This is a genomic window from Phormidesmis sp. 146-20, from assembly GCF_052939475.1.
Map to the genome: position 1 here is coordinate 57,672 of NZ_JBJPHT010000011.1, position 57,671 is coordinate 115,342.

General features: G+C 49.1%; 49 protein-coding genes (1 of these 49 only partly in view). 30 read left to right on the forward strand and 19 right to left on the reverse strand.

Features of this window, described 5'->3' with window-relative positions; genetic code table 11:
• From ACKFKH_RS11645 to ACKFKH_RS11655, 3 genes are all read right to left on the reverse strand, one after another.
• On the reverse strand, positions 1-2,513 hold the 5' portion of the coding sequence (locus tag ACKFKH_RS11645) for an ATP-binding protein (RefSeq protein WP_446858456.1). It extends 280 nt beyond the left edge of the window; only the first 2,513 of its 2,793 coding nucleotides appear in the window; its start codon is at positions 2,511-2,513; its stop codon lies off the left edge, out of view.
• 239 nt (positions 2,514-2,752) lie between these two features.
• Positions 2,753-4,354, reverse strand: a complete 1,602-nt coding sequence (locus ACKFKH_RS11650; RefSeq protein ID WP_446858457.1) for a gluconokinase — start codon at positions 4,352-4,354, stop codon at positions 2,753-2,755.
• Between the two features lie 109 nt (positions 4,355-4,463).
• On the reverse strand, positions 4,464-6,074 hold the full coding sequence (locus ACKFKH_RS11655; protein ID WP_446858458.1) for a DUF3352 domain-containing protein: 1,611 nt from the start codon (positions 6,072-6,074) through the stop codon (positions 4,464-4,466).
• Between the two features lie 442 nt (positions 6,075-6,516).
• Between ACKFKH_RS11655 and ACKFKH_RS11660 the strand changes: the two genes are divergently transcribed.
• Both ACKFKH_RS11660 and ACKFKH_RS11665 read left to right on the forward strand, forming a co-directional pair.
• Positions 6,517-6,942, forward strand: a complete 426-nt coding sequence (locus ACKFKH_RS11660; protein WP_446858459.1) for a hypothetical protein — start codon at positions 6,517-6,519, stop codon at positions 6,940-6,942.
• Between the two features lie 110 nt (positions 6,943-7,052).
• The gene (locus tag ACKFKH_RS11665; RefSeq protein WP_446858460.1) at positions 7,053-11,981 is read left to right on the forward strand and encodes a DUF5724 domain-containing protein; all 4,929 of its coding nucleotides are present in this window, start codon (positions 7,053-7,055) and stop codon (positions 11,979-11,981) included.
• 139 nt (positions 11,982-12,120) lie between these two features.
• Here ACKFKH_RS11665 and gorA read toward each other — a convergent pair whose 3' ends face one another.
• Positions 12,121-13,452 (reverse strand): glutathione-disulfide reductase, encoded by a 1,332-nt coding sequence (gene gorA / locus ACKFKH_RS11670; protein ID WP_446858461.1) that lies wholly within the window; start codon positions 13,450-13,452, stop codon positions 12,121-12,123.
• 194 nt (positions 13,453-13,646) lie between these two features.
• On the opposite strand from gorA, the gene ACKFKH_RS11675 reads away from it, so the two are divergent.
• The 7 genes from ACKFKH_RS11675 to ACKFKH_RS11705 all read left to right on the forward strand — a co-directional run bounded on the left by ACKFKH_RS11675 (position 13,647) and on the right by ACKFKH_RS11705 (position 19,290).
• Positions 13,647-13,862 (forward strand): DUF2945 domain-containing protein, encoded by a 216-nt coding sequence (locus ACKFKH_RS11675; protein ID WP_446858462.1) that lies wholly within the window; start codon positions 13,647-13,649, stop codon positions 13,860-13,862.
• 2 nt (positions 13,863-13,864) lie between these two features.
• Positions 13,865-14,203, forward strand: coding sequence for a DUF3140 domain-containing protein (locus ACKFKH_RS11680; RefSeq protein WP_446858463.1), 339 nt, complete (start codon positions 13,865-13,867; stop codon positions 14,201-14,203).
• Between the two features lie 16 nt (positions 14,204-14,219).
• Positions 14,220-15,176, forward strand: a complete 957-nt coding sequence (gene uvsE, locus ACKFKH_RS11685) for a UV DNA damage repair endonuclease UvsE (protein WP_446858464.1) — start codon at positions 14,220-14,222, stop codon at positions 15,174-15,176.
• Positions 15,177-15,338: 162 nt separating this feature from the next.
• On the forward strand, positions 15,339-15,968 hold the full coding sequence (locus ACKFKH_RS11690; protein WP_446858465.1) for a DUF1294 domain-containing protein: 630 nt from the start codon (positions 15,339-15,341) through the stop codon (positions 15,966-15,968).
• 148 nt (positions 15,969-16,116) lie between these two features.
• Positions 16,117-17,244, forward strand: a complete 1,128-nt coding sequence (locus ACKFKH_RS11695) for an iron-containing redox enzyme family protein (protein ID WP_446858466.1) — start codon at positions 16,117-16,119, stop codon at positions 17,242-17,244.
• A gap of 75 nt (positions 17,245-17,319) precedes the next feature.
• Positions 17,320-18,063, forward strand: a complete 744-nt coding sequence (locus ACKFKH_RS11700) for an SAM-dependent methyltransferase (RefSeq protein WP_446858467.1) — start codon at positions 17,320-17,322, stop codon at positions 18,061-18,063.
• Positions 18,064-18,465: 402 nt separating this feature from the next.
• Positions 18,466-19,290 carry a glycosyltransferase family 2 protein gene (locus ACKFKH_RS11705; RefSeq protein ID WP_446858468.1) on the forward strand — a complete coding sequence of 275 codons (825 nt, stop codon included), beginning with the start codon at positions 18,466-18,468 and terminating at the stop codon, positions 19,288-19,290.
• A gap of 257 nt (positions 19,291-19,547) precedes the next feature.
• Here ACKFKH_RS11705 and ACKFKH_RS11710 read toward each other — a convergent pair whose 3' ends face one another.
• From ACKFKH_RS11710 to ACKFKH_RS11720, 3 genes are all read right to left on the reverse strand, one after another.
• Complete coding sequence (locus ACKFKH_RS11710) at positions 19,548-20,504, reverse strand: hypothetical protein (RefSeq protein ID WP_446858469.1); 957 nt, start codon at positions 20,502-20,504, stop codon at positions 19,548-19,550.
• Between the two features lie 244 nt (positions 20,505-20,748).
• Positions 20,749-22,206: a serine hydrolase gene (locus ACKFKH_RS11715; RefSeq protein ID WP_446858470.1), complete on the reverse strand. Its 1,458-nt coding sequence runs from the start codon at positions 22,204-22,206 to the stop codon at positions 20,749-20,751.
• Between the two features lie 210 nt (positions 22,207-22,416).
• A complete protein-coding gene (locus ACKFKH_RS11720; protein ID WP_446858471.1) occupies positions 22,417-23,205 on the reverse strand; it encodes an RNA methyltransferase in 789 nt (262 codons plus the stop codon).
• A 394-nt stretch (positions 23,206-23,599) separates the two neighbouring features.
• Here ACKFKH_RS11720 and ACKFKH_RS11725 point away from each other — a divergent pair, with 394 nt between their 5' ends.
• From ACKFKH_RS11725 to ACKFKH_RS11740, 4 genes are all read left to right on the forward strand, one after another.
• Entirely contained in the window at positions 23,600-24,550 is a 951-nt protein-coding gene (locus ACKFKH_RS11725) for an XDD4 family exosortase-dependent surface protein (RefSeq protein ID WP_446858472.1), read from the forward strand.
• A 142-nt stretch (positions 24,551-24,692) separates the two neighbouring features.
• A complete protein-coding gene (locus tag ACKFKH_RS11730) occupies positions 24,693-24,860 on the forward strand; it encodes a DUF2256 domain-containing protein (RefSeq protein ID WP_446858473.1) in 168 nt (55 codons plus the stop codon).
• Positions 24,861-24,950: 90 nt separating this feature from the next.
• A complete protein-coding gene (locus tag ACKFKH_RS11735; RefSeq protein WP_446858474.1) occupies positions 24,951-25,901 on the forward strand; it encodes an isoaspartyl peptidase/L-asparaginase in 951 nt (316 codons plus the stop codon).
• A 218-nt stretch (positions 25,902-26,119) separates the two neighbouring features.
• The gene (locus ACKFKH_RS11740; RefSeq protein ID WP_446858475.1) at positions 26,120-27,784 is read left to right on the forward strand and encodes a GmrSD restriction endonuclease domain-containing protein; all 1,665 of its coding nucleotides are present in this window, start codon (positions 26,120-26,122) and stop codon (positions 27,782-27,784) included.
• 145 nt (positions 27,785-27,929) lie between these two features.
• Here ACKFKH_RS11740 and ACKFKH_RS11745 read toward each other — a convergent pair whose 3' ends face one another.
• Together ACKFKH_RS11745 and glmU are read right to left on the reverse strand one after the other, a co-directional pair.
• The gene (locus ACKFKH_RS11745) at positions 27,930-28,526 is read right to left on the reverse strand and encodes a Uma2 family endonuclease (RefSeq protein WP_446858476.1); all 597 of its coding nucleotides are present in this window, start codon (positions 28,524-28,526) and stop codon (positions 27,930-27,932) included.
• A 46-nt stretch (positions 28,527-28,572) separates the two neighbouring features.
• Positions 28,573-29,928, reverse strand: coding sequence for a bifunctional UDP-N-acetylglucosamine diphosphorylase/glucosamine-1-phosphate N-acetyltransferase GlmU (gene glmU, locus ACKFKH_RS11750; protein WP_446858477.1), 1,356 nt, complete (start codon positions 29,926-29,928; stop codon positions 28,573-28,575).
• On the opposite strand from glmU, the gene ACKFKH_RS11755 reads away from it, so the two are divergent.
• The 13 genes from ACKFKH_RS11755 (at position 29,885) to ACKFKH_RS11815 (ending at position 40,104) form a co-directional block, all read left to right on the forward strand.
• The gene (locus tag ACKFKH_RS11755) at positions 29,885-30,274 is read left to right on the forward strand and encodes a type II toxin-antitoxin system HicA family toxin (RefSeq protein ID WP_446858478.1); all 390 of its coding nucleotides are present in this window, start codon (positions 29,885-29,887) and stop codon (positions 30,272-30,274) included. The genes glmU and ACKFKH_RS11755 overlap by 44 nt on opposite strands.
• Complete coding sequence (locus ACKFKH_RS11760; RefSeq protein WP_446858479.1) at positions 30,271-30,495, forward strand: type II toxin-antitoxin system HicB family antitoxin; 225 nt, start codon at positions 30,271-30,273, stop codon at positions 30,493-30,495. The genes ACKFKH_RS11755 and ACKFKH_RS11760 overlap by 4 nt, the downstream gene beginning before the upstream one ends.
• Before the next feature lie 130 nt (positions 30,496-30,625).
• A complete protein-coding gene (gene glyA / locus ACKFKH_RS11765; RefSeq protein ID WP_446858480.1) occupies positions 30,626-31,909 on the forward strand; it encodes a serine hydroxymethyltransferase in 1,284 nt (427 codons plus the stop codon).
• A gap of 265 nt (positions 31,910-32,174) precedes the next feature.
• Complete coding sequence (locus ACKFKH_RS11770) at positions 32,175-33,218, forward strand: glycosyltransferase family 4 protein (protein ID WP_446858481.1); 1,044 nt, start codon at positions 32,175-32,177, stop codon at positions 33,216-33,218.
• A gap of 236 nt (positions 33,219-33,454) precedes the next feature.
• A complete protein-coding gene (locus ACKFKH_RS11775) occupies positions 33,455-34,747 on the forward strand; it encodes a competence/damage-inducible protein A (protein WP_446858482.1) in 1,293 nt (430 codons plus the stop codon).
• Between the two features lie 181 nt (positions 34,748-34,928).
• The gene (locus tag ACKFKH_RS11780) at positions 34,929-35,066 is read left to right on the forward strand and encodes a hypothetical protein (protein ID WP_446858483.1); all 138 of its coding nucleotides are present in this window, start codon (positions 34,929-34,931) and stop codon (positions 35,064-35,066) included.
• Between the two features lie 21 nt (positions 35,067-35,087).
• Positions 35,088-35,531, forward strand: coding sequence for a type II 3-dehydroquinate dehydratase (gene aroQ / locus ACKFKH_RS11785; RefSeq protein WP_446858484.1), 444 nt, complete (start codon positions 35,088-35,090; stop codon positions 35,529-35,531).
• A 128-nt stretch (positions 35,532-35,659) separates the two neighbouring features.
• Entirely contained in the window at positions 35,660-36,055 is a 396-nt protein-coding gene (locus tag ACKFKH_RS11790; RefSeq protein ID WP_446858485.1) for an allophanate hydrolase-related protein, read from the forward strand.
• Positions 36,056-36,097: 42 nt separating this feature from the next.
• The gene (locus ACKFKH_RS11795; protein ID WP_446858486.1) at positions 36,098-36,283 is read left to right on the forward strand and encodes a DUF4089 domain-containing protein; all 186 of its coding nucleotides are present in this window, start codon (positions 36,098-36,100) and stop codon (positions 36,281-36,283) included.
• Positions 36,280-37,680, forward strand: a complete 1,401-nt coding sequence (locus ACKFKH_RS11800; protein ID WP_446858487.1) for an AtzE family amidohydrolase — start codon at positions 36,280-36,282, stop codon at positions 37,678-37,680. Before ACKFKH_RS11795 ends, ACKFKH_RS11800 begins: the two co-directional genes overlap by 4 nt.
• A 55-nt stretch (positions 37,681-37,735) precedes the next feature.
• On the forward strand, positions 37,736-38,695 hold the full coding sequence (locus ACKFKH_RS11805) for a DUF6263 family protein (RefSeq protein ID WP_446858488.1): 960 nt from the start codon (positions 37,736-37,738) through the stop codon (positions 38,693-38,695).
• Positions 38,696-38,825: 130 nt separating this feature from the next.
• The gene (gene obgE, locus ACKFKH_RS11810; protein WP_446858489.1) at positions 38,826-39,860 is read left to right on the forward strand and encodes a GTPase ObgE; all 1,035 of its coding nucleotides are present in this window, start codon (positions 38,826-38,828) and stop codon (positions 39,858-39,860) included.
• Positions 39,861-39,906: 46 nt separating this feature from the next.
• On the forward strand, positions 39,907-40,104 hold the full coding sequence (locus ACKFKH_RS11815; RefSeq protein ID WP_446858490.1) for a hypothetical protein: 198 nt from the start codon (positions 39,907-39,909) through the stop codon (positions 40,102-40,104).
• A gap of 606 nt (positions 40,105-40,710) precedes the next feature.
• Here the strand turns inward: ACKFKH_RS11815 and plsY are convergent.
• Genes plsY through ACKFKH_RS11830 form a run of 3 tightly spaced genes read right to left on the reverse strand, consistent with a single transcriptional unit; the run spans position 40,711 to position 42,975 of the window.
• Entirely contained in the window at positions 40,711-41,409 is a 699-nt protein-coding gene (gene plsY, locus ACKFKH_RS11820) for a glycerol-3-phosphate 1-O-acyltransferase PlsY (RefSeq protein ID WP_446858491.1), read from the reverse strand.
• Between the two features lie 4 nt (positions 41,410-41,413).
• Entirely contained in the window at positions 41,414-42,562 is a 1,149-nt protein-coding gene (locus tag ACKFKH_RS11825; RefSeq protein WP_446858492.1) for a DUF3086 domain-containing protein, read from the reverse strand.
• A 23-nt stretch (positions 42,563-42,585) separates the two neighbouring features.
• Complete coding sequence (locus tag ACKFKH_RS11830) at positions 42,586-42,975, reverse strand: DUF3119 family protein (RefSeq protein ID WP_446858493.1); 390 nt, start codon at positions 42,973-42,975, stop codon at positions 42,586-42,588.
• A gap of 160 nt (positions 42,976-43,135) precedes the next feature.
• Between ACKFKH_RS11830 and rph the strand changes: the two genes are divergently transcribed.
• From rph to ftsH, 3 genes are all read left to right on the forward strand, one after another.
• On the forward strand, positions 43,136-43,855 hold the full coding sequence (rph, locus tag ACKFKH_RS11835) for a ribonuclease PH (protein ID WP_446858494.1): 720 nt from the start codon (positions 43,136-43,138) through the stop codon (positions 43,853-43,855).
• Between the two features lie 142 nt (positions 43,856-43,997).
• The gene (locus ACKFKH_RS11840) at positions 43,998-44,417 is read left to right on the forward strand and encodes an ATP-binding protein (protein WP_446858495.1); all 420 of its coding nucleotides are present in this window, start codon (positions 43,998-44,000) and stop codon (positions 44,415-44,417) included.
• A gap of 186 nt (positions 44,418-44,603) precedes the next feature.
• Positions 44,604-46,466, forward strand: a complete 1,863-nt coding sequence (gene ftsH, locus ACKFKH_RS11845) for an ATP-dependent zinc metalloprotease FtsH (RefSeq protein WP_446858535.1) — start codon at positions 44,604-44,606, stop codon at positions 46,464-46,466.
• Positions 46,467-46,725: 259 nt separating this feature from the next.
• On the opposite strand, the gene ACKFKH_RS11850 is transcribed toward ftsH, so the two are convergent.
• The 7 genes from ACKFKH_RS11850 to ACKFKH_RS11880 all read right to left on the reverse strand — a co-directional run bounded on the left by ACKFKH_RS11850 (position 46,726) and on the right by ACKFKH_RS11880 (position 56,235).
• Positions 46,726-47,379 carry a M23 family metallopeptidase gene (locus ACKFKH_RS11850; protein WP_446858496.1) on the reverse strand — a complete coding sequence of 218 codons (654 nt, stop codon included), beginning with the start codon at positions 47,377-47,379 and terminating at the stop codon, positions 46,726-46,728.
• Between the two features lie 239 nt (positions 47,380-47,618).
• The gene (gene sfsA / locus ACKFKH_RS11855; RefSeq protein WP_446858497.1) at positions 47,619-48,368 is read right to left on the reverse strand and encodes a DNA/RNA nuclease SfsA; all 750 of its coding nucleotides are present in this window, start codon (positions 48,366-48,368) and stop codon (positions 47,619-47,621) included.
• A gap of 245 nt (positions 48,369-48,613) precedes the next feature.
• Complete coding sequence (locus tag ACKFKH_RS11860; protein WP_446858498.1) at positions 48,614-49,714, reverse strand: Gfo/Idh/MocA family protein; 1,101 nt, start codon at positions 49,712-49,714, stop codon at positions 48,614-48,616.
• A 112-nt stretch (positions 49,715-49,826) separates the two neighbouring features.
• Complete coding sequence (locus tag ACKFKH_RS11865; protein WP_446858499.1) at positions 49,827-50,273, reverse strand: DUF4870 domain-containing protein; 447 nt, start codon at positions 50,271-50,273, stop codon at positions 49,827-49,829.
• Between the two features lies 1 nt (position 50,274).
• Positions 50,275-51,699 (reverse strand): response regulator, encoded by a 1,425-nt coding sequence (locus tag ACKFKH_RS11870; protein WP_446858500.1) that lies wholly within the window; start codon positions 51,697-51,699, stop codon positions 50,275-50,277.
• Positions 51,696-54,824 (reverse strand): ATP-binding protein, encoded by a 3,129-nt coding sequence (locus tag ACKFKH_RS11875; protein ID WP_446858501.1) that lies wholly within the window; start codon positions 54,822-54,824, stop codon positions 51,696-51,698. Before ACKFKH_RS11875 ends, ACKFKH_RS11870 begins: the two co-directional genes overlap by 4 nt.
• Before the next feature lie 58 nt (positions 54,825-54,882).
• Entirely contained in the window at positions 54,883-56,235 is a 1,353-nt protein-coding gene (locus ACKFKH_RS11880) for an ATP-binding protein (protein WP_446858502.1), read from the reverse strand.
• Between the two features lie 306 nt (positions 56,236-56,541).
• On the opposite strand from ACKFKH_RS11880, the gene ACKFKH_RS11885 reads away from it, so the two are divergent.
• Complete coding sequence (locus ACKFKH_RS11885; RefSeq protein WP_446858503.1) at positions 56,542-57,633, forward strand: phosphotransacetylase family protein; 1,092 nt, start codon at positions 56,542-56,544, stop codon at positions 57,631-57,633.
• The last annotated feature ends 38 nt before the right edge of the window (positions 57,634-57,671 follow it).

Sequence of the window (57,671 nt, forward strand, 5' to 3'; positions counted from 1 at the left end):
TGAAGTAGAGAATTCATCACCAGGTTAGTCACAATTTGCGAAAATGCCCCCGGATAGCTGTTGAGCGTGAGATGACGATCGCCCTGCACTTCAATTAGATGGGTCGTGGTTTTGACGATCGGACTAAGCTGTAATAAAACTTCTTCTAGATAAGCCCTAAAGTTAAACACCCGCCTCGACTCACTGGATTGATCCACCGCCACCTGCTTAAAGCTCTGGATCAATTGCGCTGCTCGATTTAGATTGGTCAACGTCATTTGGCTACTTTGTTGCGCGAGCGCGAGAAACTTCTCTAAGTCCGATCGCTTCATCGTGTTGCGCCTAAAGGAATCTGAAAAAGCAGTCGTTTTCTCAACTAACAATGAGGCCGCCGTCACCCCGATGCCGATCGGCGTATTAATCTCATGAGCAATTCCGGCGACCAGTCCGCCTAGGGCCGCCATTTTCTCAGTCTGAATCAGTTGAGCTTCGGCCTGTTGCAAATTGTACAGGGTTTGTTCAAGCTGTTGGGCTTTTTCTTGAAGTTGGACTTCGGCTAACTGACGCTCTTCGATTTCTTGCTGCAACAAAAGATTTTGCTTGTCGAGTTCTTCTTGGGCAAGTTGCCGACTTTCTTGAGTCAAGACCAGCCACCAGGAGCCAATGCCAATCAGCACAAACAACACAGCCGACACCTCAATCAAGGTTGCAGTTAGCCGCTGGACAGTGAGCTTGTCTAAACCAGAGTTGCTCATCACCTGCTGATAATAGACCACGCCCAACATGACTCCTAACAGCGTCGATAAAGAAAAAGACACCGCCAGATACTTCAGCAGCCTGACTTCTAGCTGTGGAGAAAGCTTGTCTCGCAAAAAGCTTCTGACGATCGGAGCCTCTAATTTCTTATCGGGAATCACCGTGGGTTTACAGGCATCGTGACAGCGCATATCAAGGCTGCAACACAAAGAGCAAATGGAGTCCTCATACACCGGACAAAACGCCATATCTTGAGGTTCATATTCCTGCTCACAGATGCAACAATCGATCGTGTGGGTGCAAGTTGAATAAGCATCTTCGCGAGCGATGTAGTACTTTCCTTGAGTGAGCAGCGCGATCGTCGGAGCCAGTACCATCGCCAATCCCAACGCAATAAATGACGCAAACGCCTTAGCAACTAAGCCAAACATTCCTACAAAAGCAGCCATTGAGACGATCGACGCAATCAAAACCGAGCCACACCCGACGGGATTAAAGTTGTAGAGATGCGCCCGCTTAAACTCAATATAAGAAGGACTCAGACCCAAGGGCTTATTGATCACCAGATCAGCCACCAATGCCCCCACCCAAGCGATCGCGACATTCGAGTACAGTCCCAGCACCGCTTCCAAGGTTGAGAAAACGCCTAGCTCCATTAATAGTAGAGCGATCGCGACATTAAAAAAAAGCCAAACAACGCGCCCTGGGTGACTGTGGGTGAGCCGAGAGAAAAAGTTTGACCAGGCCAGCGATCCCGCATAAGCATTCGTGACATTGATCTTGATCTGAGACAAAATCACGAAAAAAATCGTGACGGCCAAAGCAACCTCTGGGTTTGAGAAGACCGACTCAAACGCGACTGAATACATCTGAGTGGGCTGTTTGGCTTGAACAAAACTCACCCCATGTCCGATCGCCAACGCTGCTAAAAACGCCCCACCTAACTGCTTTGCACAGCCCAAAAAGATCCAGCCCGGCCCCGCCAAGACCACCGCTAACCACCACTTACCGCGATTATTTTCTTGTTTGTCGGGCAAAAATCGTAAGTAATCTACCTGCTCGCCAATTTGCACAATCAAAGAAAAACAAACCGTTGCCGCAGTGCCAAACAAAAGCGGATCAAACGCCGCCCCACTGCTCGACTGTCCCGCAAAACGCATCCAACTAGACAGCGCATCCGGCTGTTTGTAGAGAATGCATCCATAAGGTAACAGGATCAGCGTCAACCAGAGTGGCTGAGTCCAGAGATGCAATTGATTAATGACAGTCACCCCAAAAAAGACCAGGGGAATAATCGCTAAAGAACAAACGACATAGCCGATCGCCAACGGCAGATGAAAATATAGCTCCAAGGCCTGGGCCATGATCACCGCCTCGATCGCAAAGAAGATAAACGTAAACGAGGCATAGATTAAGGAAGTAATCGTCGAGCCAATGTAACCAAAGCCCGCCCCCCGCGTCAGCAGATCCATATCAATGTTGTATTTGGCCGCATAGTAGGCGATCGGCAACCCCGTCAAAAAGATGATCAGCCCGACCGCCATAATCGCCCAAACAGAATTGGCAAACCCATAGTTAATCGAGAGAGAACCGCCGATCGCTTCCAGGGCTAAAAATGACAGCCCTCCCGTTGCGGTATTGGTCACGAGCCACTCTGACCACTTTCTAAAAGATTTGGGAGCAAACCGGAGCGCATAATCTTCTAGCGTTTCTGCGGCGACCCAAGCATTGTAGTCACGCCTGTCTTTAACAATCTTGAAGCTGGGATGGATTGGCATAAGACTGAGTTCTCGGTCACGCTGGGATAGTAGGGCTTCAACCGTAGGGCTTCAACCGTAGGGCTTCAACCGTAGGGCTTCAACAGAGAGCGATCGTGGATGCATCACTTTAACTTTAATCAAACGTGAATTCGATGAAACCTTTCGCTGCGATTATTAATTCAGGCAGCCTCCTAAATCTCCGCTAAATAAAAGCCATTGAACTAGAAATCTGGTCTGAAAGTCCCCTAAAGTTGGCGTTAATCAAGATCAAGGGTTGCAAACTCTGGTTCTAGCTGATCATATAGCCGTTGATATCGCTCAAATAATTTGTGATAACGCTGAGTCTGCTGTAAGTTTGGAGAATGTCGATCGCGAATCCGAATCATTGATCGCACCGCTTCTAATTGGCTAATCTCCTCTACAGCATACATCGCTAAGACGGCTGCCCCAAATCCGCTCGCCTCATAGACTTCTGGGGTCAAAACGTCGAGACCAAACAGGTCAGCCATCATCTGTCGCCAAGCTTGCGATCGCGCAAAGCCGCCCGATGCTAATATCGTTTGACTTGTCTCGGTGAGGTCACTCAAAACAGTCGTAATACTATAAGCTGCAAACAAGATGCCTTCTAGGACAGCCCGGACAAAATGCGATCGCTCATGGTGTAAGGCGACACCAAAAAAGACCCCTCGTGCTTCTGCATTCCAGTAGGGCGCACGTTCGCCAGAGAGAAAGGGCAGAAATAGGAGTCCGTCGGCTCCCGCAGGCACCGTCTCAGCTAACTGGATCAACAGATCATAAGCATCTTGATGGTGTTGGGTAGCTTGTGCGATTTCAGGTTGTCCAAAGCGATCGCGAAACCATCGAAGTACAATTCCCCCATTGTTAGAAGGGCCGCCGACAACCCAGTGCTGATCGGTCAGAGCATAGCAAAACGTTCGTCCTTGCTGGTCGGTGATGGGTTGAGAAACTACTTTTCGCACAGCGCTACTTGTCCCGATCGTAATGGCAAGCTGATTGGCTGCGATCGCGCCGACTCCCAAATTTGCTAATACGCCATCACTCGCGCCGATGACAACAGGTGTATTGGAATCTAGCCCCATCATTTCAGCAAAGTGAGGTTTAATCCCCTGCAATCGATGAGTTGTAGGAACCAACTCGCTCAGTTGATCAATTTGAATTTGAGCAAGTTCTAAAGCCTCTGTATCCCAGGTTAGTGTCTTGAGATTAAACAACCCCGTAGCAGACGCGATCGAATAATCGACTATATATTGCTCAAACCATTGATATAAAACATACTCTTTGATTGAGATAAACTTGGCTGCTTTGTGAAACAAGTCTGGCTCACAGTCTCGCATCCAGATCAACTTGGTCAAAGGTGACATTGGATGAAGTGGCGTTCCTGTTTTTTGGTAGATCTGAAGTCCGATCGGGCTTTGTTTTAACTGTTGAGCTTGAACAACACTGCGACTATCGGCCCAGGTAATACTCTGGCTGAGTGGCTGATGATCAGCGCTCATGACAATCAAACTATGCATCGCAGACCCCAATCCCACAGCAGCAATCTCTCGACTAGATAAATTAGTCTGCTGCATGACTGCTTGAATAGACTGCAACACAGCCAAAAAGATCACGTCTGGGTCTTGTTCGGCGAACCGAGGCTGCGGAGAGAGCAAAGGGTAGTCTCGGCTGGCAAGACCTTTCATCTCACCAGTTGAAGAAACAACGATCGCTTTTGTACTGGTAGTTCCAATATCAACACCCATAAAGTAAGCCATTGTCCAACCCCTACTAAACAAAACCGCTAATCCTGAATGCCACACTACTTTAACTGTGGATAGTGCAGTTTTACGATTACTCAAAACGATTGCTCAAAACGATTACTCAAAACGATTACTCAAAAAGTAAAGGATGCATCAGTCCAAGACCAACACATCCTTTATTACACCACTTTGATCAACCAGAAAACTACTACTGTTTGGGCTTAAAAGCCAGCACCGCTTCAAATTGACTAGTCGTTTTATCCAGTTGAGTCGTTGTTCCACCGATGCTCTTGATTGAATTTAGAATGGCGGTCGTCTCTGGCTTCATCGTCGAAGTTTGAGAAAGCTGCGTAGCTTTATTAACTAGAGCCATTGTTTTCTCCACATCCATGTAAAAGTAACCGATGTTTTGCTTGGGTAGAGAAGCTGTCACCGCTTTAAAGCTATCGCTGGCTTCTAGGGAAGGACTGGGCTGACTCGACAGGGTAGTGACCAGATCGCCTGTTGCAATAAAAACGGTGTTGTCGTCTAGCCAACCATGACCAAGTATCGTGCCTTGGGGCGCTTTCCATTCAGTGACTTTTTTGCCATTCACGTCTCGTTGAGCGACATTTAGAAATTGACGCTTGGCGATCGTATCCAGCTTACCCAACGTTGTTTCAGCCGTTTTACGATCGCTCGTCTTAAACACCATGACCTGGCCAAATCCCAGTTGGGCCATCATGCCTTGATTGACAGGAGCCATTGCGATCGCAAACTCATCATTCATCCAGCCAAAAATGTCTTTGTCCAGATCAAGACCAATCATTTGACTGTTGCCCCGCATTGCGTCTATTACTTTCTGGCTGTCTGGGTTGTCTTTAGTTTGAGCCACAAACTGACTCCAATAGCCGCTAATATTGGCACCAGAGATGAGCGCAAATGTATCGGCTGGAAACTGACCCACGACCTTGCCCGGAGAGGGCTTAAAGTCGATCGCCATTTTTGGATCGACCGTAACCCCTCCCTTAAAGCGCAGCCCCATATCATCTACGCTAACGTTGCCAGCCATCGATTTAACTTGTTTGAGCGATTCCAGAGTAGAGGCACTCATCTGACTACTAGAATTGCTAGTCATCGCTTGTACCATTGCTGCGTAATCTGGGATGTAAAAGCGAGCAAGTACGGCTTCTCCACTACTCTGAGCCAAGAGCGACGCAGCTTCTGGTTTAGTCGCAAAAGAGGCGCTACCCTGAGCAGACTCGATCGCCTGTTCGATCGAAGGCTTACTCGACGAGACGATGAGGTATGAGTTGTTAAGAACTGCTGCGTAGCCGGGTTTTTTGCCTTTTTCACTGACAAATTCGCTAACATTGACTCCTTTGTAGTCAGTTTCGACGCTCTTAACCTTTGAGTCGCTTTTGAGCTTGTTGGCAAAGTTGAGGGCACTCACTTTATCTTTGATTGCGATCGCGACTACCATATTTGCCTCTTTGGTGCTCGCCCCCGGCATCATCGCAACCATCATGTTGCCCATCCAGGGTTTGAGGTCTTTGTCTACGTCCGTATTGGACTGAGTGAGCATTTTTTGGCGAAATTCTTGAAAGCTTTTCTCAAACGCCTGTTGAGCCTCTGGGGTGCCAAACTGCTTGAGCTTTGCCCAATTTTGTTCATCAGTGGAGATAAAAGCGGCCGCATACGCTTCATCAGGAATGACTTTGGCAATTGCGATCGGGGTTGCACTATCTCCCGATGCTTTATTAAAGTAAAAATATCCGGCTACCCCTCCAACCACAGCAGTCGTCGCCACCGCAGGTAAAATCAGCTTCTTTATTGCCATATTGTTTCCTCAACGTTCTAGATAGTATTACGGCTGGATTGAACTTCACCCTGACACTTGCCGAATTCGGACGGCTGAGTGATTAAGATCAATGCCGCTAGAGTTCCCTATGATTTTGGAGTTAGCACAGAGAGAAACGTTTCGGTATTGGATTGATCAGGTGCAAAAGACACCGCAACAATTAACTTCTGTACTAAAAATCTGTACTAAAAGCGGTAGGTATTTCTTCTCTTTTTTAGGGAGTTAAGGGGAATTTTCAGAATCTCAACCTGTGAGCAAGAAACGTTTTAAGCCGTCGAGATTTGATGAGCGATGAATAACATCACTTTGCGATCGACGGAATCTAAAGCTAACCTTGTTTAAAGACTTTGCGAACTTTGAACGACAGGGGCACTTACTCAAGTATGTATAGTACATTTGTACAGGTTCAACAAGTAGCACTATGGCCTCTACACTCACCGTCTCCGGAAAAGTCATGGGAAAAACTCAACCCATCTTTTCTGACTGGAAACTAACCTTGCCTGAAGTTGAGGACGCTCTCACCCTACGAAATTTGCTAACTCAAATCGTCTGCGCCGAAGTTGCTGGATTTGAAGCTCGTCAACGTCAGGGTCGCCTGATGCGGGTCGTCAGTCCGGGTCAGATTAGTCTGGGCGTTGAGCAGGGAAAAGTGGATTTGGGCAGCCGTGATCTAGAACAAACTGTGAATCTGGAACGATCTATCGAGACAGCCCTACAAGCGTTTACAGACGGATTGTATTTTGTGTTTCTCGACGAGCAGCAGCAAGAAAATTTAGAGGACGTGGTGAGATTGCGACCTGATTCGCAACTGTTGTTTTTACGGTTAGTTCCGCTAGTAGGCGGGTAGCATTTAGAACGATCAAACCTGGAGGCACTTCAGTAGGGTGACGATCGTTCTATTTTGGGCTTAATTAGGGTGAATAACGGCGGGTCAAGAATTTGTTGAGGAATTAAAGAATGCTGAATCGCGAAGTTGCACAGGCTCAGTTACAAGCAGTTTATGTAGCAGATTGGCGATCGCAGCGTATTCAACAATTGAGTAGTCTTGACGAACGGTTGCGATCGGTGGGCTATGCCATTCTCGGTTATGGGTCTGACGGACAGCGATCAGACAGTTATGAGTTCTATGAATGGTTGAGATCAATGGCGCAACGGTTAGAGGAATCTACGTCTGGCGATCGTCTGCAAATTTTCAACATTCTCTTTCCCAAGTTCGGTTCGATCGTCGAATCTGCGTGGCAACTGATCGCACAATTACCTTATCGATCGGGCTACAGTCGGCGATCATTTCGCGCCCCAAACCATGCTGAATACAGTGCAGACAAGCGACAAAGTTGGTTGCAACAACTGATTGATGTTGTAGAAGGCCATGACCAGGATTTGGAGTGGTTTGCTGCCTGGGTGCCATACCTGGGCTACTATGCATCCGATGTGTTAGGAATTTTGTTTGCAGCCGCGATCGATCACACCGAAGGACAAGCCATTTTCGAGATTCTGACCGCTTCAGCCAGCGGCAATCACGACATCGGAGCAATGGGACGGCATGTGACTCGTGCGCTACTGGTCGCCAATCGAGCCGATGGCTGGGACTTTATCGAACGCTTACTCCTTGCCGCCCAACGACAAGAAGGCTTGCGACAAACCATTTTGGAGACGATCGACGAAGCTCACCCGATCGCCTTTCAGCGAATGTTGCGATTGATTCTGGAGCAAAATCTAATTCGGTTTAGCGCCACAATTCGCGCGGTGGATGTCTGGTTTGGGTTCGGTTTGGAGTCACTCAACGAAAAACTCGCCAAACAACTGATCGCCCAAGTGCTGGATCTGCTCGAAAGTTTGGATGCTCGATCTGCCGCCCTGGAAAGTGAAGACCCGCAGCTAGTTTATTTAGCCCTGTGGTCAGCCGGATTTGGGGATGCCGTGGCTGCGATCGACCTTGCCGTACCGCTGCTCAACCATCCCCAAGCCACTCATCGATTTGTTGCGGTGCATTTTTTAGCTCAACTAGAGATCGCGCCAGCCAGAATGAGTCTATTGTCGGCGGTGAACGATCGTGATTTGCAGGTGGCGACGGCTGCGGTGCAAGCGCTTTCTCACACGGGAGACACAGACATTCATCAGTCTGACTTGTTTGAGCGGTTAGAACAAGCCTTACCCAACTTTCCGATTAAGCCCAAAACGCAGTCGATCGCCTGGGAATGGGTGACGCTCGAATCCAGCCAAAATCTAGTCGCCTCAGCGCTGATCCAAAATTTGGGAACGCGATCGCCCAAGCGACTCATTGCTTACCTGCCACTGCTTGACACTTATGAACGAGCCAATGTTGCTGGATTGTTGGCCGAGGTCAAACCCTGGGACAGTGAAATTCGGGCGGCGCTGTTTGATCTGGTCGGGGATGCCAGCAGCTATGTGAGAGAACAGGTGATTCGGCTTCTACAAGCGTGCACGATCGTTCCCTTAGAAAGCACCCAGTTAGAACACCTGCTCACCCGTCAAGCGAGCGATCTGCGGCGAGGAATTTTGGGCTTGCTGTTAAGCCAATCGGATGAAGCGGCGATCGCCTCCGCAGAACGGTTACTCACTGCCAAACAAGCCCCTCAACGTCAAGCCGGACTCGAACTTCTGCGCGAACTGGTACAGCGAAATCGTCTGCTCGATCGCGCCCAAAGTTTGGCAACTGACTATCAGACCCGTCGATCGAAGCTCACGCTCACCGAAACGCAATTACTTACAGGCATTTTGCAATCCGAAACCGAAGCCACGCTGACAGACGCTTTGGGACTGGTGCAGCCTGCCGATTTGACAGCGATCGCGCCTCCCCAAGTCATCAAGCCTGTTGCGATCGCGACCCTCCCCGCTCTGAATTGTTTGCTGGCATTGGATGACCTGATCCACGAGCATCACCAAACGCCTGTCAAAGTCGAGCAAGAAGAAGAACTCCTCGGCAACCTGAACTGGAACTTTCCCCGCTTCTATTCAAAGCTGTCGCGAGAGGAGAATCTGGAACGATTGCCATTGAGTGATGTTTGGCTTAACTGGTGGCGCGATCGGTCTGACACGCTGCGCGATGCCGATGGGCTGGAGTTGATTCGAGCGATCGCCCCTCGATTTGACTACCGCTCAGATCCATACACGTCAGAAGTCGCCAATTTGAGTGATGAATCCAGCCTGGTGGATCGAGTTGTTGCTGACCTGCAAGCCCACACGGGACAAACTCCGCCATCACTACGATATCCGTCGCAAATCAATCTCATCATTGCATGGCTGCTCTATCTACATCCGCCGACTCAAGTTTTTGACTATTGCCTGGAGGCGATCGCCACCCTGCTCGACACGATTCCCTTGACGCAACTGAAGAATGATCCCCAGTGGGAACACAGTTCAAGCTATTGGGGAGCCAAGCGACAGGTCAGCGATTTTATTGGCTACTGGATTAATTTCGCTCGACATTATCAATCTGATGGGGAGTCCGATCGCATTCGCTGGTGGCATCTAGTCCGCTGGGTCGATCGTTTTTTGCCCAGTTATCAAGGAACAGTGACGCTGTGGGATGTATTCGACACCTACCAGCTTGGCGGGGCAACTGAGGCGGATGTGATGTTTTACCTGTTGGGCGCTGAAGACCGTCCTACCGATGCCATTCAACAATCAGGGAGTGCTGCCGAAGCAAAAGCCAATCTCAGAACGTCGTTTCCGGCGCTGTCAGATCTGACTCGTCGCACTGTCATCGAAACCTACACCGCCCATCCTTTCTTATTGGAACTGGCCGATCGGGCCCGTCAGCGAATTCTAGCAATCGAACTCCAGCGCGGTGATTTGCCAACAGCCGCTTCTCAAGCAGCACGAGCGCTCAAGTCCGTTGTGGGAATGTCTACTGTCATCCAACTGATTCAAGCCTTCGATCGCAATAAGCTGGTACGCCACTACGCCTACAACAGTCTCAGCAAAGCCTCCGTGTTTAGTCATCTGATGCGAGTCAGCTTTCCGGCCCCAGACGACACCCCAGCCGAATTCTCTCAGCGCGTTCAATCCGCCCAAATCAAGCCAGAAAATCTAATCCAATTTGCCTTTTATGCGCCGCAGTGGGTTCACTATATCGAACACGCGATCGACTGTCCCGGATTTGCCGAAGCGGTCTGGTGGTTTCATGCCCACACCAAAGACAACGGTTGGAGCGTCGAGCCAGAAGTTCGCGAAACCTGGGTCGCCCAAATTAGCGAACGAACTCCGCTGTCGGCTCAAAGTCTAGTCGAGGGGGCGGTCGATGTCGAATGGTTTCATCGCCTCTACAAACTGCTCAAGTCCGATCGCTGGAACCAACTCTACGAAGCCGCCCAATATGCCTCAAGTGGAGCCGGACACCAGCGCGCCAAGCTGTTTGCAGATGCGATGTTGGGCAATCTAGAGTCCCAAACGCTACGCGATCGCATTACCACTAAGCGCCATCAGGATGCCGTCCGAGCGTTGGGATTGTTGCCGCTGCCAAAGGGGAAAAAGCGCGATCGTGAGATGCTCGATCGTTACCAACTGCTCCAAGAATTTCTGCGTACCAGCAAAAAGTTTGGTTCTCAGCGACAGGCCAGCGAAAAGTTAGCCGTCTCGATCGGACTCGAAAATCTGGCCCGTACCGCAGGCTTTGTCGATCCCCAGCGACTCCAATGGGCTATGGAAGCGCAAGCGATCGCCGATCTCGTGGGTCAAGCTCAAGTTGTGACGATCGATCAAGTTAGCGTCAGTCTCGCCATTACGGTTGAAGGTGCGCCAGAAATTACGGTGACGAAACAAGGAAAACCACTTAAAGCTATTCCTGCCAAGCTCAAAAAACAGCCTGAAATTCAAGTCCTCACCGCTCGCAAGCAAGAAATCACCCAACAAGCTTCTCGGATTCGGATTTCGCTAGAGCAGGCGATGTGTCGAGGCGATCGCTTTACCGCAACAGAGTTAATTCAACTCGCAAAGCATCCGGTCTTATTCCCCCTGTTGAGTCAGCTTGTGTTGATGGGCGATGCTGAAATTGGCTATCTCGTCAATCAAGGAACCGCCCTGAAAAATCACAGTCAAATCGTCACCCCGATCGCTTCCACTCAGTTGAGAATTGCCCATCCCCATGATTTGTTAATGACTCAGGAATGGCATTTGTGGCAGCAAGATTGTTTTGGCAGCGATCGAGTGCAACCCTTCAAGCAAATCTTTCGAGAACTCTACGTTCCCACGACTGCCGAACAGCCAGAATCGATGTCTCGTCGCTACGAAGGTCATCAAGTCAACCCAAAACAGGCGTTGGCGCTGTGGGGTCAGCGGGGCTGGATCGCGACTCCCGAAGTCGGCGTTCGACGGACATTTCACGCGGAGGGACTGATTGCTGAAGTCGATTTTCTCAACGGATTTTACACGCCGCTAGAAGTTGAAGGATTGACGATCGAGGGCGTTCGATTTTACCGTCGCGACGAATGGAAGCCGATTCCGTTAACCGAAGTGCCGCCTCGTCTATTTAGCGAAGTGATGCGCGATCTGGATCTGGTGGTCAGTGTGGCCCATCAAGGCGGAGTCGATCCCGAAGCGACGGCCTCCACAGTTGAGATGCGATCGGCATTAGTCCGCGAAACCTGTCGATTGTTAAAGCTTCACAATGTGCAACTCCAAAGTGCTCACGTCTTGATCGAGGGACAGTTGGGCAGTTACTCGGTGCATTTGGGCAGCGCAAACGTCCATCGTCAACCAGGCGGAGCGCTCTGCATCGTCCCCGTCCATTCTCAGCATCGTGGCAGAATCTTTTTACCGTTTGTCGATCCCGATCCCAAAACGGCCGAAGTCGTCTCAAAAGTGCTGTTATTAGCGCGAGACAAAGAGATCCAAGACCCCACAATTTTAGAGCAGATTTTGTAGAGGACGTTGGACTATAGACGTTGGACAAATCAGAGACTTTGAACCACAATTCTTCTCTTAAAGTCCCCCAAAATTGGCAGCTTGGGGGGCAAAAGGACAGAACAACGAAGCGAAAAAACTGCATCGAATTCGCGTAAAACTAAGCGATCGTAAACAGTTCTTCTGCGGAAGAGGGATGAATCCCGATCGTACGATCGAAGTCTTGTTTTGTAATACCTTGCTGCATTGCTAATACAAATCCCTGAATGATCTCGGCAGCATTATCGCCAACGATGTGTAGTCCAATCACTTGATCAGTCTCTTCATCAGTCACTAACTTGATCAACATCTTGACATCTTGACCACTCAGACTATGAAAGAGCGGCTTAAATTCTGTTTGATAGCAGCGAATTTTTCCTAATTTTTCTTGGGCTTGTGATTCGGTCAGTCCGATCGAAGCCGCTTCGGGACGCGCACAAACCGCCGACGGCACACTGGCATAGTCTACTGTCCAGGAATAGTCGCCAAATTGAGTATCTGCAAAAGCGCGCCCTTCTGAACGGGCAACAGGGGTGAGTTGTTTGCGATTGGTGCAGTCTCCCACTGCAAAGATGTGAGATTGACTGGTGCGGCTGTGAACATCGACAGCGATCGCTTTTTGATCCATCTCCACGTCCAGTTGCTCTAGTCCTAAATTCTCTAAATTGGCAGACCGCCCGATCGCACAGAGAACCGTATCGACCACGATCGTTTCACCATTAGAAAGCGTTAAAGTCAGACCTTCATTAACTGGAATGATTTTGTCGATCGTGGTATTGCAAAAATTGTGAATTCCGCGTTTTAACAAACCTTCTCGCACAGCTTGACTAACGGATTGATCAAATCCATGCAAAATGCAGTCCTCTTTGTTCATTAAAAAAACTTCAGATCCAAATCCGCGCAGCACACTCGCAAATTCAACACCAATGTAGCCAGCCCCCAACATTGCAACTCGTTTGGGTAACTGCTTGAGGTTAAACATTTGGTCAGAAGTTAGCGCATGTTCAATACCCGGAATGTCCGGTTTGATTGGCTTTCCCCCTGTAGCAATGAGAATCTTGTTGGCTGTAACTTTCTGATCTGCTACTTCGATCGTGTGCAAATCAAGCAGTTTTGCCCGACCTTGAAAAAGGTTAACGTTGGCTTTGTGTAATGAGTTTTGATGGCTTTGTCGCAGACGATCGAGTTCTTGATTTCGGGCTGTCACAAAACGCTGCCAATCAAACAGAGGCGGCTCACCCTGCCACCCATAACCTTTTGAGGCCTCAAACCAATCTGCAAAATCAGCCGCATAAACCATCAGCTTTTTGGGAATGCAGCCAAGGTTTGCACAGGTGCCACCGAGATGATTAGCTTCAGCGATCGCGACGTTTGCTCCATATTTTGCGGCTCTTTTGGCAGCAGACAATCCTCCTGGCCCAGCCCCGATCACAAACAAATCATAGTCATACATGGCGCGATCGTCCTTTCACTAAATGGATGGCGGAGCGCAAAAACTTCAGCGTTTTAAGACAGCGAAGCGTGCAAAAGCCCTAAGTAATTGTCGTCTCAATTTATTCAGTCGCAGGGTCGAATCGCTACCGTCGCAAGACAGAGGTTACAGGTTGCATCCGCTTTTATTCTAGAAATGCAGTATGCAGGATCACCATGAGCGAAGAACTAAAGAAAGGCGATCGGGTCAAGTGGAACACTTCCCAAGGCACCACCGAAGGCACGATCAAAAAGAAATTAACTGAACCAACAGACTTTAAAGGACATCACTTCGACGCTTCAAAAGACAACCCCGAATACTTAGTCGAAAGTGCAAAGACGGGAAAAGAAGCGATTCATAAAGCGGATGCACTAAATAAAGTTGAGGAGTAGACATGGTTGAAGAAACAAAGACAATTGTTAATGAATTTCAGCAAGCTGTTAATATGACTGCTCGTGAGTTAGAGTCTTGGCTAAACACCGAAGAGTCTCGCAGTGTAGGACAAATTAAGGAAGGACACGAGGAATCGATCGGGCATGAATCCGGTCGTCATATTGTCGAACTTCTGCACAAAAAGCACTCTGAGTATAGCCAAGATGACTTATCTCAAATGCAGCACGTCATCAGCTATGTACATCGTCACTCTGCTCAAAAGCCATCGGGTGATATTGAACATACTCGCTGGCGCTATTCGTTAATGAACTGGGGACATGACCCACTAAAAGCTAGATAAATTGGGCAGTGAGTGGATGATAACGCCTCAATTAGGATTGGTTTGCATTACCGAATCGCAGGCAGTCAGGTTCAAGACGGTGACGCGCAAACGGTTGTTGCAGTTCGATCACGCCGAGCAAGAAACTATGTTGCGAACCCTTTATGCCGAAAATTTGCGGCGACTTGGGCGGGCGATCGACTTTTGCGATGTGAATAACATTCGTCTCTATCGCATGGGTTCTGGGCTATTTCCATTTGCAGATGACACGATCGGCGAAGCAATCTTGCCTGAATTTGCGGATGAAATGAAACAGGTCGGCGATCGCAGTTCGGCATTGGGAATTCGATTAGTGCTGCATCCTGATCAGTTTGTGGTGTTGAGTTCCGACCGCCCTGAAGTCGTGCAAACCAGCATCAAAATTTTGGCAACTCATGCCCGTATTATGGATTTTTTGGGACTGCCGCAGTCTCCCTGGGCATTAATGAATATTCATGGTGGAAAGGGCGATCGTCGCGATCGGTTAATCAGTGTGATTCGAGATTTGCCTGATAATATTCGGCTTCGCTTGACCTTAGAAAATGATGAATATACCTACAGCAGTCAAGAGATTGGTACAATTTGTCAGGCAGCTAACATTCCCTTATTATTTGATGCTCATCATCATGTTATTCATGAAAAAGTAGATAGCTATGAAGATGCCAGCGTTGCAGAAATGTTTGCATTGGCTCGTAGCACTTGGGCGACTCCAGACTTGCAGGTTGTGCATATCTCTAACGGAGCAGAATCCTTTTTAGATCAGCGTCACAGCGATTACATCACCATTATGCCCAGCGTTTACCGTCAGGCTCCCTGGATTGAAATTGAAGCAAAACAAAAAGAGTTCGCGATTAAGAAACTACAAGATGAATGGCTTCCTTCTGATCTCAATGTGTTGCCACCTGTTAAATTACCACTTGTAGAATCGTCCGACACTTCTCAGGGAGCAGCCTAGGTTTCTGGAAGTGATAATAGCCTGCGGATCAGTTGACTACATTAATCAAGTGGTCTGCAAATTAGCGGCTTTGCTGAATCAATCTAAGCGTGGTGACTTCGTGGGTCGATCGGGTAGCATAAGGGGTAATCAATGTTACAAAAATCACGCTATTGACTTCTTATGAAACTCAGTCTACGCAGTGGAAAGCTTGTAAAGTGGAAAGACGATCGTGGATTTGGTTTCATTCAACCGGATGATGGTAGCCCAGAAGTTTTTCTACATATTACTGGCCTCAAAAACGTAACTCGTCGTCCCCAAGCAAATGACACAATTTATTACTACACAGTGATTGAGTCAGATGGCAAAGCCCGTGCCTATGATGCTTTTATTTCGGGCGCACGCAGCAAACCTACTTTTTTCTCCACGTCGATCGCATCCAAGCCCAAGTTCCCAATATTCACGACATTACTGTTGTCAATTTTGCCACTGGCTGGAGCCGTTCATTTCACCTGGATCACTCGCAATCCGCTGCCGCTCATTCTCTATCCTGTAATGAGTTTAGTCACTTATTCTATGTATGTTGACGACAAAGCTCGTGCCCAACGAAGAGACCGCAGAACTCCAGAGAAAAGGCTGCATCTATGTGAGCTTGCAGGTGGTTGGCCAGGTGGCTTTGTAGCTCAGAAGAGAGTACGCCACAAAAGTCAGAAGGAGTCTTATCAGTTTACGTTTTGGACGATCGTCACAACTCATTATCTTATTTGGCTAACCTGGTTATTTTGGGGTCAGATAGTGTGGCTCAGACGTTAGAAGGTCATAAACTGATGGGGGATCTTAGTCGATCGCACCTCAACAAACTCTGCCTTTAGGGTGACAACGCTCTCTCTCTGGAGTGGATGTATTTAGACAAATCAATCAATCAATATGTTAGAGAAAATACAAATGATCAGAGAAATACATGCAGGGCAGCTTAGTTACACGTTTGGAAAAAGAGCGAGTCATTCCTAAGCCTCTGGAGACTCAGATAGAACACAACCCCTACTACAGCGCTGAACAAGCTTTTGGCAAACTTCTGGAAGCGGAAAACTTAGACAAAAACTTACAGCGCTACACTTCGGAAGTGAGTACTTTTGAGACTGCTTTGCACGCCGCCCTGGTTCAGGCTTACAACACTCAAGACGGCTCAGAGGCGGCTCATCTGTTTATTCAGCGAGTCCTCTACCGCATCAATCGTCTCAATCTCTTCTGGTATGACGACCTGAGCAATTACACAAACGAGCGCTCGCCTTACCTGCACAAAATCCGCGATCAGATCGAAACCATTTGGCAGCAGTGGGAACTCGAAAACTTTGACCTCGACGCTTACAAAACTCTGGATGTAAAGCAAGCTATTCTTGATCGCTTTGATGCTGATCTAGAACCTCCGCTTTCGTTAGATGCTCACTACATGCGCGAACAGATGACGCTGGAAGGCTATCGCTATCTGTTGGCGCTCGCTTCCTTTGACGGTCTTATCGAAGCTAGTCGTCTGTCTCGCATTTTGGGTGGTGCTGCAAATGAAGTACAGGCGACACTCACCAAAGTTTTGCTCGAAGAGTATGGCAATGGTCGTCTTTCGCGCAAACACTCCACATTCTTTGCTCAAATGTTGACCGAACTTGGACTCAGCATTCAGCCAGAAGCGTATTTTGACCTTGTACCGTGGGAAGTGTTAGCCAGCATTAACCACAACTTTTTGCTCACCGAATGTAAGCGTTATTTTCTGCGCTACAACGGCGGTCTAGCTTACTTTGAAGTTGCTGGGCCGGCGGCTTATCACAACTATCTGGCAGCAGCAAAACGGCTTAAACTGTCGGACGCTGCAATGGGCTATTGGGATCTACACATCAAAGAAGACGAGCGACACGGACGCTGGATGATTCAAAATGTCACGCTGCCTTTGATTGATATGTACCCGGCTCAAGCATGGCAAATGATTTTGGGCTACGACCAGGAAAAACTGATGGGTGATCGTGCTAGTGAGGCGGTCGTTCGAGTGATTCGTCAGGGTGAAAAAACGCAGCCTTTGCCCGTGATCTCAGTTTGATAAACGGTTTTGAGGGGTAGGCATCTGGTCTGCCCTTCGTCTTTATACACACTCTTACAAAGCGAGGGTATTACCTTGACTGGAATTTTGTTGCGATCGCAGTCCACCCGCAAATCTGTTTCTGAGAAAGAAGTCTTCTTTTGTCCCGAAGAATCTCATTTCTATTCCCATTGTCTTGAGCGTCTGGTTTTTAATCACTGTGATGATGTAGATACGATCGTAGAGTTTGGCTGTGGTGATGGAACTCCGGTCATTAATTCACTTTTACGAACTAACTTTGTCGGTAAAGTTCATGGATATGAATTAAATCCTTCGGCTTCTCAGGTGGCTCAATCGAGAGTGGCTCAATATGAGTTAGATCATCAATATTTCATTCACAATCGATCGTTTTTTGAGACTCCCAGACCGACGGCTCAATATCTCATTGCCAATCCTCCTTACCTTCCTGCACCCGATAATGATATTCTCATGCCCTTGCTGTATGGCGGATTTGATGGGGCTGCCATTACCAATTCTCTATTAACGCTGGACTATCCCAACGTCATGGTGTTGGTCTCAAGCTACTCTAACCCAGTGGGCACGATCGCTCAAGGTGAAACATACAACTACAGTGTTGAAGATTTTATGATCACGCCGCTTCAATTTGGTTACTACAGTTCAGAACCAAAGGTGAAAAATCATATTGCAGAACTTCAGGCTAATCAACAGGCCTTCTACTCAGGAAACACCTATTTTCTAGCAGGCGTATTGTTTAGAAAGCGTGATCTTTCTGACGTTGATCTGTCTAGCGAATTAACTCAAGCGATGACGGCGCTCTAGAAGTTAGTGATTCACTCATCGAATCTCTAATCGAATATCTAACGGTTCGTCGTTGAGGATCAATGATTAAACAGCCTGTAATGTTGACTGGCGGTTCAAGCCGCGCCTACCAGAACGAAGTCTGCATAAACTAGAAAAGCGTCCTATACCCAATCAATTTGTTAATGCTACAGATCCTTCGCTCCCTAAATTCCCCATTCTGAGGGAGTTTGAGAATCCGAGACTTCTTTGGCTTGAAGTCCTCCACAAGTCGGGGATTTAGGTTGCTCTCCAAGATCTGTAGCACTCAAAGATCAATTTGGTATTAACCTGAAGGCAGGTTTTGTTTGACTAGCCGCGAATTGATTGCCGGGTTTATTGGATTCACGATTCTAAGATTCTATTCCTCATAGCATTGTTGAAATGACGATCGTTGATGTTCTCATTCCTACCTACAATCGCCCCTCAGCGTTAGCCGTCACATTAACCAGTTTGATCGCTCAATCGTTTCAGAATTTTCGCATTGTCATTTCTGATCAGACTGAAACATTCGACGCGATCGCGGTTGGTGAAGTGCAGTCAGCATTACGAGTGTTGCGATCGCACCAGCATTCGATCGCAACGCACAGACATCTCCCGCGTCGAGGAATGGCCGAGCAGCGACAGTTTCTCCTTGACCAGGTGACTGCACCTTACGCACTGTTTCTCGATGATGACTTGATTCTAGAATCTTATGTAATTGAGCAAATGCTGACTGCAATTCAGCAAGAATGCTGTGGATTTGTCGGAAGCGCGCTGACGGGACTCAGTTTTGTCGATGACATTCGACCCCACGAGCAAGCGATCGAGTTTTGGGATGAGCCAGTTCACCCCGAAGCCCTGCAACCCGGAATGCCAGAATGGGAACGTTGGCGACTACACAATGCTGCCAATCTTTTTCACCTACAACAGCGTCTCAACCTCGACCCCAAAAATCCTCGCAAATACCGAGTTGCTTGGGTAGGCGGTTGCGTAATATATGACACTCAAAAACTTCGCTCTGTCGGCGGCTTTAACTTTTGGCAAGACCTACCGCTCAATCACTGTGGCGAAGATGTCATGGCCCAACAGCGAGTTATGTCCCAATATGGCGGCTGTGGTCTAATTCCATCAGGAGTTTACCATCAAGAATTACCGACTACCATTGTTGATCGCAGCGTCAATGCCCCTATTGTATTACGCACAAAAACGACCACAAACAAAAAGTAATGATTCACAACCAACCAGCGAAGCAAAAAATTCAATAGATTGCAAATGCATGATCTAGAATTTTTCTCTTAAAGTCCCCTAGATTGAGGGGCTGGGGGCAGAAGCTCTCAATAACGAAGTGAAGGAACTTCATCAAGCACATCAAATAGACATTAAATACAATTGGTATAAAATAAGGGCAATTGGATCAGAAAACTATCTTTCACCAATTGCCCTTTTAACGTTCAATACAATTTAATGCTCAATACAATCCGCTTTTAGAAGCCCTGGAAGTTATATCCAACGCCTAGCAGAATCCCGATCGCGGCTTCCCCCGTTACCGAAGCATTGACAGAAGCCGTCGCTGTAAACTGAGAACTCAAAGGCACATCGATCCCCCCAGTCAGCAACAACCCCACCTCAGCGTCATCACCCGTCGAAATCGCAACCCCAACACCCACAAAAGGAGCCGCAGCAAACCCAAGTCCTCCCGTTGGCCCTTCGCCAAAACTAAAGTCGTAGGTAACAGGCACCAAAATTGTCACATCATCGCTAAACAGCACCGAAGGACGCACAGATACCGACGGCAGCAGCCCAATTTTACTCAAGACCGCAAAGCTACCCTGTCCCAGTTCCGTGTCTCCACTACCAATGCCAATGTTGCCGCCCACTCCAACGTAGCTAGACCCCGATCGTGTCACTCGCCCCGGAGAAACTTCTGTCGTCTGAGCCGCCGGACTCGGAGTCGTTTGAGGGGTAGATTCAGGCGTTTGGATAGGTTGAGTCTGAGGAGTCGATTCTACAGGGGTCTGATTTACACCAGTATTGGGCACTGTGTTAGGCGTTGCGTTAGGTGTTGCATTAGGCGTTGCGTTAGGCGCAGTAATCGAGCCGGAAGGCGCTAACGTATCTGCCCCATTTGCAGGCGTGACAACACCGGGCGTTGTAGTAGTTTGAGCAGTCAGGAATGCTTGCCCTCCAGTCAACTCGCTTGCAGAAGTCGGCACCTCACCCGGAATCGGATCAGCAACTCTGCTGGCGATTTGAGCCACACTAACTTGAGCAGGTTTGTTGGATCGAACCCGCTCCCAATCAATCTCAGACTGGTTGACTGGTAAAGACTCTGTTGAGTTTGGATCTTCTGCATTCGCTCGCAGATTGCCTGTAAAAATAGCAAACGCAATGATACTAATCGGTAGGAAAACCTGTCTAAACCGAGATGAATTTAATTTCATGGTGAATGCAGCGCAGTTCCCAGCATGGGTTCCGGTAATGTTCTGAGTATCCTCCAAGCGTAGTGACCCCGATCGATCGGAGCGTCTCTCTAAAGAAGGAATATTTGAAGAGAGAAATGAGTCAGTTTTGGAACACTCAAGGATTATGAACTAGACAAAACCGTTACCTGTCGGGTGTGTTGAGTTAAGCAAAGCGCACTGCTAACTGAGAAGTGATGCGTTTCTACGTAATGTTTAGTTTGTTTTAAGGTTGAGCAATCTTCGATCGCGGCTGTACGGCCCCTTGAGGAGTCGTCCCATTTTGGTTAGAAGCGGGTTGACTAAAATACTGATACGTGATCCGAGACGCTTGACGAATCAGTTCTTCACCCTGATCATCATTTCGGGGCCGCTTCACCATGACACCAATCAGATAACGCTTACCGCTGGGCATATCCACCAGTCCAACATCACCCGTCATGCCGCCAATATTGCCTGTTTTGTGAGCGATCGTCGCGCCTTCTCCCAGTCCGCTCGGTAGTAGAGTATCGGTGACCGTTTGGCGCATGATTTCCAGCAGCCGATCGCGCGATCGCATCGACAACAATTTTCCATTACTAACTAGACCTAGCAGCAACACCAGATCTTGAGAACTACTCATGTTGGTTCCTTCGACATCAGGAAGCAAATTGCGAATCGAGGTAGTCATCAAGCCCCAAGACTGAAAGCGCTGGTTAAGGGCATCTTTACCGCCGAGGCGATCGATCAGTAAATTTGTCGCGGTGTTGTCGCTGATCGTGATCATCTTGGTTGCCGTTTCTAAAGCGCTAAACTGGGTGCCCGGAGGCTGGTATTGCATATCTCCCGATTCGGTTGCTACCAGATCAGGACGCATGGTTAGCATCTCATCAAGACGAATCTTTCCCGCATCAACATCCTGAAAGAAAGCAACCAGGATAGGTAGCTTAATCGTACTGGCACAAGGAAGCGGAGTTGCCGCATTCAGGTTGAAGTAGGCGTTGGTATCTAGATCAACGACCATCATTCCTGCGGTCAGTTGCGGCTGTTGGGCGACCAAGGTCTGAATCTGTGTTTTGAGCGGCGTGATTTCTTGCCCCAGTTGCAGCGTTGGCGTTTCTGAGACGGGCGGCGTTGAGGTGACTTCTGTCTTTTCTGAAGAAGCTCCAGCGGTGAAATGGCTGGCAGGGTCCCAAACAGACAAAATGGTTCCGGCGATCACACCCACACCCACACCCAAGATCAGCAGGCGAGTTCCATACAAAAGGGCGGCTCCCGATCGCGTTCTCAGAAGAGCAGGCTTGGCCATCGGTCGAACGCTGGCTGGATGAGTGGCATAGGGCTTGGGCGACCCCTGGCGGGTATCTCGGAGAGATCGCTGGCGACGACGCAAATCAGACTGGCTTTTTTTAACAGCAGGATTGGGCTTGCGATCGCGCTTCTCAGGTCGTCTGCGGCTGGCTTCGGGGCGATCGTTCTCTGGTTTAAAGCTGGGGCGTAAGGCATCGACTGGCGGTTTTTGCAAAGAAAGGGGCGCTTTTCGGGAGGCTGGTTCAGGGCGGGTACGTCGTCGAGTTTTTTGAATCGGACGCGGCTCTGGAGGCTGGCTCAAGCGTCTCAGCCGCTGGTTAACAGGACGTTGGGAAAGTCTCTCTTCTGAAGCATTGCCCTCAAAAGGCGCATTTGGATCGTTGCCATCCCGCATTTAGGTCTTCCTCTCTTTAGTCAAGCGATCTATGAACAGGCTTTGAGCCAGGTTTAACGCCTTTTGTGTGACGATTTTTTGACAGGAACGATCGAGCGCTCCCACTAGATGTAGGGATTTTACATTGAGTTCGTCAAAGTGGTTGGTTGAATAATAAACATTTGAGAAGAATTGCTAGATAGATAGCAATCCTAAATGAGTCACTCGCACTTACGATCGCGGCTTTTGAGTCTCGATCGCCCAGGCCACCTGTCTCAAAATTCCCCGCAGCAGAGCCACCTCCGTCGGAGCGGGATAAGCACGATTTAACAGTCGTCTAAATTTCTCCATGCGACTGCTGGCCGTGTGAGGATGCAGATAACCAATTTTAAGCAGCAATTCCTCAAGGTTTTGGTAGTAGCCTTCCAGGTCATCCAGTGAGGCGAGTTCTGAATTGTAAGGGGGTGTAGAAATGGGTTGATTGATCGTTATTGGCTGACTGACCCATTGATAAAGCTCGTAACAACAAATGGCCACCGCTTGCGCCAGATTGAGCGACTGATAAACAGGACTCGATGGAATACAGACAAAGCGTTGTGCATATTTCAGTTCTTCGTTGCTTAAGCCTCGATCTTCAGAACCAAAGATCAAGGCCGACTGTAGTCTCTGACCTTCTTGTGACTGATTTTCTGGAATGCCTCCCAGCAGCCACGGTAGGGCAGTTCTGGGATGCTCTAACGGGGTATCGACGGAGCGGGTACGAACGGTGGTGGCGATCGCTCTTTGACATCCCTTAAGCGCATCGGGCAGCGTCGGGACGATTTCGGCGGATTCCAACAGGTCGGCAGCATGGACTGCCATCTGTCGCGCCTCGGCTGACAGCGGATCACAACTGGGATTGACCAGCACCATACGTCTCAGCCCCATATTTTTGAGGATGCGCGCGCTCGATCCCACATTTAGCGCCCCGGCTGGCTCCACCAAAACAATACGAATGTGAGAAAGTGCAGTTTCGCTCATCAAGAGAATCAGAAATACAAGGTCAGCATCCTTAGCTTTACATAGACAAGGCCACTCAGAAGGGGCGATCGCAACGATAGAAAAGAAATAAAACCTGTTAGCTAAGTGTATATCTGTAGTTAACGACTATTTGGCATTACAAATTACACATAAATATAGTAAATAACACGTAGTGATTTTATTAGAGCTTTCTCATTTTTAACTTAGGTGAAGACTGGATTAAGCTCGATAGAAGGGTCGGATATTCATCAATCTTTGGGTATAGATTTATACATACACTCCCAAGGTTCTGCACGCAATGTTTAAATTCTCTCTCGCGTCAAGAGCAAGTCAGTCAATTCTCGTAGCACTCGGCTTATTTTCCGTTTTGGGAAGTGCGCCAGCTTTCGCACAAGTGAACCCGCAGACCGCATCTACTTCTTCGGTTCTATTTTCTGGTACCAACTCTGGACGATCGGCATCCGCCCTCTTTGATTTATCGAATAACGTGTTGTCGATCGCGCTCAACAATACCAGCACAGCCGATTCTCTAGTTCCCACAGACGTTTTGACGGGACTGTTTTTTGACATTGGCAATAATCTAAAGCTCAATCCCATTTCTGCACGATTGGGCAATGGTTCCAGCATCTATGGCGGTAGCCCCAACACCACAAACGTTGGCGGCGAATGGGGCTTTAACTCTAAGCTGGCGATCGGCAGTTCGAGTTACAACTACGGAATGAGCGCCGCAGGATTGGGACTTTTTGGCCCCAAAAATCGCTTCGACACCTCAGCCAATCTGTCTGGCACTGAAAACGTCGGCGGTCTAGACTATGGCATCGTGACAGCAGGTGACAACTCCACGACAGGTAATGGCGGACTCAATCGCGATTTGATTAAGGGATCTGTAGTCTTTTCCTTTGGCGTATCTGGACTTCCGGCTGGCTTTGACCTTGCCAAGGCGATCAGCAATGTGCGTTTTCAATACGGCACCAACACGGCTGAACCAAGCTTTGCTGGAAGCATCCCGACTCCTCCCGTTGTCATTCCTCCCGTTGTCATTCCTCCGATCACTCCTCCGATCACTCCTCCCGTTGTAGAACCTCCCGTTGTTCCTCCCGTCGTCATTCCTCCAGTCACCGAGCCTCCTGCTGTGATTCCTCCGGTTGTAGAGCCTCCGGTTGTGATTCCTCCGGTCACCGAGCCTCCGGTCATCATTCCTACCCCTGAGCCACCTGCTCCGAACCCAACCCCTGATGAAGAGCCTGCTACCCAGACAGTGCCCGAACCAGGTGCGATCGCTGCTATTTTGCTGGCAGGTGCCGCGATGCTCCGTTCTCGTAAATCAGTGCGAACCAACGATTAGAAACGTCTGAACAGGTGCAGCTTCGCAGCAAAACTTTTCTTCCTTGTCTTAGTTAAGAGGCAGGGGAGATTTTTTTATGAAGAATTTGCTACAGCGTTTAAGCTAGAGGAATCCAGTAACATGGTTCAATACCTTAGTCACCATGCCTCGTGCCCGCTCAAAGTCCGATTTGCCGACTAAAATTTGTCCCGTTTGTGGGCTGCCTTTCACTTGGCGCAAAAAGTGGGAAGACTGCTGGGACGATGTAAAGTACTGCTCAGAACGTTGTCGTCGTCGCAAATCTCAGGCAAAAGAAGCAAACGATTCGTGATTGGCGAACGTTGAGTTGATCCACCATCAGAGATAATGAACTGTTGATCCACCCAGCGATCGTTTGATCATTCTCTTGAGGCTTTAATTCATGACTGCAAATCGCATCCAACCCAAGCTCATTATTCACGGTGGGGCTGGCAGTTCGCTTAAGGGGAAGGGAGGCGCAGATGCGGTACGACGATCGCTCTACAAAGTTGTCGAGGACGTTTACGCGCTGCTCAAAGATGGGGCAACGGCTCAAACCGCAGTCGTACATGGCTGTCAGCTTTTGGAAGATGATCCCCGATTTAATGCGGGAACGGGTTCGGTTTTGCAGTCTGATGGTCAGATTCGCATGAGTGCTGCCCTGATGGATGGGGCGACTCAGCGATTTAGCGGTGTGATTAATACTTCGCGCGTCAAGAACCCGATCGAGCTTGCCCAATTTTTGCAAACCTCGGACGATCGCATTCTCTCTGACTTCGGTTCAGCAGAATTACTACGCGAATTGCAACTGCCGCTCTACGACCCGATGACCGAGTTGCGTCTCAAAGAATGGATGCTGGAGCGTGAGGGCAATTTTAACAAAGCAATGGCGGGAGTTGTCGCAGAACAGGAATTAGTCAGCGAGGCCGGAAGAGGAACGATCGGGGTCGTCGTTTTAGATGGTCAGGGCAACATTGCAGCAGGCACATCCACGGGAGGCAAAGGCTTTGAGCGGATTGGACGGGTCAGCGATTCGGCCATGCCAGCCGGAAACTATGCCACGGTCAAGGCGGGCGTGAGCTGTACAGGAATTGGCGAAGACATCATTGACGAATGTTTGGCGGCCAAAATTGTGATTCGTGTTGCAGATGGCTTGTCGCTATTAGGTGCGTTTGATCGATCGATCAAAGAAGCTCACACCAACAAACGAGATTTGGGCGCGATCGGGCTAGATGCAGAGGGCGCGATCGCCTGGGGCAAAACCAGCGAAGTTCTTCTTGCAGCCTACCACACAGGCGAAAAGATGGGCGACACCCTAGAGATGTCCGAGGAAATGGGTGTTCTTTCCATCTAATCTAAGACGGGTGAGTTTCTTGCATTGGATTCAGATGCATCAGTTAGCGAGAACTCTAGTACTACCTTTCTTAACAATTTAGGGAATAGGGGGGCAGTTGGGATTGAGCGCCGCGAAGTTAGTGAAGTCCTTCCTGCCAATCAGTAGGGTAATATTGGCTACTTGAGATCAAGTGAGGCTATGATAAGACCGCCTGCTGAGTTTATCTAGAAATTGAAATGAGATTGCCAGAACCACAAACAAGGACATTCTTCAGCTTGGTAAGTGATATTGAGAAGGGGCAAATCAAAATTCCGCAATTCCAAAGAGATTTTGTTTGGACAATGCAGAAATCGGCTGGTTTCATAGACAGCATCATCAAAGGCTATCCAGTGGGCACGTTTATCTTTTGGAGAACCAGGGAAAGACTTCGCTCGGTCAAAGATATTGGTAAGCAGGTACTGCCAAACCCTGAACAAGGCGAACTTGTTGATTATGTCCTAGATGGACAACAGAGACTAACCAGCTTGTTTGCCAGTCTGAGAGGCGTTATGTTAAAAAGAGAGGATGGCAGGGAAGATGACTTCTCAAAGATATTTGTTGATCTCGATGTAGAGGAATCTGAGCAGATTGTTATCACCGACCTTGAAGGAAAGGATGAAAGTAGTCTAATCAGCATTCTCGCGTTGCTGAAGGGGGACTTTCAGGTTCTAGCGTCATACCCTCAGAGGTATCATGAGAAGCTGGGAACCTATAAGAACAGAATTGAGAGTTATCAATACTCGATTATCCTTGTTAGAGATGCTCCTATAGATATTGCTACAGAAATTTTCACCAGAATCAATGTTGGTGGAAAGCCATTGTCCTTGTTTGAGATTATGGCCGCTAAAACATTTGACTATGAGAGAAACTTTGATTTGTCAGAGAAGTTTCAGGAACTGATAGAAAATTTGAAGCCTTTCAACTACGAAACAATTTCGGATGCTACAGTGCTTCAGATTGTTTCCATCATTCTCTCCAAGGAGTGCAAGAGACAGGTCATTCTACAACTTAACAAGAATGACTTCATTAATATTTGGGGGCAGGCGGTAGATTCTATAGAGCGAACAGTAGAATACTTCAAAAACTCATACAGAATTCCTGTCTCTCAACTACTTCCGTATAACGCACTAATAATTCCCTTTTCATACTTCTTTTTTCACCATAATGATAAACCAACTGGGAATAAGCAAAAATATTTAGAGGACTTTTTTTGGAGATGTTCACTGTCTGGTCGATATTCATCCTCAGTAGAGAGTAAACTAGCTCAAGACATAAAAAGGATTGATCAAATCCTGTTGGATGAGTTACCAAATTATGATTGGTCAATTGATACTTCAGAAGAGTTTATCAAGAACAATGGATGGTTTAGTGCCGCAAGAAGTTACATCAAAGCAATACTATGTGTCTATTCATATCATCAACCAAAGTCTTTCAATGACAATGCAATTGTTAACATTAGTAATTATTGGCTCAAACAAGCAAATAGCAAGAACTATCATCACTTTTTCCCAAAAGCGCATTTAAGAGCTAAGGACTACGGGAGTTTTTACATAAACCACATCTTAAACATCACAATAGTAGATGATTTTCTCAATAAAAGAGAAATTGGAGCGAAAGCGCCCTCAAAATATATGGCTAAATTTCGCGAAAATTCAAATCTGAGTAGCACGATGGCAACTCACTTAATAGAGGATTTGAATACTTTTGGTATATGGGACGACGACTACGATAAGTTCTTTGATGAACGAGCAAAAGTTGTTAGTCGTGAGCTTTCAAAAAGAGTTATCAAGCAAGAGGTAGATAGAAAGGGACAAGCGAACCTAATTAATGATTTTGATGAAGAGTTAACGACAGCCGAGTAGCTGCAAGAGTAGTGAACTGTAAGAGTTCATATTGAGGAAATACGGAGTAACTGAAAGCTTCTATTAAGGTTCTCTGTGGGCACTTACTTGGAAAGTTGACTGGACTTAAAAATCTCTACGATCGCTAAACTTCTGAATTTTATGCCTAGGATTTTTGCGATCGCACCACCGCCAAAAATTCTTTAACCGCTTGAGGTTGCTCTTGAGGTCGAATGTATTGTGCCAATACTTGTAAGTCAAGGTCTGGGAAAAACTGGCTTCGTACAACTGCTCTAGATTGAGCTTCACGGAGATCATAGAGCGTCAACTGCTGATCTTGCCAGATCAACACCTCCGGAATGCCCAGCCCTTTGTACACTAACAACTTATCGATGCCTCCACTGGTCAGATTGACCTCGATCGCAAGATCCGGCAGTTCCTTAAGTGTTTCCACACAGTAACACTCGTCAGGTTCTAGCCCTCGCGCCTTTGCCTCTCGTCGAAATGTGGTCGAGCCGTAGCCGTGTAGGGGAATGTCAACTTCTTCGGCGTAGCGCTCTAAAAGTCTGGCAATCACCTTTTTCAGCATTTCGTGTTCTGAAGAAGGCATAAAAATCTCCAGTGTTCCTTCGAGGTAGATCAGCCGCAGCCCAGTCTGGTCGCTTAGCGTCGTGAGTAAGTTTTCATATTGCTGCCAGGTCACGCCAGGTAAGATGACTCGTTGTTCTTCAACTGGGTTTGGTGGCTGAATGAGTGAAGTCATAAGACATACAGCTTGGCCGAATCTTTGAATCTATTCTAACGATCGCTCACTCTTTTGACTTTAATCTCCAGCCCAGTTTGACGACTTGACGGGCACGCGCGATCGCTAGACAATCATTCGGCAAATCTTCGGTAATGGTAGAGCCTGCGGCGATCGTGACGTCTTCTCCAATCGTTAAGGGTGCAATGAGGGAATTGTTCACGCCTGTTTTGCTGCGATCGCCAATTACCGTTCGATGTTTTTTCACACCATCGTAGTTGGCTGTAATGGTGCCGCCGCCGATATTTGCTTTTGTACCAATGGTGGCATCGCCCAGATAAGACAAGTGTGCAACGTTGGTCTGATCGCCGATCGTCGTATTCTTCAATTCAACAAAGTTACCAATTCGACAATTAGAACCAACTTCTGCATGGCCTTTGAGATGCGCGTAGGGGCCGATCGTCGAATCTGATTTCACCACACTATCTCGAACAACTGAAAAAAGAACGGTTGTATTTTCGCCAATATGACTGTTTTCAATTAAACTTCCCGGCCCAATATGACTTCTGGTTTGAATAATGCTATTGCCGCGTAGATGAGTTTGCGGCTCGATCACTACGTCGGGGTGTAGTTGTACTGTGTCATCGATCGTAATGCTGTCTGGATCAATTAACGTCACGCCCTGCGCCATCCAATCATCTTTGATGCGAGTTTGCAGAATGCTGTAAGCGGTGGCGAGTTGTTTGCGATCGTTAATTCCCAAAATCTCTTGATAATCTTCGACATCGACGGTCATCACAGGATTGAGATAATTCACCGCATCGGTCAGGTAATATTCTTGTTGATCATTGCGAGTCGTCAGTTTGGGCAAAACGTCTGACAAATCTGACCAGCGAAAACAATAAACTCCCGCATTCACACGACGGTTTTGCTTTTGGGCCGGACTACAATCACGATCTTCAACAATTTGGGTTAGCAGATTATTGCCGTCACAAAAAACGCGCCCATAGCCTTTAGGATTAGGAACTTGAGCCGTGAGAATCGTTGCAGCGTTGCCGTGATCTTGATGCGTCTCGAGCAACCGTTGCAACGTCTGAGGTCGCAGCAAAGGCACATCGCCATTCAAGACCAACAAATCGCCCTCAAAGCCTTCTAGATGGGGAAGCAACTGCTGAATTGCGTGTCCGGTTCCCAACTGTTGAGGCTGCTCGACAAATTCTAAGCCCGATCTCTCCCTCAGAGACTCTTGAACAAATTCGCTCCGGTAGCCTACAATCACGAGCCGCCGTGAGGGATGAATCTGTTCGGCATTGTCTAACACCCGCTCAACCAGCGATCGCCCCCCCAGTTGATGAAGGACTTTCGGCAAGTCCGATTTCATGCGCGTTCCCCGCCCCGCCGCCAGAATTGCTACCGCTACCATTGCTATCTCTGTCTGTTTACTCCGAGGAGTATACCGCGCCTGTGGAGATTGGGAGTACTGCGATCGTGACATCCAGAGAAGGCTTTACAAAGCGCTAAACTGGAGAGAAATAGAATTCTACGTGCCCAAGAAGATTCGAGAACTAAAACGTCTATTGCTGCAAGCGGGATTTGACTACCAGCCCGGTAAAGGAAGTCATACCAAGTGGTTTCATCCCTTGCTACCTGGCAAACTTACCCTTTCAGGCAGGGATAGTGCGGATGCCAAGCGTTATCAGGAAGACGATGTAGACAACGCACTAAGCCGATTAGCAGAAATTAAAGGAGAACAGGAAGGTCACGAATGAATTCTCACTACACCGTCATTATCCAGTGGTCGAATGAAGATGAGTGTTATGTCGTCAGTCTGCCTGAATGGGGGGAGTTCTGTCATACACACGGTGACACCTATCAAGAGGCGATGCAGAATGCTCATGAAGTTTTAGAACTTTTGATCGACTCTGCAAGTCAGAACGGCGAACCGCTTCCTGAACCTAAAACTTTTGGGCAAGCCCTACAAATTGCTTGATTGAATTTTCTCTGAACTTAACGCTTTGCTATTTCAAGTCATTGACGATCGACGCTACAATCGATCACTCAGGAAGCAGACCTTCTACTGTCGCTGTACAACAAACTCATATCATTTAGGACTTTGCTCTGTGACTCAGACTAACTCAGACTTTTTGGCGAAAGCTGACCCAGCCATTGCGGAGATGATCCAGCATGAGCTACAACGTCAACGCGATCACCTCGAACTGATTGCCAGCGAAAATTTCACATCGGCGGCGGTGATGGCTGCTCAAGGGTCGGTATTGACCAACAAATACGCCGAAGGCTTGCCCACAAAGCGCTATTACGGCGGCTGTGAATTTGTCGATCGCGTCGAACAACTGGCTATCGATCGGGCAAAACAACTGTTTGGAGCTGCTCACGCTAACGTTCAACCCCACTCTGGAGCGCAGGCCAACTTTGCTGTCTTTCTCTCGCTCTTGAAGCCGGGTGACACGATCATGGGCATGGACTTGTCCCACGGCGGACACCTGACGCATGGGTCTCCCGTAAATGTGTCGGGCAAATGGTTCAACGTGCAGCACTATGGCGTGAGTCAAGAAACAGAAGCGTTGGATTACGATCAGATTCGCGATCTGGCGCTCAAGCATCGTCCCAAACTGCTGATTTGTGGCTATTCTGCTTATCCCAGAATTATTCAGTTTGACAAGTTTAGAGAAATCGCTGACGAGATCGGGGCTTACCTGCTGGCAGACATCGCCCATATTGCTGGACTGGTCGCCACCGGACATCATCCCAATCCGATTCCCTTCTGTGATGTGGTCACGACGACGACTCACAAAACTCTACGTGGGCCGAGAGGCGGTTTGATTCTGACTCGCGATGCTGAACTGGGCAAACAGCTTGATAAAGCAGTCTTTCCTGGCTCTCAAGGCGGCCCGCTAGAGCATGTGATTGCTGGAAAAGCGGTTGCCTTTGGGGAAGCGCTCAAGCCCGAATTCAAAACCTACTCCGGTCAGGTGATCGAGAATGCGAAGGCAATGGCGACTCAGCTTCAAAATCGTCAATTCAAGATTGTCTCTGGCGGTACAGACAATCACCTGATGCTGGTTGATTTACGATCGATCGCCATGACGGGCAAAATCGCAGATCAGTTGGTAAGTGGTGTGAATATTACTGCCAACAAAAACACGGTTCCCTTTGATCCCGAATCGCCGTTTGTCACAAGTGGGTTGCGCCTCGGCTCTCCTGCGATGACGACTAGAGGAATGGGCCCGATCGAGTTTACCGAAATTGCCAACATCATCGCCGATCGCCTCCTGTCTCCCGAAGACGATTCAGTGGCTCAGACCTGTCGGCAACGAGTCGCTGCTTTGTGCGATCGCTTCCCGCTCTATCCACATTTAGCCATTCCCGTCCCGGCGATGGTTTAGAACGGTCAATTCGGCATTGTGCGATCGCACGTTAGATCCTCCGGAGATCCAGTTTCACTCTAGGAGAAGGTAAGGGCATCAATCGGTGCCCTTTGTTTTAGGCAGACCGCTTCTACATTAGTCAATGGCACTCATCACTCACTATCAATAGAAATCCTTGACAAATCTTCCAAATTGATTGCGCTTAATAATTCTTTGCTGAGTATCATCTGAAATGTAGTAGACTCTGCCTGACAACTACTGTCCATCCTTACTGCGATTTCAGATGCCCTTTCAGTTGTATCACCTCCTCGCGTTCCTCGTTTCTGTGCTGGTTGTCCTCTGGATGACCCCGATCGTTAAAAAAATCGGCCTTCAAAGCGGACGAGTTGACTTGCCAAACGGTCGTAAGGTTCATCAGCGCCCAATGGTACGCCTGGGGGGAGTTTCGATTTTTTTTGGTGTGGTGGCTGCTTTGCTCGTCGTCTGGTGGACAGGAGGCTTCGGCGTTCTTCCTCCTGGCAAGGAATATGAAGTTTGGGGAGTGACGATCGGCGGACTTGCGTTTTTCTTAATCGGACTCGCAGACGATCTATTTAATTTGTCACCTAAGACTCGGTTAATTTTGCAAGCGATCGTCGCCAGTCTCGCCTGGAAAGCCGGGGTGCAGATTGAGTTTTTGACGAACCCGGTTGAGGGGCTGTTCCCTTTAGCGGATTGGATTAGTCTACCGATTACCGTCATTTGGCTAGTCGGAATGGCTAACGCAATGAATTGGATCGATGGGCTAGATGGGTTAGCGGCCGGAGTTTCGGGCATTGCGGCGGTTGTGATGCTGGTCACTTGCCTGTTTATGCAACAGCCTGCTGCTGCGCTGATTGCTGCTGCCCTCGCGGGCGGATGCTTAGGATTTTTGCGCTACAACTTCAATCCAGCCCAAATCTTTATGGGGGATGGCGGGGCCTATTTCATTGGCTTCACGCTGGCGGGCGTTGGCATTATTGGACTGGTGAAAAGTGTCACCACGGTTGCGGTCTTGTTGCCCTATGTGATTTTGGCGGTGCCGATTTTGGATATGTCTGCGGTGATTCTCGATCGTCTTCGTCGCGGCAAGTCTCCCTTTGTTGCTGACAAGCGTCACCTGCATCACCGTCTACTTAAAGCAGGGCTTTCTCATCGGTTAGCGGTTCTGTTTATCTATTCGTTAACGCTATGGGTCGGCACGCTGGCCCTGGCAGTTTCAGGAATGCCGAGCGGCTTGACCTACGCCCTGGGCGCAACCGTTTTGCTCAGTCTCACGAGTTGGCAAGTTTGGCGAACCGCGAGGTGAGGGGCGGAAGAACTTCGATGATCTGTTCCCCCTTGGGGGGTAATCCGCTTCGCGAGGAGGGATGAGGGAGGAGGGAGGAGGGAGGAAAAGGAATTCTTGGTGTTGTATCGAGAAGTGCTTTTCTAATCTATGCTTCAAAAAGCTGTCGATAGATCTCCGATTTACTCTGTTAGACGTTAGAACGTAACTCAAGCGGCAAGGCCCTTTCATCCCTCATCCTTCATCCCTGTTTACTTATGAGTGCAGAAATTATCAGTGTCGGGACTGAGCTACTGCTGGGGGATATTCTCAACTCGAATGCTCAGTTTTTGGCGCAGGAGTTGGCTGAGTTGGGCATTCCTCACTACTATCAGACCGTGGTAGGGGATAACGTCGATCGCCTCAAACAAGCCATTTCGATCGCCAGCGATCGCGCCCAGATTCTGATTTTTACAGGAGGATTGGGGCCAACGCCGGATGATTTGACGACAGAAACGATCGCCAGTTTTTTTGATACGCCTCTGGTCGAAAGACCCGAAATCGTTGCAGACATTCAACAAAAGTTTGCAGAACGCGGGCGTGAGATGACTGACAACAACCGCAAGCAGGCCCTACTTCCTCAAGGGGCTGAGGTTTTGCCCAACCCAGTAGGAAGTGCGCCGGGAATGATTTGGCAGGTGCGTCTTCGAGATACCCGCGACGAGTCACAGCTAACCCTATTGACCTTTCCGGGAGTGCCCGTTGAGATGCGGGAAATGTGGCAACAAACGGCGGTTCCCTTTCTCAAAACTCAGGGCTGGGGGCGGGAAATCATTGTCAGTCGCCTGCTGAAATTTTGGGGCATCTCCGAATCATCTCTAGCCGAAAAGGTCGCTGACTTCTTTGAGCTAGACAATCCTACCGTTGCGCCCTACGCCAATTTTGGAGAAGTAAAGCTGCGAGTTTCTGCTAGGGCGGCCTCATCAGAAGCCGCTCGTCAAATCATCGAACCCGTCGAACAGCAGCTATTACAAATCGGCGGACTGGACTGCTACGGCACTAATCAAGAGTCACTGGCTTCTGTCGTCGGTGACCTGCTCAAAATCACCCAAACGACTCTTAGCGTCGCTGAATCCTGCACTGGGGGAGGCTTGGGACAAATGCTGACAAGCGTTTCAGGAAGCTCTAGCTATTTTTGGGGCGGCATTATTTCTTACGACAATTCGGTTAAAGAAACCCTGTTGGGAGTTGATCCCAAGGTGCTGTCAGAATTTGGAGCCGTCAGTAATCAGGTCGCTGAACAAATGGCCGTAGGGGTACGATCACGCCTCAATACCACCTGGGGACTTAGCATCACAGGCATTGCGGGCCCCGATGGTGGCACCGAGACCAAACCCGTCGGATTGGTCTACATCGGATTGGCCGGCCCCGAAACCGAAGTCACGAGTTTTGCCTACCGCTTTGGCGCACGAGGACGCGACTGGGTAAGACAAGTGAGCGCCTGTACTGCTCTCGACCAACTACGCCGCAAATTGTTAACAGAACCTTTACCTGAGAGGGATCCTTCTTGATCTCTGGGGATCATTCGTTATGATTGAAGTAGGCATCGGAAAATTTACAGGGATGACCCTTGGCTTTCCGGTTTTCCCCTGTTAAGATCTAGTTAGATTTCTGTAAAGTATTAGTATTGTCTGAGTCAAGCTTGGGCAATCCTGAAGAAGTCCAAGCGATATCGAAGGAGCTGTCAGTTCAATGGATTACATTGAAAAGGTGCTGGAAAAGTTAAAGGAAATGACCCGCAGACTGATTGAAGCGCTGCTAGGGCCAGAAGTTCAGCCAGAAATGGAACCAATCCCGATTCCTGTAAACGATCCCCAGCGTCGTCGGTAATATTCCGTTCTGACAGATCAGTTGCACAATATTTTGGTTCTCCACGGGCCGAACTTAAATCTTCTGGGCAAACGAGAGCCAGGAATTTATGGGTCAGTCACGCTGGAGCAAATTAATCAAATGCTTGATCGCGAGTCTCAAGCCCTGCAAGCGACCATTCTAGTGCTGCAATCGAACCACGAAGGCGTTTTGATTGATGCGATTCATGAAGCGATCGGTCAGCATCAGGGTCTCTTGATCAATGCAGGTGCCTACACGCACACGAGTATTGGGCTGAGGGATGCGATCGCCGCCGTCAACCTTCCTACGGTTGAGGTTCATCTCAGCAACATTTATAAGCGTGAAGCCTTCCGTCATCATTCCTACATTGCTCCTGTTGCGATCGGTCAGATCAGCGGATTTGGTGCCGAAAGTTACCGTTTAGGCTTACATGCCCTGGTAAATTACCTCAAGCAGTCTCCGTAGTTCAATCAAGAAATTTGTTCAATCAAGAAATTTTAGTTTTTTAAGTAGATTTTTAAGTAGAGACGTTGGCAGCAGCGTCTTTCTTTGTTTTTACAGTTTGTTTTTGAAAGCTACTTCTGCAAGGTGCGATGGAAAACACAGTCTATCTGGCAGTCAACGGTACTCTGATGAGAGGGCTAGAACTCAACCAAAACCTGCACTCAATTGGGGCAGCCTTTGTGCGAGAAACTTCGACTGAAGCAGCCTATCGAATCTGGTCGATCGGCGATCGTCATCCCGCAATGCTAAAAGTGTCTCAGGAAGGCGTGTCTGTTGCGGTTGAGGTGTGGGCGGTTCCTGTCGGTGGACTGAGTACGCTGCTAATCTCAGAGCCGCCTGGACTGTGTATTGGCAAGGTCAAGTTATCTGATGGGGAGGAGGTTCTGGGAGTGTTGGGCGAACCCTTTCTTTGTGAGGGTGAGCAAGAAATCACTCAATGGGGTGGCTGGCGAGCTTATATAGAACGCGACTTACAGCACGATTAAGACGAATGGCAAGCCTAATGTTTGTGGTGTGATGAAACGGTTATGACAGACAAGATAAACTCGGCAGAATATGTCGATCTGATGGCAGCCGTGGTCGGTTTGCCCCTTAATCCAGACTATCGACCGGGTGTAATCGCCAACTTTGAACGAATTCAAACGATCGCTCAACTGGTGATGGAGTTTCCTCTTCCCGAAACGGTGGAAGCTGCTCCGGTGTTTGAGCCATGAATTACGCCAATCTGGACGCAACTCAAATTTCTGAATTGGTACGATCGCGACAAGTGTCTGCAAAAACGATCGTATCTGAAGCGCTGGCTCGCATTGCCAATCTTGACAAACTTTACAACTGTTTCACCAAGGTTTTGGCGGAGTCGGCTTTGCAAGAGGCAGAACGGGTGGATGAAGCGATCGCCGATGGAAAAGATCCAGGCATCCTGGCGGGTGTGCCATTTGCGGTCAAGGATTTGTTTGACATTGCTGGAGTGACGACGCTGGCAGGTTCTAAGATTAATGCCGAAAGACCGCCTGCGTCTCAAGATGCCGCTTTGGTGGCGCGACTCAAGCAAGCGGGAGCCATTCTGATCGGTGGCTTGAATATGGATGAGTACGCCTACGGGTTCACTACCGAAAATTCTCACTATGGCCCGGCTCACAATCCTCATAACTTAGAACGGATGACGGGCGGATCTTCGGGGGGATCGGCGGCTGCGATCGCTTCTGGTTTGGTGCCGATTACCCTGGGATCAGATACCAATGGCTCGATTCGCGTGCCGTCTGCTCTGTGCGGGATTTTTGGTCTGAAGCCAACTTATGGACGACTGTCTCGATCGGGCGCGTATCTGTTTTCTAGCAGCTTTGATCATTTGGGGCCGTTTGCGCGATCGGTTCGTGATATCGCCACGGTTTTTGATTTGCTGCAAGGAGAAGATCCCAGCGATCCAGTTTGCACAAAGCGTCCTCCTGACTTGTGCGCCCCGGAGTTGGCGAAGGGAACAGACGGATTGAGAATTGCCGTTGCGGACGATTATTTTGCCAGAGGTGCCCAGCCTGAAGTGTTTGCCGCCGTCGAAAAAGTGGCGCAGGCGTTGGGCGTAACTCGACGGGTGACGATTCCAGAAGCACATCGGGCTAGATCTGCGGCGTTTGTGATTACCTCCTGTGAAGGGGCAAATTTACACTTTGCTGATCTAAAAAGCCGCCCTCAAGACTTTGACGAAGCAACGCGCGATCGCTTTTTGGCCGGCTGTCTCGTCCCCGGCACCTGGTATCAGCAAGCTCAACGATTTCGCAGTTGGTATCGCGATCGCGTGCGTGAACTCTTTCAAGATGTGGATGTTATTCTGGCTCCCACAACTCCTTGTGCGGCTCCGCTGATCGGACAGGAACACATTGAATTAGATCACGTCAAAGTGCTTACCCGTCCCAATTTGGGGATGTTTACTCAACCGCTTTCTTTTATTGGGTTGCCGATCATTTCGGTGCCGATTCAGCGATCGGGTCAGTTACCGTTGGGTGTGCAGATTGTGGCGGCTCCCTACAACGAAGCTTTGATTTTGCGGGTAGCTTCCGAATTGGAGGCACAAGGAATTGTTTCTGCTCCTGTGGTGGGTCAATCCGTAAAATGAAAACCATCCATTCCCAAAGTCGGGAGTCTGGAATCACTTAATTTCTCATCCTTTTATGAAAAAAACAGTCGTTGTGGGTTCCTTGCTGATGTTGACGATCGGGCTTGGCGCAAAGCCCTTCATTCCTGCGGTGTCGGCTAAACCGAATACGATCGCCCAAGCTGCGAAGCCTACCGTTACCCCGCCCAAAATAGAATTGTTGACTCCGGGGGCACAGCCTCAGCAACCCTTGCGATTTAAGCCGATCGTCAACCAAAAAGAAACGGCAACTATGACGCTCAACATGGACATGAAGATGTCGTTTGGCGGCAACTCCATTCCTTCAAAGCTCCCCTCGACTGTGATGAAGATGGAAACTGTGGTGACAAAAGTTGATGCCAATGGCGACATTCACTACAGCTTTCGCTACACCGATGTCGATCTGATGGACAACGCCTCTCTGCCGCCTGCGGTGATCAAGCAACTGCGCGAACAGATGAAGCGGATGGTTGGGCTGAGTGGCTCATTTGTGGTTAACGATCGCGGTCAAACAAAGTCAGGCAATTTCGTAATTCCGCCGGGGATTGATAGCAGAACTCGCCAAATGTTGGAGCAGATGTCTCAGTCGCTCGATCAATTTTCTTCCCCCTTGCCGGATGTGGCGGTAGGAGTGGGTGCCCAATGGCGAGTCGCAATGCCCATGACTCTAAATGGAGTTGCTGTCAACCAGACCGCAAACTATGAGCTAGTCAGTCTAAAAGATGGCGTGGCAACCCTAAAAGTTACCCTGGTGCAGCAGGCAAATCCTCAAAAGCTCATGACTCCTGGAATGCCCAAAGGCGTAGAGATGACGCTCAAATCTCTCAATTCCACTGGACAAGGACAGACAATGCTTCGGCTCGATCGCCTTCTGCCCACCGATTCGAGTATTTCGCTCACCTCAAATGCCCAGATGCAAACCACCAATCCGCGATCGACTCAACCGATGACGATCGGCACCGAAACCCAAATGGAAATGACCTTCGGCTCAAAATAGCATTCTGTACGAACTGCGTCCCTCCCAAGAATCTCTTTAATTGACTTATAATGGGTCTTCCCTGAATTTGTCTGAGTTCAACTGACCAGCGGCTCAGGCTAAGATCAAAATAAAGGGATTGAGAGCGGTCATGCAATTTATCGATCAGGCAGAAATTCAAGTGCAGGCGGGGGATGGAGGTGATGGGATTGTCGCCTTTCGTCGCGAAAAGTATGTGCCTGCGGGTGGCCCGTCGGGTGGCAACGGTGGACGAGGCGGCTCCATCATTTTTAAGGCGGAAGCAAACCTGCAAACCCTACTGGACTTCCGCTATAGCCGTTTGTTTAAGGCAGAAAATGGTCAGCGGGGCGGCAGCAACAATAAAACAGGCGCATCGGGCGATGATTTGATGATTGAAGTTCCCTGTGGCACCGTGATTTATGATGCCGAATGCGATCGTATCATCGGTGACTTGACCAACCCAGGCGAAACGCTGCTAATCGCGCAAGGGGGACGAGGCGGATTGGGCAATCATTGTTTTTTGAGCAACCGCAACCGCGCCCCCGAAAATGCCTTCCCAGGACAGCCCGGCGAAAATCGCTTCTTGAGACTAGAGTTAAAACTGCTGGCAGAAGTTGGCATTATTGGCTTGCCCAACGCCGGAAAATCGACGCTCATTTCTGCGCTGTCTGCGGCTCGTCCCAAAATTGCTGATTATCCCTTCACGACGCTGGTTCCCAATCTGGGTGTCGTCAGAAAGCCCACGGGAGACGGAACGGTATTTGCGGACATTCCTGGACTGATTGAAGGGGCGCACACGGGCGCAGGTTTGGGTCACGACTTTTTGCGACACATTGAGCGAACTCGGTTGCTGTTGCATTTAGTAGACGCGACTTCTGAAACGGCGATCGCCGACTACCAAACTATCCAACAAGAACTCAAAGCCTACGGACGAGGATTAAGCGATCGCCCTCAAATTCTCGCCCTCAACAAAATTGACGCAGTAGACGACGAAGACTTGCAGGCACTCCTCACTGAATTTCAACAGTTGACCCAAGCTACAGTTTTTACGATCTCAGCCGTCACCCGCGCCAATTTAGACACCCTTCTCAATCAAGTTTGGCAAGGATTGGATGCCATTCAAGCCGCAGAAAAAGCTGAGTTAGAAGTGTTGGTCGGTGGGTAGAGAGGGGAGCGATCGCCTTTTCGGGAGCGACTCTCTCTATAAGAGTTTGCAAGAGCTTGCAGAACGGGATGGTATTTCTATTGATCAATTCATCTCAACAACAGTTGCAGAGAAGATTGCTGCATCAATCGATCGCGATTTAGAGGAATTGTCACAACGAGGTAGCCGAGCAAAGTATGATGCAGTTTTAGCAAAAGTGCCTGACGTTGAGCCAGAACCTTGTGACCAGTTACCGCCGGAATAAGGATTCGAGCTTATCTACTGGAATGTAAAAAAACTCAGTACCCCTTGGTGAATTTGGAATCTTGCTAGAGAACGAACAGGCGGAGGACACTGAAGGGTAGGTAAAATACTTCAGTGACACCAGAATAAAGGAGATTTATTTTTGGATAGGGAGTTTTTAGACCGACAGCGCCATTTAGTTCACTTGTACTATATGCTAAAATTTTCGTGACGCTACGATCTAACTAGCGTTGGAACCGACAACCGAATTTGCACTCTTCGTAAGTGAGCCGCAACCGCCTGCGGTTGCGGCTCAACTAGGTTTTCGTCTTGCCTAATATTGCTTACATTCATAAAATGGATCACAGAGATCAAAGTGATAAAAAATCTCAATGGCTTATTTCCGCAGATGCCGAGAGAGAATGCTTTGTATATTTATTCTTTCAATCATGACTACTTTGTAGATCAAAGCACTAAGAAATTAGGAATTAGCGTAGTCTCACCTAAGAAATAATTCCTCCATGCAATAAGCGGCTACGAACTGAAAATTTAGGATGTTAATAATGGTCTAGTGACCATTACAGCATTACTTTGAAGAGCGCAGATGGAATTCACCCGATCGCTCACCCTAATTCTCTAGTCCTACGTCCCCTTCTGCGGGTTGAGCAATCTTTTCTCCTAATCGAGGTTCTGTCCCGGCTAACAGGCGTTGAATGTTGGTGCGATGTCGCCAGATTACATAGGAGCCACCCGCGATCGCAAACAACCCATAAGCTAACGGCTGACCCAATACAACCATCATCACCATAACCGCCAGGGCACCTGCGATCGAGCTTATCGACACAATTCGAGTGATTGCCAAACTCAACGCAAACACGCCCAGCGTACTCAACCCAACTCGCCAATCCATTGCCAACAACACGCCCAAACTCGTTGCGACTGACTTGCCACCTGTGAAGTTGAGCCACACCGATTTGCTGTGACCCAAAAGGGCCATTAGTCCCGCCAGCGTCACGATCCAGGGCTGCCAGTTGGCGAAATTTACATCGACGATCTTGGTGTAGTACAGCCATCCGGGGAGGTGCGTGAAGGCAAAGTGAACGGCGGCGATCGCCAGCACTCCCTTGCCAATATCGACCAGTAAAACAAAGGCTGCCGGAAGTTTTCCCACAGTTCGCAAAACATTTGTCGCCCCCGTTGACCCTGATCCTTCTTGCCGAATATCAATGCCTTTGACGACTCGCCCGACCCAGTAGCCTGTCGGAGTCGAACCCAGCAAATAAGCGAGAATGAGCAGCAGTCCGTTGTTGATGTACCAGGGAAGCATAGGGTCAATAGAGATAGGTCTGTTGCATCTGTTGAGGGTTGGGCGCAAAGGCGATCCACATCGGAAATTGCAGCATTGCGAGACTGATCAGTTCTTCGGTTTCATCGATCACGATCAAGGGCAGCAGGCCGTCTTTGACTAAGCGATCGGCTTTCAGTGCCAACGGTTCGGGAGTCTCAAACAGGGTGAGGCCGCGATCGCTGCCAAAATCACTGCGCGACACACCGAGACAATCTTGTAGCCCGCGTCGCCATTCGCCCAATCGCTCTGGAGAGTTGGCGAGAATTAAGGTACGAAGGCGATCGCCATAGAGGTTGTACAAAATAGAAATCGCTGCTGAAGCCACCAGAATGTTTTGTAGCCGCGAACCCATTGTCCGAACGGCTCCTCGACCACCCTGAGTCAAAAACCAGTTAGACACTCGCTCGGCGTGAATCGGCTCAAAGGTGCGGCGTAGCTTCCAGACGGGGCCATAGTAGTCGGGCTGATTGCGAAACTGATCGATCAAACTGCGAATCTTTTGCGTCTGATCTTGAAAACTCTGGTCGGCAAATTTGGGCGTTGAGGCACGATCTCCTGCGGGTATCTCGAAGCGACTCCTTGCGGGTATCTCGAAGAGATCGCCCTTCTTCTCAACTGCTGGAACGACTTGTTCGGGTGCTTCTGGAATCTGCAATTCTAACTGTTCTGCGGCTAAGGCAAGATCCTGTAAACTGCCTACCAGATAGTCTTTGAAGCTCTGGACGCGAATGGCGATTTCTTGAGATGAGCCAGCAAACGTCGTCCGCATCTCGTTGCGAATCCGTTCTTGACGGCGTTCTAGCTGCTCGACCGAGACCTGCAACGTTTGGCGACGGCGTTCTAGATCACTCAGCCCATCTTTAACCAGCTTGCTCAAAACAGACTGTGCCTCTGAGATTTGGGCTTGCAGTTGGTCACGGGTCGATCGCAGCGCCGCAATTTCTCTTTCTAACTCAGCCGTTTGAAGTGCCTTGGTCTCCTGAGAAACGTCTGGCTCGGCTGGCTTGCTCACCAATCCCAAATCAGGCAAAGGCTGTAAATTTTCGGCAGCGTCGACCCCTTGCGGGTAACTCGAAGAGATCGCAGAATCTTGATCGTCTGGCATTTGGGGCGGAAACTCATCGGAATTCATAGCAGACCAGGGAGTAGGGAAAGTCAGGAAACAGAATTTTTAGGAAATCGTTGCTCTAAAACAGGGCGAAGGGTTTTGGGATCAAAAATAATCGGCAGAAAGTGGATACTGTTGACTTCTTTGAAGTAGAAGAGAATCGGGACGGGAGACCAAAAAATTTCCCAATTTTGCCAATCTCGATAAGGGAATCGACGAATCAGCTTATCACCTCTAAAGATGTCGAGATCCGTCGGCGTAAATTTTAGGCGCAGCGTCACCGCCTGAATCATCAAAAACAGCCCAAACAGTCCGATCGCCAGCGCCACCCAGACCTGAACCCACACAATCGCAATCGCCGCCAACACCAGCACGATCGGAATGTTGTAGCTCGGAGCCAGCTCGACGGTTTGATCCGACGCAAAAGAGGCAGTCATGGCGTTTCTCCCACTACTTACGGCACTTTACTTATTCTAAAGACCAATGGCGATCGCAGAGAAATTCTGAAGAAAATAGGGAGATGACGCGAAGGGGGAAGGGCAAAGGGTGAAATAAAGGTTCGATCTTCTTCCAGATCTGACTTTTTGAGGCTTCTCTATGACATGGCAGCGTCCTGATGGCCGACGACCCGATCAACTGCGTCCCGTTTTGTTTGAGCGCAGGTTTACCAAGTTTGCGGCGGGGTCAGTGTTGGCAAAGTGTGGAGAAACTCAAGTGCTGTGTACGGTGACGATTCAGCCCAAGGTGCCGCGATTTTTGGTGGGCAAAGGTCAGGGTTGGTTGACAGCAGAATATCGGATGTTGCCCGGTGCCACGCCCGAACGTCAGGAACGAGAGTTTCTCAAACTGTCTGGTCGGACTCAAGAAATTCAGCGCTTGATTGGGCGAAGTTTGCGTTCAACCTTGGATATGGAAGCCCTAGGAGAACGTACCCTAACGATCGATGCCGATGTGCTGCAAGCCGATGCCGGGACGCGCACAACTGCCATTACAGGCGGATTTGTTGCTCTGCAAGACGCGATCGACCAGCTACTCAAACAGGGAGAACTGGAGCGATCGCCGATTATTCATCAAGTGGCTGCCGTTTCGGTTGGCTTACTCGAAGGGGAACCGTTTCTTGACCTGGACTACACCGAAGATGTGACAGCCGAAGTGGATTGCAATGTGGTGATGAACGAGTCGCTTAACGTGATCGAAGTGCAAGGCACCGCCGAGTCGGGGAGCTTTAGTCGGACGCAGTTAGATCAAATTATGAACTTCGCTGAGAAGGGGATTCAAGACTTGCTAGAATTGCAGCGTCAGACCTATCAGCCGTAATGTTTCTGACCTGATTCAAACTTAGGAATTCCTGCAATTTTGGCTATAGATCTCTGGTTTCTCTCTGCAAAAACCTATCAGATAGGAACCAGCCGTTTTGTTCTTGATGACTTTACTTGACAATTCTTGATTGAGTTTGAGCATGTCTTACCAAGACCATCTAACGGTTAACAGTGACCTCACCGTCCTCAATCATGTGCAGAGGTGGTTTGAGCAGTTTTGGCACCAGCATAATTCTCAATTGACCTGGCGTGATAGTCAGCTTTATCGGTTGAATCTGGCCCTTGCCGAAGGATTCACGAATGCGGTTCGTCATGCTCATTGTGGGCTGTCTTCCGAAACGTCGATCGAAATCGAAGTCGCCCAACACGACGATCGCACCGAAATTCGCATCTGGGACTGGGGACAACCCTTTGACCCTACCCACCTCGAAGAACCCGAACCCGGCACCCTCAGAGAAGGCGGCTACGGCTGGTTTCTCCTCCGACGACTCGCCGATCGCGTCACCTACGATCGTCAGGGACAACGAAACTGTCTACTGATCGTCAAATATACAAACTGATTACATCTAAGAAAAGTCGTGACTTCATTTCACGCCTCACGCCTCACGCCTCACTCCTCACTAGAAACGTTAAGCTAGACTTGGTAGAGCATTCCAGCAGACAAAAGGCAAGTGGAAATGATGAAAGGTCGGACTAAGGCAGTGACAAGTCGGAATCCTCTTCGGAGAAGCTCATCCGTCACGCGCATGGTGATGATTGGCTTTATTGTGGCACAGAGCATCATCGGCAATCCGGCGATCGCTCAAAACCGGGAGTCGCTGACCTATAGCCAACTGCTACAAAAAATTGACGCTGGAGAAGTGACCAAGGTCGAACTAGACGAAGCGCAACGGGTCGCCAGAGTTCAGCTAGACAAACAAAAGAAAAATGAGCCAATGATCGAAGTGCCGCTGCTCGATCGCAACCCTGAATTGATTGAACGGCTCAAGGCAAACAAGGTGAGCTTTGATTCTCAGCCCACGGCAGATAATAGTGTCGTCATGGGGCTGGTCGCCAACCTGCTGTTGTTTGTGCTGTTGATTGCGGGGCTGTTGCTGATTTTGCGACGGTCTACCAATGCGCCCGGTGGACCAGGGCAAGCGATGAGTTTTGGCAAGTCTCGCGCTCGGTTTCAGATGGAAGCCAAAACAGGCGTGATGTTTGATGACGTGGCGGGCATTGAGGAAGCGAAAGAAGAACTGCAAGAAGTCGTCACCTTTCTCAAAAAGCCAGAACGCTTTACGGCTGTCGGTGCGCGGATTCCCAAGGGTGTTTTGCTGATTGGGCCGCCTGGAACGGGGAAAACACTGCTGGCAAAAGCGATCGCGGGTGAGGCTGGCGTGCCTTTCTTCTCGATCTCTGGATCTGAATTTGTGGAAATGTTTGTCGGTGTCGGAGCTTCTCGCGTCCGTGACTTGTTCAAAAAAGCCAAAGAAAACGCTCCCTGCATCATCTTTATTGATGAAATCGACGCAGTAGGACGGCAGCGCGGCACCGGAATTGGCGGCGGTAACGACGAGCGAGAACAAACCCTCAACCAGTTGCTGACTGAGATGGATGGCTTTGAGGGCAATACAGGAATCATTATCATTGCTGCGACCAACCGACCTGATGTGTTAGATTCTGCCTTGTTGCGTCCGGGACGCTTCGATCGTCAAGTCACGGTCGATCTGCCCAGCTTCAAGGGTCGGTTGCGAATTTTAGAAGTCCACGCTCGCAACAAAAAACTGGCTCCCGAAGTTTCTCTAGAAGCCGTAGCCCGTCGGACTCCTGGCTTTTCGGGGGCCGAGCTTGCCAACCTGCTCAACGAAGCGGCCATTCTCACGGCCCGTCGCCGCAAAGATGCCGTCACTCCGCTCGAAATTGATGACGCGATCGACCGTCTCACCATTGGTCTGACCCTAACGCCGCTGCTCGACAGCAAGAAAAAGCGCCTGATTGCCTACCACGAAGTTGGTCACGCCTTACTGATGACTGTTCTCAAAACTTCTGGACTCAACAAAGTCACCATCATTCCTCGCTCTGGGGGGATTGGCGGCTTTGCTCAACCTGCGATCGACGAAGACATGATTGATAGTGGGCTTTATAGTCGGGCGTGGATGCTGGATCGGCTGACGATCGCGATGGGAGGTCGGGCCGCCGAAGAAGAAGTGTTTGGCGAGTCAGAGGTGACGGTTGGAGCCAGCGGTGATTTGCGCTACATTGCAGACTTAGCGCGAGAAATGGTGACTCGTTACGGTATGTCTGACCTGGGATTAGTCGCCCTCGAAGGCGGTGGTAACAACGAAGTCTTTTTGGGTCGCGGCTTTACCCCACGCAATGAATATTCTGAAGATGTCGCCGTTCAGATCGATCACCAGGTGCGCGAAATCGCCGTCCGCTGTCATGCCGAAGCCCGCCGCATTATCAGAGAAAATCGTCCTCTGGTCGATCGCTTAGTCGATCTGCTGCTAGAACAAGAGACGATCGACGGTGAAGAGTTTCTCAAGATTGTGGCAGACTACCGCGAAACTCCACAGCCAGCGATGTCTGGAGTCAAAGATTCTGTTGCCATTGCTAAAGACTCTTAAGGGAGCAGTACTAAAGCTAAATTCAGAAAAAGTTCCTCCGTAGCCCAAGATTTAGGGTAGACACGGAGGAATTTTTATTATTGAGATTATTTAGTCTAATGTGAATTCAGTGAAATCTTGCGCTGCGGTTATCAATCCAACCCGCCCCTCAATTTCCTATCACTGAGGGACAAGGGCAAAACATCACAGCGGAAAAAGCTTCATCGAATTGACTAACCCGAATTAACTACCCAATGAACACCCTAAACATTCTGTTTCTCTAGTTGGCAGGTCTACTAGACACCGATCGTCCACCTGATTGTTCTGCGTACATGGCTCTCAGCACCAAGGCAGGGTCAACCCATTGTCTGGAATACTTGAGACCCCAGTGAAGGTGTGGGCCCGTTGTGCGACCTGTCATGCCGACGCGACCAATTCGGGCACCTGCGGGGATGGCTTGACCTTCGTAGATTTGCAGACCACCGGAGCGATCGCTCAAATATTGCCCGTTTCCATCTTTCTCGACGTGACCTTGCATGTGACAGTAGACGTGTTCCCAGTTGCCCGACTCGATCACGATAGACGTGCCACAAGCGGAATTATCAGACACTTCAACAACTCGACCCGTCCACCAACTGCGAATGTAGCTGCCTTCGGGAGCCGCCATATCCAGCCCTCGGTGAAATTCCTGATTGTAGTAGCCATCGGGTGATTGACGATAGCCAAAAGGAGAGGTGTAGCCCTGAAAGTTTTCGACTGGGAAGGAAGCCCCTTGCCAAGTGCCCGTTGCGATCTCGGTTGATCCTGGCTCTACGGCTGCGACAGTCTGACTTAAGCTAACTGTAATCGCGGTTGCAATACCGAGTGTGATGATGAGCAGTCGCTTTGCAAAGGTAGAGCTAGCCAGAGTCCGCAACGATTTGAGGTGATTCATTCCTTCACTCCTCGACATAGATTTTTCAGGAGAAAATAGGTGAATTTCTGTAAATGCACAAGAAGTAGGAGTTGTGAACGACAGAATTTCTTTGGACAAATGCTAAGGCTCATTTAAGCACAAAAGTACTGTGTGAGCCGGAAATTTTCCTGACTCAACATTCCCTCAATGCTCGTTAGAACACGGTTGCTTTGCAGAATCTTCATATAAGAACGGTTAAGAACGATCGCTTTCTCCGTCTAAACCACGAGCTTCGCCAATCCCAGGTAGCTAAGTCCCTCAGTAGTTACCTCAAATCGACAGGGCAGCACTTCTAAACCGAGGGCGATCGCTTCGCGCAATAATTGACCATACAGCGGATCGGCTGTGTCTCCGGGCGAAAATTGGTCACAGTCGCCTCGATTGATAAAGTAGAGCATCACGGCTCGGTGTTGAGGTAGCAGGGCAGCCAGTTCGCGCAGGTGTTTTTGTCCACGGGTGGTCACGGTGTCTGGAAAGAGGGCGACTCCTTGCAAATCTCTCGCAGCGATCGTCTGGTTTGTCCAGGTCGTGTTTTTGACTTCGAGGTAGAGAGGGCGCTCTAATTCGCCGCCTGTGAGCCTGAAATCGATGCGGCTTTTTTCTTGACCGTAGGGGACTTCGGAGGCGATCGTGCTGTACTTTCCCAATTCAGGAAACAAATATTTCTCTAGCGCCAGTTTGATGACTCGATTGGGGAGGGCGGTGTTGATGCCTGTCCAGACGGGGGAGCCATTGTCGCTGACGGCGATCGTTTCCCAGGTATAAGCCAGTTTTCGAGTGGGGTTGTCGCTGCGAGACACTTGGACGGGGTTACCAGGAATACACACACCCGTCATTGGGCCGGTATTGGGACAGTGGGCGGTAATCACTTCGCCCGAAGCTAACTCAATGTCGGCAAAAAATCGCTTGTAGCGTTTGAGCAAGATGCCAGGGTAGAGAGGGGGATATTTGTAAATCAGGTCGGGCATTGCAGGGGATGAGGTGTGGATTCTAGACTTCAGGCGGGAATGCAGCTTAACGTGAATTCGATGAGAGGTTTTCCGCTTCGTTGTTCACGGCTTCTGCCCCCCAACCCCCCAATTTGGGGGACTTTAAGAGAGGAATTCTGGTTCAAAGTCCCTCACTCGTGGGGGATTTAGGGGGCGTTCCTGGATCTAAAAGCGAAGCGTTCATCGAACTGACGTCAGCTTAACGCTTCTGTCTTCTGTGAAAGTTAGCGATCGGGTACATTCACCCAAGTTCCGGTTTCGTTGGATTCGTGGCACAGATCCATGAGTTGCTGTGAGGCGATGCCTTCTTGTAGAGAGGGGGAGAGGGATTCGTGGCGATCGATGCCTCGTACAAACTGATCGACGACTCGAATGAAGGGGGCAATTCTGCCGTCTGCGTAAACTTGGGAAAAAGCCAGCCGTTTGGGAATTTCTAATTCTGACAAGGCTTCGCCCGTTTGACTGCCCCAAAGTTTGAAGCCGTGAACGTAGTCTTTTGGGTTGTCGCTGCCGAGAATTAGAGTGCCTCGATCGCCGTAGACTTCGACCCAGTGGCCCCGTCCTTGATAGGTGGCGGCACTTAGACAAAACTGGCAGGGCGTGCTATCGGCCAGTTCGAGCATGATGGTGCCTACGTCATCGGCATCGACGGGTTTTAAGACACCAGTTTGCGGATCGGGGCGTTGGGGAACGGTGACGTGTAAGCGGGCGGACAGACGATCGACGGAGCCAAACAGCCAGTTAATGTAATCGAACGCATGGGAACCGATCGCGCCCAGGGCACCGCCGCCTTGCTCTTTGCGGGCGTACCAATTCCACGGACGGGAAGCATCGGCTCGACTCGATACGAGCCAGTCAATTTTGATCAAGCGTTTTTGCCCGACGTAGTTTTCTGCCAGCAATTCGGCAAATCTTTGCCACGCGGGGATAAAGCGAAACTCAAAGTTCATCGTGGTCACAACGCCTTGCTGGAGAGCCAGAGTTTGTAGCTGTTTGGCTTCTGAAACGCAGAGGGCTGTGGGTTTTTCTAAAAGCAAATGTTTTCTAGCATTCAGCACTGTTTTGGCCATCTCAAAGTGTAAGAACGGCGGCGTTGAAATGCTGACAGCGTGGACATTTGGCAGGGAGACGATTTCTTCTACAGTCGTGCAGGCGTGAGGAATATTGTGAGTTTTGGCAATCTCTTGAGCTTTCTGCAAATCGCGATGATAGACAGCGACAATTTCTGTGCGCGGATGTTCTTGAAAGCCGGGAATATGAACTTTTTGACCGAAGCCCGTACCCACGATCGCTACACCAATCTGGGGCTGTGAAGAAAAAACCATAGGAAAAAAGCTTGAGGTTGGGGTTTAATATCAGGGGACTTTAGACAGGAGACTTTAGACAAGAGACGGAGCAGCATTTAAAGTCTTCGGTCTTTGTCCAATGTCCAACGTCTTAGTGCAAAAATCCCAGCGTAAACGGATATCGATAAGACTGACCATTATAAGCTTTGACCGCAGCCAGAATAATCACAGCGATTTGAAAGAATCCAAACAGCGCGACTATAGAGACAAGCCCCACAAATAACCAGTTAAAAACAATCCCCATAGAATTACCAGAACTTGGCAAACTAAACATGATTCCGCAGGTCATCAGGAATAGAAAAATGAATAGAATGCCAATAGAAATTGCATAGATAGCCATTGAAATCTGAAAGTTGAGCGACTCTCTCCCTTGATCATCGACAAAAGGATGCTGGTCACGACCGCCAATCCAGACTAGATAAGGCACAATCAAACTGACGAAAGGAATCAACACACAATTACACGGGGCACAAACGATCGCTGACAAGTGACAAGCCATTCCCCACAAACGCACCGATCGCGGCAAATCTTGATACATATTAAACAGAAGCCTCTCCTCGAATCGGTATGGATACCGTAAAAATTGTCTGACCCGGATGGCTGTCTACTTCTAACGTTCCTTCGTGTTTTTCGATAATCTTTTTGACAATACTTAATCCCAGTCCGTTGCCTTCGCCTCTCGGTTTGGTGGTAAAAAAGGGTTCAAATAGTCTGCTTTGTATGTCCAAAGGAATCCCCGGCCCGTTGTCGCAGATGCTTACTTTGAGTTCACGATCGTACATGCCAACCGATATCACCAGCGTTCCTCGATAGTTCATCGCTTGCAGCGCATTTTGAATCAAATTCGTCCAGACTTGGTTGAGTTCATCGGGGTAACAGAGAATTGGCGGCAAATCGGCATAGTGACGAATCACCTCAACTCCAGTTTTGATTTGGCTGTGATAGAGCGTCAGAGCGGTTTCGATGCCTTCAAGAATGTCTGCTTCGACAAGATAACTTTGTGACTGCTGATGAGCGTAACTTTTGAGCGCAATCACCACTTTGGCGGCTCGATCGCTAGCACTTACCAGAGTGCGAATGCTTCTTTGTAGACAGGTCAGTCGATCGGCAACATTCAAAATTTCTGGGCTGTGAGCGTCTTGTAGCAGTTCTAGAAATCTAGGTAGCGGGGTGTAAAGTCCCATGTCAGTCAGTGTGTCAGCAATCACGTCAGCGTTGTCAATATTGTGAGTTTGTAGTTGCTCGATCAGCGATCGCTTACATTGACGTTTTTCTCGCGTCGATAGGGGAGCGTTGACTTCTGACGATTGGGCAATCAGATCAAAAAAGTCTTGCTGTCGCTTTGGGCAAAGGGTTTGCAGAAATTGTGGCAGTTCTGGTAGATCTTGTTTGAGAACATGGGTCATATTGTCGGCTGACGATCGAATCGCTCCCAAAGGCGTGTTTAATTCGTGAGCAACGCCCGCAACCAATTGACCCAAAGCGGCCATCTTTTCGGACTGAATTAACTGGGCCTGTGTAGACCGTAATTCTTCTAGTGTTTCTGCTAAGTCTTGATTTTTTTGTTGTAGGTTAGACTGGAGCGATCGCAGTGCCAAATGAGTGCGAATTCTTGCGATCACTTCTTCGACTTGAAACGGCTTTGTGATGTAATCAACTCCACCCACCGAGAAGGCTTTGACTTTATCAAATACATCCGTCAACGCACTCAAAAAAATAACCGGAATCTCACGAGTTCGATCGCTCTGCTTTAATCGCTGACACACTTCGTATCCGTCCATGTCGGGCATATTGATGTCGAGCAAAATTAGATCAGGCGGAAACCCTTGAGCCGCCGTCAGAGCTAGCTTTCCACTGGTGACAGGACGCACTTTATACCCTTGCTGAGTCAACAGTCCGACTAAGAGACGCAGGTTATCAGGGGTGTCATCAACGACCAAAAGATTGGGAAGAGAATCAGTCATGAGATCACCTCCAATACCTGCTCATAATCAAATCGGTCAATGCAAGCTTGAATCGCGAGCGCTAAGTCAGGATTCTGCGTTTTGATCTGGTCGATCGTTCTTGCAGCTAACTCTAAGTCAACGTTTAACAAAGCTTGTTTGAGATTCAAAACCCATTCTGGCGGAAGTAGGCTAAAACACTCGATCGTTAACACTTCTTGTCTGGAATGATCAACTTGATCAGAAACGGCATCTGCATAGATATATTCCACACCGAGATGTTTTTGCATGATGGCGAAGATGTCAGATTCTCGAAAGGGTTTGCGAACGAAATCATCACATCCCGCCGAAAGGATCACCGATCGCTCTTCTTCTAAAACGCTGGCCGTGAGTGCAATGATGGCAATCGCTTGTCCTTTGGTGGTTGATTTGATCTGTCTGGTGGCTTCATAGCCGTCTAAAATTGGCATTCGCATATCCATCCAGATCAGGTGTGGTTCCCATTGGTGAGAGAGGGCGATCACGGCTTGTCCATCGCTGGCTTCTCTGACCTCAAACCCCAGGGGAACTAGCAGCTTGACCAATAGCCGACGATTGATCACTGCATCATCTACCACCAGAATTCGGTACAACGGTTGATTAGCTTGAAGGGCGACTACTCGCTGCGGCGGCTGTTGTGATTTGACTTGGGCCGCTTCCACCACAGAGACAGGAATGTGAAACGCAAAGCAGGTGCCCTTTCCGACCTTAGACTGTACGGTGATCTCGCCGCCCATCAGTTGCACAAATTTTTGGCTAATAGACAGTCCTAATCCGGTGCCTTCTCTCGCCGCTTTGCCAATTTCGGTCTGGACAAAGGACTGAAAGATGGTGTCGAGTTCGTTAGGAGGAATGCCCGCCCCGGTGTCTTTGACCTCGAAGGAGAGTGAGGCGTGAGGAGTGAGGGATGAGGGATGAGGGATGAGGGATGAGGGATGGGGTTTGACTTGTAGGGTGATGGTGCCGTGGGTGGTGAATTTGATGGCGTTGCTGAGGAGGTTGATGAGGATTTGGCGGAGTTTGGTTTGGTCAGCTCGGAGAAAGCGGGGAGTGTTGGGGGCACGATCGACGACCATCCGCAGATTTTTTTGCACGGCTCGCAGATGAAACATGGCGCTCAGATCATCTAAAAAGTAGTCGAGATCAAAGTCGGTGGGGGTGAGGGTGGTTTGTCCGGCTTCGATTTTGGAGAGGTCGAGGACGCTGTTGATTAACGCCAACAAATGTTCGCCGCTGCGGGTGATGATGTCTAGATTTTCTAGCTCGTCGGGCGATCGAGTACTGCGCTGCATCAGTTGGGCAAATCCTAAAATGGCGTTGAGGGGCGATCGCAGTTCGTGACTCATGTTGGCCAAAAATTCGCTTTTGGCTCGACTCGCGGCATCGGCGGCCAGTTTCGCCTGTTTGAGTTCTTGTTCGGCTTGTTTGCGATCGGTGACATTGCGCGCCACCCAGACGACAGAGTTTTCGTCGATGGGAGAAATGCTGGCATCTGACCAAATTTCTTGCCCGTTGATGGTCAGTTTGTACTCGACATCCAGCGTCGTTTGTGTCTCCAGGGTTTGCAGAATGTAGCCCGAAAAGCGATCGGCAATCTCAGACGGAAAGATCTCATGCAGCATCTTGCCCAGCCGAGTTCCTGATGGACGATACATCAGCGTTTTGCGACCCGTTGAGGGAATTTTGAGATGGCGGCCGTGGCGATCGTACACAAAAATCAATTGATCCATCGCCTTAAACAACGCCTGCATTTCAGCATTGGACTGGTTAGCGATTTCCTCAGCTTGCTGGCGTTCCTGGACTTCTTTTTCTAAGGCTTGTGTGCGATCGTAGACTTTCTGTTCGAGCGATCGGGCGTAGTCTTCTAGCCGTAGCCGAGATTGTTGAATCTCACCGCTCATATGGTTAAAAGAATTGGCCAGCACGTTGAGTTCTTGAATGCCGCCAATTTTGATCGGTTTGTCAAATTCACCCTGAGCAATTTTTTGGCTCGACGCAACCAGTCTGAGAATGGGACGAGTCAGCGATCGCGCCGCCAAAATTCCCAACCCGATCGCAATGCCCAACGCAATCAAACAGAGCCAGAGCGTTTTCTGAGTATTGGCGTTGATGGTTGCCATAAAATCAGACTCCGGCACGACGACGACAATCAGCCAATTTAAGCCAAAGCGATCGGCAAACGGAGCAACCTTCACCAATTGACGCTGATCATCAAGCCGAAAACTGAGTTGTTGACTGCTGTCAATGTCCGCTACGGTGCCAAATTGTTGTTGCAAATGTTGAGCCGTCGATCGAATCAAGCGATCGTCACTTTCAGAAGCAGCCAGTCGTTTTTTTTGCCCATCCAGCAGCGTTTGACGATCAGCCGAACTCGCCACCAATGCGCCAGATCGTTCTATCACAAAGGTTTTGCCCGTTCGCCCTACTTCCAGTCGCTTGAGAAACTCGCCCACGTGCGACAACACAAAGTCAGTGCCAATCACGCCGCGCAGTTTGCCTGATTTATACAGCGGTTGAGCCAGCGTAATTTTGGGTCGTTGTTCTGCAAAATCAAGATAAATCGGACTCCAGATCGGCTGTTTTGCGTTGACTGCGGCTTGATACCAGGGGCGCTGGCGCGGGTCGTAGGGCTTCTTGGTCGCCAGCAGCGTTGTAGGATTGCCATCAGCATCGATCGCATAGCTTTGAAATCGACGATTTGTAGAGCGATCCGATCGTCCCACTTCCCAATTGCCGTTCGACTGAAATCCTAATCCCACAAAATCGCCTTGGGCGCTGCCAAAATACAGGGCCGAGACACTCATCGAGTCAAACAAAAACCGTTGTTTCCAAAACGATCGAGTCAGACTGCTGACATTTTGCGGATCGGCTTGCCCCAGCGCGATCGTGTCCGTGTTTAACTGATTAATCACCCGTGGCGTTTCCAAATGGTGAGTCAGTTGTTGAGTAATGCGATCGCTGACGTTATCCATCAACTGATGCGCCAAATCATCGATCGCCCGCTGCCCATTGCGAAACGAAAAATATCCCACTGCCCCCACCGCCCCCACCATCTGAATCACCAGCGGCACCACGATCGCAACCTGAAGCGAAATTTTAGAAGTCATAGGGCAAATAAGAACCTAAAGCAAAACGCCCAACTCAACCCTTCTCATCCCTCATCCTTCATCCCTCACGCCCAGCGGAACAAAGTTCTCCCTCATCCCTGCACCCGATCGGCAACGTAAACCAAAACGTCGCTCCCTGATCAATCTGGCTGCTCACCCCAATTTGTCCCCCGTGGGCCGTGATAATCTGCCGACAAAGATATAACCCCAACCCCAGACCTAGCGATCGACGAGACCGATTTTCTGGAGACCGATTGCCCTGCACATAGCGATCGAACAGCCCGTCACAGTCCGCTTTGGTCATGCCAATTCCATCATCTTGAATCGTACAGCGCACTTCCAAAGGCTCTAGTTCGATATTCAGCGTCAGACAGATGCCAGGGGGATTGTGTTTGATCGCGTTGACAATCAGATTTTCGTAGACGCGCCTGAGTTGGGTTGGGTCAGCCTGGACTAGCGGAACTTTGACCTCACAGCGATCGACCAGCGTTGCTCCATGTTCACTGATCCAGGGTTCGAGTTCTTGAACGATCGCAGATACCAGTTTTTTTAAGTCGATCGGCTGACGGTGCAGGCTCAGTCCCACCAGGTCGCTGGAATGGGCTTCTAATAGAGAATCAAGCATTTGTAGCTGGCGATCGCTACTCTCAGTCATCCGATTCAAGACAGGCCGCGGCAGTGGGAGAACTTCTCCAGGCTTAGTTTGCAGCTTTTTTAACACCAACAGCATCCCCATCAGCGGCGTTCTCAAATCGTGAGAAACTGCATAGAGAAAATCTTCTTTGACCTGACTGAGCGTTTCTAACTCCTGCATTTTTTGCTGAAGTTGCAGCGTGCGTTCTTGAACTTGATGTTCTAGATTAACGTTGAGTTGTTCGACTTTTTGGTAAAGCTGCTTCAGTTCCTCATGAGCGTGTTGTAGCTGAAGAGACTGCATCTCTAGTTTGCGATCTTTGAGATAGCTTTGAATCGCCTCCAACACCACCATATTCAAATCTTCGGGCTGCCACGGTTTGCTGATATAGCGATAGAGCTTGGCTTCTCGAATCGTTTTGCTCACGGCTTCTAGATCGGCTTGTCCGCTAATCATGATATTTAGCGTCTTAGGTGAACATTCGTGAACCCGCTTGAGCAATTCATCCCCTTTGAGACCGGGCATAATGTAGTCCGCCAAAACCAGAGCCACTTCACATTTGTCTCGCTGAAGGTCATCAAATAGCTCTAGCGCTTCCTCACCCCCTTCTGCGGTCTCGACGAGACAATCTTTGCCTAATAGCTGCTTTAACTCGATCTTGAGACTTTCCAAAATCGTCGAATCGTCATCTACACAAATGACAACGGGTTTGCTCATGGCGGGATTAATCCAGTTGCAGAAGTTTAGCGATCGTCGTGAGCGGTCAAAGGCAACCATTTTTGAGTGAAGCGTGATCCAAAAACTGCCTTGATATTGATCGGATTTTTGATCGGATTTTCTGGGTTAATTATCTCGCACTTCTTAGAATCCTACCGATCTGTATTGTGACCAATCGCACGATGACTGCTTCACAAACGTTCGATCGCTGAAATTAAACTGCGTTGTGACTATTTTTTACCGCTAGAGGTATCTACATCCCCCTAGAATAGTAACCAGGTCAGACACTCAACAGCAGAAACGCGCAATTTGCAGTTTCTTGACCTAGACAATCGCCCAAATCAAGCACTTAACCGGAGTGAGGACGTGCCCAAGTCCCCAAAGTATCTGTTGATTGGATCGCTCGAAGCCTATAGCGGCAAGTCGGCGACCATTTTAGGAATCGCTCATCAACTCAAAGCCAAAGGGTTAGATATTGCCTATGGTAAGCCTCTAGCAGGCGGCTGGGGTCAATCTCAGATGGATGACAATGATGGAGACATGCAGTTTGTCGCCCAGACGTTAGGGCTTGCAGACGATCGCCTTCAATCAACGCTGCTGACTTTAGACAACGACACGGTGCAAAAGCGGCTTTTGGGAGAAGACACGACAGATTATCGTCAACAGCTTTTTGAACAAAGCCAACAGCAGAGCGGCGATCTCGTGATTCTCGAAGGGTCAGGAACGCTGGAGGAGGGCAAGCTGTTTGATTTGTCTCTACACCAGATTACACACACGATCCAAGCGTCGGTCTTGCTGGTGGCGCGGTTTCACTCGCTCTTGCTATTAGATGGGCTGATTGCCGCCAAAGAGCAGTTACAAAACCATCTGATCGGCGTAGTGATCAATGATGTGCCGTCTGACCAGGTTGAGACGATCGAGACGCTAGTCCGACCGTTTCTCGAAAAACACGACATCAAACTGTTGGGAATTTTGCCGAGCAGTAAGCTGCTTCGCAGTGTCAGCGTGGGTGAATTGGTCAAACAACTCAAAGCCGAGGTGCTGTGTCGTCCCGATCGCCTTGATCTAATGGTCGAAAGCCTGACGATCGGCGCAATGAATGTTAACTCTGCACTTAAATATTTTCGGGCGCGACAAAATATGGCGGTGGTCACGGGGGGCGATCGCACTGATTTGCAGCTTGCCGCTTTAGAAACCTCTACTCAATGTCTGATTCTAACGGGACACATTCCTCCCTCCAAAGCGATTATCAGTCGGGCTGAAGATCTAGAAATTCCTATTCTGTCTGTTGACCTCGATACCTTGACGACGGTGGAAATCGTCGATCGCGCCTTTGGTCAAGTTCGGTTACATGAGCCGATCAAATATCAGTACGTCTGCCAGATGATCAAAGAATATTTTGACTGCGATCGTCTGCTTGCAGAACTGGGGCTAGAACCCGCTGGAGCTATTAGCTAAGAAAAGATGGCGTTGCTGAATCAGGGGATGAATTGCCC

Excerpts from the sequence above, each read along its gene's own strand:
- ACKFKH_RS11745 (WP_446858476.1), bottom strand. The coding sequence starts at position 28,526 with ATGACTTCACTCATTCAGCCACCAAACCCAGTTGAAGAACAACGAGTC.
- ACKFKH_RS11780 (WP_446858483.1), top strand. The coding sequence starts at position 34,929 with ATGGATTACATTGAAAAGGTGCTGGAAAAGTTAAAGGAAATGACCCGC.
- ACKFKH_RS11825 (WP_446858492.1), bottom strand. The coding sequence starts at position 42,562 with ATGAATTCCGATGAGTTTCCGCCCCAAATGCCAGACGATCAAGATTCT.
- obgE (WP_446858489.1), top strand. The coding sequence starts at position 38,826 with ATGCAATTTATCGATCAGGCAGAAATTCAAGTGCAGGCGGGGGATGGA.
- ACKFKH_RS11710 (WP_446858469.1), bottom strand. The coding sequence starts at position 20,504 with ATGAAATTAAATTCATCTCGGTTTAGACAGGTTTTCCTACCGATTAGT.
- ACKFKH_RS11800 (WP_446858487.1), top strand. The coding sequence starts at position 36,280 with ATGAATTACGCCAATCTGGACGCAACTCAAATTTCTGAATTGGTACGA.
- uvsE (WP_446858464.1), top strand. The coding sequence starts at position 14,220 with ATGATAACGCCTCAATTAGGATTGGTTTGCATTACCGAATCGCAGGCA.
- ACKFKH_RS11870 (WP_446858500.1), bottom strand. The coding sequence starts at position 51,699 with ATGACTGATTCTCTTCCCAATCTTTTGGTCGTTGATGACACCCCTGAT.
- ACKFKH_RS11775 (WP_446858482.1), top strand. The coding sequence starts at position 33,455 with ATGAGTGCAGAAATTATCAGTGTCGGGACTGAGCTACTGCTGGGGGAT.
- ACKFKH_RS11760 (WP_446858479.1), top strand. The coding sequence starts at position 30,271 with ATGAATTCTCACTACACCGTCATTATCCAGTGGTCGAATGAAGATGAG.
- ACKFKH_RS11880 (WP_446858502.1), bottom strand. The coding sequence starts at position 56,235 with ATGGTTGCCTTTGACCGCTCACGACGATCGCTAAACTTCTGCAACTGG.
- ACKFKH_RS11840 (WP_446858495.1), top strand. The coding sequence starts at position 43,998 with ATGTCTTACCAAGACCATCTAACGGTTAACAGTGACCTCACCGTCCTC.
- ACKFKH_RS11805 (WP_446858488.1), top strand. The coding sequence starts at position 37,736 with ATGAAAAAAACAGTCGTTGTGGGTTCCTTGCTGATGTTGACGATCGGG.
- ACKFKH_RS11715 (WP_446858470.1), bottom strand. The coding sequence starts at position 22,206 with ATGCGGGATGGCAACGATCCAAATGCGCCTTTTGAGGGCAATGCTTCA.
- ACKFKH_RS11665 (WP_446858460.1), top strand. The coding sequence starts at position 7,053 with ATGCTGAATCGCGAAGTTGCACAGGCTCAGTTACAAGCAGTTTATGTA.
- ACKFKH_RS11755 (WP_446858478.1), top strand. The coding sequence starts at position 29,885 with ATGCGCGTTCCCCGCCCCGCCGCCAGAATTGCTACCGCTACCATTGCT.
- ftsH (WP_446858535.1), top strand. The coding sequence starts at position 44,604 with ATGGTGATGATTGGCTTTATTGTGGCACAGAGCATCATCGGCAATCCG.
- ACKFKH_RS11860 (WP_446858498.1), bottom strand. The coding sequence starts at position 49,714 with ATGGTTTTTTCTTCACAGCCCCAGATTGGTGTAGCGATCGTGGGTACG.
- ACKFKH_RS11740 (WP_446858475.1), top strand. The coding sequence starts at position 26,120 with ATGAGATTGCCAGAACCACAAACAAGGACATTCTTCAGCTTGGTAAGT.
- ACKFKH_RS11705 (WP_446858468.1), top strand. The coding sequence starts at position 18,466 with ATGACGATCGTTGATGTTCTCATTCCTACCTACAATCGCCCCTCAGCG.
- ACKFKH_RS11695 (WP_446858466.1), top strand. The coding sequence starts at position 16,117 with ATGCAGGGCAGCTTAGTTACACGTTTGGAAAAAGAGCGAGTCATTCCT.
- ACKFKH_RS11850 (WP_446858496.1), bottom strand. The coding sequence starts at position 47,379 with ATGAATCACCTCAAATCGTTGCGGACTCTGGCTAGCTCTACCTTTGCA.
- ACKFKH_RS11770 (WP_446858481.1), top strand. The coding sequence starts at position 32,175 with ATGCCCTTTCAGTTGTATCACCTCCTCGCGTTCCTCGTTTCTGTGCTG.
- sfsA (WP_446858497.1), bottom strand. The coding sequence starts at position 48,368 with ATGCCCGACCTGATTTACAAATATCCCCCTCTCTACCCTGGCATCTTG.
- rph (WP_446858494.1), top strand. The coding sequence starts at position 43,136 with ATGACATGGCAGCGTCCTGATGGCCGACGACCCGATCAACTGCGTCCC.
- glmU (WP_446858477.1), bottom strand. The coding sequence starts at position 29,928 with ATGGTAGCGGTAGCAATTCTGGCGGCGGGGCGGGGAACGCGCATGAAA.
- gorA (WP_446858461.1), bottom strand. The coding sequence starts at position 13,452 with ATGTATGACTATGATTTGTTTGTGATCGGGGCTGGGCCAGGAGGATTG.
- ACKFKH_RS11735 (WP_446858474.1), top strand. The coding sequence starts at position 24,951 with ATGACTGCAAATCGCATCCAACCCAAGCTCATTATTCACGGTGGGGCT.
- ACKFKH_RS11790 (WP_446858485.1), top strand. The coding sequence starts at position 35,660 with ATGGAAAACACAGTCTATCTGGCAGTCAACGGTACTCTGATGAGAGGG.
- ACKFKH_RS11795 (WP_446858486.1), top strand. The coding sequence starts at position 36,098 with ATGACAGACAAGATAAACTCGGCAGAATATGTCGATCTGATGGCAGCC.
- ACKFKH_RS11675 (WP_446858462.1), top strand. The coding sequence starts at position 13,647 with ATGAGCGAAGAACTAAAGAAAGGCGATCGGGTCAAGTGGAACACTTCC.
- plsY (WP_446858491.1), bottom strand. The coding sequence starts at position 41,409 with ATGCTTCCCTGGTACATCAACAACGGACTGCTGCTCATTCTCGCTTAT.
- ACKFKH_RS11730 (WP_446858473.1), top strand. The coding sequence starts at position 24,693 with ATGCCTCGTGCCCGCTCAAAGTCCGATTTGCCGACTAAAATTTGTCCC.
- ACKFKH_RS11680 (WP_446858463.1), top strand. The coding sequence starts at position 13,865 with ATGGTTGAAGAAACAAAGACAATTGTTAATGAATTTCAGCAAGCTGTT.
- ACKFKH_RS11660 (WP_446858459.1), top strand. The coding sequence starts at position 6,517 with ATGGCCTCTACACTCACCGTCTCCGGAAAAGTCATGGGAAAAACTCAA.
- ACKFKH_RS11830 (WP_446858493.1), bottom strand. The coding sequence starts at position 42,975 with ATGACTGCCTCTTTTGCGTCGGATCAAACCGTCGAGCTGGCTCCGAGC.
- ACKFKH_RS11690 (WP_446858465.1), top strand. The coding sequence starts at position 15,339 with ATGAAACTCAGTCTACGCAGTGGAAAGCTTGTAAAGTGGAAAGACGAT.
- ACKFKH_RS11655 (WP_446858458.1), bottom strand. The coding sequence starts at position 6,074 with ATGGCAATAAAGAAGCTGATTTTACCTGCGGTGGCGACGACTGCTGTG.
- ACKFKH_RS11875 (WP_446858501.1), bottom strand. The coding sequence starts at position 54,824 with ATGACTTCTAAAATTTCGCTTCAGGTTGCGATCGTGGTGCCGCTGGTG.
- ACKFKH_RS11865 (WP_446858499.1), bottom strand. The coding sequence starts at position 50,273 with ATGTATCAAGATTTGCCGCGATCGGTGCGTTTGTGGGGAATGGCTTGT.
- ACKFKH_RS11720 (WP_446858471.1), bottom strand. The coding sequence starts at position 23,205 with ATGAGCGAAACTGCACTTTCTCACATTCGTATTGTTTTGGTGGAGCCA.